The sequence below is a fragment of the Falsiroseomonas sp. genome (assembly GCF_051859025.1).
Taxonomy (GTDB): domain Bacteria; phylum Pseudomonadota; class Alphaproteobacteria; order Acetobacterales; family Acetobacteraceae; genus Falsiroseomonas.
Genome location: NZ_JBHYGL010000004.1, coordinates 1 through 57,671, shown reverse-complemented (window position 1 = coordinate 57,671; position 57,671 = coordinate 1). Strand labels below are relative to the sequence as shown.

Here is a 57,671-nt window from a genome sequence, read left to right as displayed (position 1 = left end):
GGCTCCACCTCATCGGCTTCCTCCGGCGGGACATCGACGATGATGAGGCCGTCGGCGCCGGCCTTGGCGGCGTCCTCGCAGAAGCGCTGCACGCCATAGGTGAGGATCGGGTTGTAGTAGCCCATCAGCACCACGGGGGTGGTGTCGTCCAGCGTGCGCAGGCTGCGCACCAGGTCGAGCACGCCGGCCACGGTGGCGCCGGCCTTCAGTGCGCGCTGCCCGGCCTTCTGGATCGACGGGCCATCCGCCATGGGATCCGTGAAGGGCACGCCCACCTCGATGACATCGGCGCCGGCCGCGGGCAGGCCGTGCAGGATGGCGCGATAGGTTTCCCGGTCCGGATCGAAGGCCTGGAGGTAGGTGACGAGTGCGCCGCGGCCTTCCTGGCGGAGGGCGGCGAACTTGGCGGCGATGCGGCTCATCTCAGATATTCTCCCCGAGGTGCTTGGCCACGGTGAAGATGTCCTTGTCGCCGCGCCCGCAGAGATTCATCAGCATGATGCTGTCGGCCGGCATGGTGGGCGCGGCCTTGATGACATGGGCCAGCGCGTGCGCGGGCTCCAGCGCCGGGATGATGCCTTCCTGGCGGGAGCAGAGCTGGAAGGCTTCCAGCGCCTCGTCATCCGTCGCGCCCACGTATTGCACGCGGCCGATCTCATGCAGCCAGGAGTGTTCGGGGCCGACGCCGGGATAGTCGAGGCCGGCGGAGATGCTGTGCGCTTCCGTGATCTGGCCGTCACCATCCTGCAGCAGGTAGGTGCGGTTGCCATGCAGCACGCCGGGCCGGCCGCGCGACAGGGCGGCGGCGTGCTCATGCGTGTCGAGGCCACGCCCGGCCGCTTCGACACCGACCATGGCGACATCCTTGTCGTCGAGGAACGGATAGAACAGGCCCATGGCGTTGGAGCCACCGCCGACGGCGGCGACGAGCACATCCGGCAGGCGGCCTTCCGCTTCCAGCATCTGCGCGCGGGCTTCGGTGCCGATCACGCTCTGGAAGTCGCGCACCATGGCGGGATAGGGGTGCGGGCCGGCGACGGTGCCGATGCAGTAGTAGGTGTCGTGCACATTCGCGACCCAGTCGCGAAGGCCTTCGTTCATCGCGTCCTTCAGCGTGGCGGCGCCGGAGGTGACGGGCACGATTTCCGCGCCCAGCAGCTTCATGCGGAAGACGTTGGGCTGCTGCCGCTCCACATCGGTGGCGCCCATGTAGACCACGCAGGGCAGGTCCATCAGCGCGCAGGCGGTGGCGGTGGCCACGCCATGCTGGCCGGCGCCGGTTTCCGCGATGATGCGCGTCTTGCCCATCTTCTTCGCCAGCAGGATCTGGCCGAGCACCGCGTTGATCTTGTGCGCGCCGGTATGGTTCAACTCATCACGCTTGAAATAGACCTTGGCGCCCTTGCCGGGTTCCGCGTTCTTGCGGAGGTGGGCGGTGAGGCGTTCCGCGAACCAGAGCGGGCTCGGCCGGCCGACATAATGCGTGAGCAGCCGGCGCCATTCCGCCTGGAAGGCCGCGTCCTTCTTGGAGGCCTCGTAGGCGGCCTCGACCTCGAGGATCAGGGGCATCAGGGTCTCGGCGACGAAACGGCCACCGAATTCACCGAAGCGGCCGCGGCCGTCAGGACCCTGGCGAAGGGAATTGGGAAGGGGCTTGTTCACGGGCATTATTCCTGGGCGTCGGGCCGTCTTTAGCGCAGGGCGGCGGAAGGGTCACGGGCAGGTGGGAGCGTTGCGAGATCGCGCCAGACATAGGCGGTCTCGGAAATGGCGTGGCCGCTGTGGAAGCCGGTGTCGCTGGCGCCGGGGATGGCGCCCGTGGCGACGTAGAAGGCGCGGGCCTGGTGGTTGGCGTCCAGCACCCAGGCGGCGGCATCCGTGATGCCCTCCGCCATCAGGCGGGAAGCGCCCGCCCGCAGCAGCGCCAAGCCGATACCCCGCCGCTGGGCCTGGCGCAGCAGGTAGAGGCCGGAGACCTCGCCCCTTGTCCCCAAGGCCGGCTCCCTCGCGGGGCAGACGCTGACGAAGCCGAGGATGGCGCCGGCTTCCTCCGCCAGCAGGGTGCCGCCTTCCAGCAGGGGCTCCGCCAGGTTGCGGGCCCAGGCGGCACGGCGGCGGGCGGGGTCCGCCATCTCCTCGAACAGGGCAGCGGGCACAAGGCCGGGGTAGGTCTCGGTCCAGGACCGGGCGTGCATCTCCCCGATCGCGGGGGCGTCGGCGCGCGTGGCTGGGCGGATCACGCCGCGCGGGCGGCCGCCACGAAGGCCGCGACCCGCGCCGGATCCTTCACGCCGCGAGAGGCCTCGACGCCGGAGGACACATCGACGCCAGGCGCGCCGGAGACGCGGATGGCCTGCGCCACGTTATCCGGCGTCAGGCCGCCGGCCAGCAGCCAGGGGCGCGGGATGGCGCGGCCGGCCGTCAGCGTCCAGTCGAAGGGCGCGGCATTGCCGCCGGGCAGCGGCGCGCCGGGGGGGGCCTTAGCGTCCAGCAGGAAGCGATCCACCACCGGGGCATAGGCCGCCAGGGCATCGAGATCGGCGGCGGCGGCGATGCCGAGGGCCTTCATCACGGGCAGGCCGAAGCGGGCGCGCACCGCGGCGCAGCGATCGGGCGTTTCCTCTCCGTGCAGTTGCAGGACATCGAGTTTCACGGCGGCCAGGGTTTCCGACAGTTGCTCGTCGGAGGGGTCAACGAACAGCCCCACCCGCAGCGGGCCGCCGGTGACGGTGACGGACAAAGCCGCCGCCTGGGCGGGCGTGACCGCGCGCGGCGAGGGCGGGAAGAACACAAACCCGAGGAAATCGGCACCCGCCGCCGCGCGCATCGCCGCTTCGTCGTTGATGCCGCAGATCTTGACCAGCATCGGCGCGCCTACCAGCCCAGCGCGGTCGCGATGCCCCGCGCGGCGGCGCCGGGGTCCGCCGCCTTGGTGATGGGGCGGCCGACCACGACCCAGGTCGCGCCCGCCGCCGCCATCGCCTCCGGCGTCGCGGTGCGGGCCTGGTCGTCGGCCGCGCTGCCGGCGGGGCGGATGCCGGGCACCACCAGGGCGGGGCCATCGCCCAGCGAGTCGCGGAGGGCCGAAACCTCCCGCGGCGAGCAGACCAGGCCGTCGGCGCCGGCGGCGACCGCCAGGCGGCCCAGGCGCAGAACCTGCTGCATGGTGCCGCCGGCGACGCCGATCTCGCTCAGCGCCGCGGCATCGATGCTGGTCAGGACCGTCACGGCCAGGATTTTCGGGCGGTTCGGGCCGCCGGCCTTTTCCGCCGCCTCCCGCGCCGCCGCCACCATGGCCGCGCCGCCGGCGGCATGGATGGTGATCCAGGCCGCGCCGAGCGGCGCCAGCGACCGGATGGCGCCGGCCACGGTGTTGGGGATGTCGTGCAGCTTGAGGTCGAGGAAGACCGGGCGATGCGCCGCGATCCGCCGCACCGCCGGCGCGCCTTCCGCCGAGAACAGCTCCAGCCCGACCTTCAGCAGCCCGGCGGAGGGCGCGACGGCCCGCGCCCATGCCTCCGCCGTCGCCAGGTCAGGCGCATCCAGCGCGACGCAGAGGCCACAGGGCGCGTTCCGGGTGGTGGTCATGGTCACGGTGTGGGGGCCGGCAGGCGGCCGAGATCGGCGTCACGCTTCGCCTGCTCCTCCCGCGCCTTGTAGCCGGCAAGCTCGGCTTCCATCAGGCGGGCGGCGTTCTGGAGTTCCCGCGCCCGGCGGCGGGCCGGCAGCGCCGCCGCCCAGGCGATGGAGGCCCCCAGCAGGAAGCCCACGCCCGACAGCAGCAGCACGGCGATGCCGAGCGGCGAGGCCCAGCCGAGGTCGAAGGGCCACAGGCGCATCTCGACCTCCTGCGTGTTCGACAGGGCGAAGAGCGCGATCAGGATCAGCAGCGGCAGGAACAGGACCCAGCGCATGGCTATTCATTCTCCAGGCACGGGCCGTTCCTACGCGTCCGGGCGGCGGACGGGAAGCGTCCCCCCGCCACGCCGGGGATCAAACCGCCAGCAGCATGTCCTCCACCCGGCCCGCATCGTCCCGCGGGACCTTGAGGCGGAGTTCCAGCCCCTCGATCTCCGTGCAGTTGCGGTCGAGCGGCACCGCGCGGACCAGGTTCTCCAGCGCGAGCTTGGCGGATTCGGCATCCGGGAAGTGGCGGGACAGGGTCACGGGGTGCGGGGTATGCGCGTGCGATCCGCCCATCATGTCCTGCGGCGGCACGGCGCGGGCGCCCTGCGTCGCGGTGCCGGCGGGCGCGTCACTGGCAGGGAAGCTGTCCATCACGCCCTTCTCGACATTGCTGTCAGACGTGTTCTCGGGCCGCTCCTTGGGGCTGGTCGGGTTCGGCATGGGGGTTCCTCCGGGCTGGGAGCCACCAGGACCGGTGGCGATGCCCGGGGAACGCGGCCCGGGTGCGCGGGGTTGCCGCGCACCGAAACGGCTACAGCCTGGCTTCGCGATAGAGGCCGAGCTTCTGCTGCGCGGCCGCATCCGAATAGCCGAACAGCACCAGGTCGGACGCCGCGGAGAGCACCAGGCTGGACCAGGAGGGCACGACCAGCAGGTCGCGCTCCGCCAGCGCGAAATCCTGGTCGCCGATACGGGCCGTGCCATGGCCCTCCACCACCACCAGCACCATGGCGTCGGTGGACCGGCGCGGGCGGGTGGCGAAGCCGGCGGGCAGCAGGCGGACATGGGCGGCAATCGTCGGCATCACCGGCCCGCCATCAGCCGGGTTCACGAATTCGAGGGCATGGCCCAGATGCGGATCGGGGTCGCCCGCCCGCGCCATGGCCGCCAGGCTGTCCCGCCATTCGGCATAGGGGTAGTGGAACATGGGCTGGTGCGCCGGGCGCCGGGCCGCGGCCGTGCCGGCGAAGGGGCGCAGGTTGCGGCCGTAGCGCGCCGCGGTGTCCCCCGCCGGCGCCGTTTCCGCATGCGCCATGGCGCCATCCGGCAGGCGTTCGGCGAAGCTGGCGGCGAAGTGGCGCACCGTCGGGATGTCCAGCCCATCCAGCCAGATCATCGGCGCCGCGCTGGTGTTGCCGTGGTCATGCCACTGCCAGTTCGGCGTCAGCACCAGGTCGAAGGGGCGCATCACCGCCTTTTCACCGTCGAGCGCCGTGAAGGCACCGTCGCCCTCCATCACGAAGCGCAGCGCGCATTGGGTGTGGCGGTGGCAGGGCGCGACCTCTCCCGGCAGGATCAGCTGCAGCCCCGCATAGAGGCTCGTGGTGACGGAGGAGGAGGCGGGCAGGCCCGGATTCTCCAGGATCAGCACCCGGCGCTCCGCCTGTTCGGCGGAAATCAGGTCACCGGCCCGCATCAGGTGGTCCCGCGCATCCCCGTAGTGCCAGAGATGGGGGCGGACGGGGGAGGAGGGCGTCGGCGTGACCAGGGCCGCCAGCACTTCCCACAAGGGAAACAGGTGCTTGGGCGCCATTTCGGCATAGAGCGCCTGGAGCAGCGCCTTCGGGTCATTCGTGCCGGTCGGCAGCGCGTCTGTCATGGGTCGGGACCCTCCCCTTCATTGCCGCGAAGGGTAGCCGAGGCGGGGCTTCTGGTGAAATGCCCGCGCATGGTGACGCCGGGGCTTCCTTCGGCCGCCGGCATTGGCTATGGAGGGGATGCGGGACCCGTAGCTCAGCTGGATAGAGCGTTGCCCTCCGAAGGCAAAGGTCGTACGTTCGAATCGTATCGGGTCCGCCATATTTTCACGCACTTACGGTCGATAACAGCTCAGATACGGAAGCTGTTTCCCGTGCAAAGCGCGATTTTCAAGTACTGAACAAGTCTAGGTAGAGAACGTCGAAGGAACGGGCCTAACAGGCCCATCCTTCGCAGTCTGAATTATGTCGCGGTAGCAGCTTCCGCCACGAATTGCGGGCACAGGTGCCCATAGACCCGACCAATTATCTCCTTAGAGGTATTGGTCTTCAGGCAACTCGCTCCAACGTCTTGCAGCATCCACGTGATGGATGAGTGCCTCAGAGTCCGTTTGAGAATGCCGGCGGCTGAGGGTTCGCGAGGGATTTTTTGTGCTGGGTAGGAGCCGGACGCAGCCGATGCTGGTTGCATCGGCCAGTCCGGAGACGCACCCAGCGCGGAAAAGCCCAGCGAAACCGACCCGCCGGTGTTCTCAAACGGTCTCTCAGGACGTGCGCGCTGATTTCTTCGATGCGAGCGCGCTTGCAAGCCGCCGCCATGGCCGTCTCAGAGCCCATCCGGGAAGTTCGGATACACGCTGAGGGCTTTGCGGCCAGCCGTCGCAGCATGATGCGGATCATGGCCATGCGGACGAAGGCGGCGGCGAGGCGGCGGTTGCGGTTGACCCATCCGATGGTTCACTCCGTGATCCAGCGCTTCGGCAGCACGACGAGTTTGTGTTTGTCGTAGTGGCGGACCATCTTGATCTTCCACCTGCCGGTGCGGGCGACAGCGGCAGCCATCTTCGGCCCCTGATAGCCCGCGTCGCCAATGATGCGCTTGACGAAGGGGAACAGCCTGCGCGCCTGACGCAGCAGCGGTTCGGCGCCGTCTCGGTCCTGCACGTTGGCGGGATGGACGATCACAGCGAGCAGCATGCCGATGGTGTCGGTCAGCAGGTGGCGCTTGCGGCCGACGACCTTCTTGCCCGCGTCGTAGCTGGACGGGTCGAGCGTAGAGCCCCTTTTTGCGCCGCCTTCGCCGTCTGGCTGTCGATGATTGCCGTCGTCGGGCTGGCCTCGAGCCCCGCCTGCTCGCGCACCGCGACGTAGAGCGCGTGGTGGAGGCGCTCGATGGTGCCTTCCCATTCCCAGCGCGAGAAGTAGTCCCACACCACGCTCTTCGGTGGCAGGTCCTTCGGCAGCGCCTGCCACTGACAGCCAGTCGAGAGCACGTAGAACACCGCGTTGAGCACCTCGCGCACATCCACCTTGCGCTGCCTGCCGCCGTGCTTCGCGGGCCGGATCACCGGTGCCACCAGTGCCCACTCCGCATCCGTGAGGTCAGACGTATGGCGCAGCCCGCGCCGGTCCGCCGCACGCCGATACTCTGCCGTCCACGCCATTGCCTGCCACCACGAATCATCCGCAGGAAGCCGCGAATCACATCCGATTCAGGCGATTCAATTCCGTTCCGGATGGGATCTTTTCCCATAGCGAATTCAGACAGTGCGACGATCCTCCGCGACCTGCGTCACCGGATTCAGCCGGCGGCGTTGTAGCGTGCGCCGGGTCCCGGTTCAGCCGCCTTCCGCGCGGTCGTGTCTCTGCGCCGCATCCAGCACCGCGCGCAACACCGGCTCGGGCTGCGCCTCGATCGCAGCGGTCAGCGCCCGAAGCGTCCGGCGCGCGTCATAGAGCTGGTCGAGCAGCGAGAGCACGAGCGGAACCGTCTCCGCGTCGATCTCCAGCGTGACATGCAGCTCGACCAGCAGCGTCAGGCGGGCGACATCGACCTCGGTCAGCAGCCATCCGCCGCCAGGCGCGGGTTCCGCGCGCAGCCATTGGCGCTCGATCCAGAGCGTAGCGTCCTGCGGGAGCAGGTCGGGAAAGCGGCCACACACCTCCTCAAGCGCAATCATGCGACCATCCCCGCCCGCGGGTCGCGGGCATCCTGCGGCGTCCAGTCCGTCAGGAACGCCTCCAGTGCCGGCTCCGGCCCTGCCGGCAGTTGCACCTTCAGCACCACCACCTGGTGGCCGCCCTTCACGCCGCGGCCACGAAGCCGCAGCCGCTGGCCGTCCACCGCATGGGCCGGGATGGCCAGCGCGACCGGGCCGGAAATTGTCGGTACCTCCACCCTGGCGCCCAGCACCGCCTCCTTCAGCGTGACCGGCAGGTCGAGCAGGATATCGTCGCCCTCCCGCCGGAAAAAGCGATGCGGCTCGATCTCCACCGTGGCGAGCAGGTCGCCGCCGAGCGCTCCCGCTTCGCCAGGCAGCCCCTGGCCGGCGAGGCGAAGCACTGTGCCATCCTCCGTCCCGGCGGGGATGGTCAGCTGGACGGCTCGGTCGTCGGGCAGGGTGATGGTGCGCACGGCGCCGCGCGCCGCATCCAGGAAGGAAAGGCGGAGCGTTGCCTGGACGTCAGCGCCACGCCTCGGCCCACGCGGCTGCCGCCCGCCGCCACGGAAGGCGCGGGCGAGGAAGTCCTCGATGTCGCTCTCCCCAAAGCCGTCCTGCGCTTCGAAGCCACCGGGGCGGGAACGGTAGCGAGCGCCGCCGGCGGTCTCGGCATAGTCGCGCCAACGCCCGGCCTGCGCATCTGGCGGTGCCTGCTCGGCTCCCGCGGCATCGATCTCTCCACGGTCGAAACGGGCGCGCTGCTCAGGGTCGGCAAGCAGCGCCTGGGCGGCGCTGATCTGCTTGAAGCGCGCCTCGGCCTCCGGCTTGTCCGGGTTGGCATCGGGATGCCACTGCTTGGCGAGACGCAGATACACCTTGCGGATCTCCGCGGCCTCGGCGTCGCGCGCGACGCCGAGGATCGTATAGGGATCATCCACGCGCGCTTACCCCCGGCCGCGGATTATCGGCGCCGCAGGGTAGCACCGGGCGGTGTCACTGGCCCAGCGGTCTGGCAGGACTTGGCCCGAACTCCCCAAGCGTTGATGAGCGTCCAGCCGCGCCCTCAGCTGGATTGTCCATCGTGCTTCCAGCGCTCAGTCAACACGATCGCTGCGCCGCGCGCATTCAGCCCGCCTGTCCTCGCGTGTTCCACTATGTTGCCGAGACGATTGACATGGCGCTGCTTGCGGAACCCTTCTGGACTGTTCCTCGGGACAGCCTGACCACGCGCCTCGGCAGCGACCTTCTCGGGCTCTCGGCGGCGGAGGCCGAACGACGATTGATCGAGGCCGGTCCCAACACCATCGCGGACCGGGCCAGGATGGAGATCGCAGCGAAGATCGGGCGGCGGCTGATCGAACCACTTGTGGCCATCCTGCTGGTGGCGGCACTCGTCTCCGGCCTGCCTGGGGACTGGCCTGGCTTCGCCTGCATCGTCGCCGTGTCGGTCGGGCTCGCCGTGGTCCAGGAAGACAGGGCCGAGCTCGCGGCGGATCGACTGCGCGACAGCGTCGCCGTCAGGGCGTCCGTGCAGCGCGATGGTCAGATCGTGATGCTGGCAGTCGAGCAGATCGTCCCCGGCGATGTCGTGGACCTCAGCGCCGGCGGCCTGGTCCCTGCTGACGGCATCCTGCTGGAGAGCCGCGGCACCCAGGCCAACGAGGCACTGCTGACCGGGGAGCCCTACCCGTGGGCAAGCGTGTCGGCACAAGCGACGCCAGCAGCCCCGCCGAGGCCTTCAACGCGGTCTTCCCAGGCACCGCCATCGTGGCCGGCAGCGCCACCATGCTTGTCGTCGCCACGGGCCGCGCGACACGGCTGGGTGCGGTGGCGGCCTCGCTGGCCCTGCGGCGCCCGCCGACGGCGTTCCAGAAGGGGCTGCACGGGCTCGGGGTGCTCATCCTGCGGCTGACGGCGTTCCTGGTGCTGTTCGTCCTGCTGGCGCATCTCGACTTCCATCGGCCGCCGCTGGAGAGCTTCCTGTTCGCCGTGGCGTTGGCCGTCGGCCTCACGCCCGAACTCCTGCCCATGGTGACCACGGTCACCCTCTCCCGCGGGGCCATGCGGATGGCGCGGCAGCAGGTCGTGGTGAAGCGCCTGGCGGCCATCCACGACCTCGGCGCGATGGATGTGCTGTGCACCGACAAGACCGGCACGTTGACGGAGGCGAAGATCATTCTGGCCGACGCGACCGGGCCGGACGGAGCGCCCTCATCCCGCGTCCTGGACCTCGCCGCGCTCAACGCCGGGCTAGCGACCGGGGTGCCGACGACGCTGGACGCCGCCATCCTGTCCGCCAACCCGCCGGCGCCAGGATGGCGCGTGCTGGCGGAGGCGCCCTTCGGCTTCGAACGGCGGCGTTCCTCCCTGCTGTGCGAACGGGGCGACGAACGCATCCTGGTGGTCAAGGGAGCACCCGAGGCTGTTCTCGCCGCCTGCACCAGCACCGAGGGCCCGGACGGCGCGCGGTTGCCGATGACGGAAGCCGTGCGTGCCGGTCTGCTCGCACGGGCCGTTGTCAGGGGTGGCGAAGGTTTCCGCCTGCTCGGCGTCGCCTGGCGCCCCATGCCGGAGGGCGACACCATCGAGGGGCCGGAATCGGAGGCCGACCTTGTCTTCTCGGGCTTCTGCGCCTTCCTCGACCCCGCCAAACCCTCCGCCGCTGCGGCGATCGCGCGGCTTGGCGCCCTGGGTGTGCGGGTCAAGATCGTCTCGGGCGACGCCGCGCCGGTGCTGCTGCATGTCGTGACGTTCCTCGGCCTCCCCTGCAAGGGGTTACTGACGGGGGAGGAGATCGAGGCGCTCGACCACCCCGGGCTGGTTGCGCGGGTGGAGGAGGTGGACCTCTACGCCCGCGTGTCGCCGGACCAGAAGCGGCGGGTGATCCTGGCCTTGAAGGCACGCGGCCATACCGTCGGCTTCATCGGGGATGGCATCAACGACGCGCCGGCGATCCACGCCGCCGATGCCGGCCTTTCCGTGGAAGGCGCGACCGAGGTCGCGCGCGCCGCTGCCGACCTGATCCTGCTGGCGCCTGACCTCGGCGTGCTGGCGGACGGTGTGGAGGAAGGGCGGCGGACCTACGCGAACATCATGAAGTATGTGCGGATGGGCACGTCGTCCAACTTCGGCAACACGTTCTCCATGGCCGCGGCCTCGCTGCTCATTCCCTTCCTGCCCTTGCTGCCGGCGCAAATCCTGCTGAACAACCTGCTCTACGATCTGTCGGAGATGGGCATTCCCTTCGATGCGGTGGAAGCGGAGGACGTGGCCAGGCCGCATGGCTGGGACATGGCCGCGGTACTGCGCTTCACGCTGGTCATGGGGCCGCTCTCCTCCGTCTTCGACTTCGTGACCTTCGGCATCCTGCTCTGGGGTTTCGGCGCTACGCCGGAGGAATTCCGCACGGCGTGGTTCATCGAGAGCATGGCGACGCAGGTCCTCGTCATCTTCCTGATCCGCACCCACGGGAGGGCCTGGAAGGCGACGGCACCCCACCCCACACTGATTGCAACCTCCCTTTCTGCTCTGGCGGTGGCCTTCGCATTAGCGCTCGGCCCGCTGGCGCCGATGCTGGGATTCGCGCCGCTCTCGGGCGTGCTGCTGGCGGTGATCGCGGCGCTGGTTTTGGGCTACCTCGTGGCGGCCGAGGCGCTGAAGCGCCTGTCCATCGGCGCCGATCCGGTCTGACGCCCTCAGGGTCCGCGGCCCCCTCTGCCCATCGCGCGGTCCCTCCGTAGTTTCCGAGGATGCCGCACGGCATGCCCGACGCGCTACCTAGGGGGCGAGTGGGCCACCTGCCGCGCGGGCTGGTCACCGCGCGATCCCGCGCCGCCTCATCATCGCCCATGATCGGACACCCCATGTTCAAGCACATCCTGCTCCCCGCCACTGGCGATGCGAGTGATGACATGGTCTTCACTACCGCACTGGCCGCCGGCCTCGGCGCGCCGACGCACCTGGCCTTCCTCCATGTGCGGCAGGACCCCATCGCCGCCGCCGTCGGGATGGCGGGGGGTGGCATGGATGGTGGCTATGGCGTCAGCATGCTGATCGAGACGATCGAGCGTGACGATGTGGTTGCCGAGGCCGCCGCCCGGGCCGCCTTCGGCGCCTTCTGCGCCAAGTCTGACCTCGTCGTGGGAGCCGGGTCGCAATCCGGGCACGGCACCGCAGCGCTGACGGTGGAGACCGGCGCGGAGAGCGCAAGCCTCATCGAGCATGGCCGCACAGCAGACCTTGTCGTGATCGGCCGCCTGCGGGGCATGGGCGAAGTGGAGCTTGGCCGCCTGCAGGACGTGCTCTGCGGCATCGGCCGTCCGCTGCTGATCGCGGCGGATTCGTGCCCGACTTCCCTGCTGGACACGGTCGTCATCGCCTGGAAGGACACGGCCGAGGCCGCACGCGCGGTTGCGGTCGCCATGCCATTCATCACCCGCGCGCTTCGCGTGCTGGTGATGACAGTGGGCGAGGAGGCATCGCCCGAGAGCGCGCCGAACGCACTGAGCGTCGCCTCTCGCGACCGGCTGGTGGCGACCCTGTCCCGGCATAACGCCAACGTTCAGGCCTGGCACGTGCCGCTAGACGACGGCGCCGCTGCCGACGCCCTGCTGGCTGCCGTCGCGGATGCCCGCGCCACGCTGCTTGTCATGGGCGGCTACGGGCATGGCCAGCTCCGCGAAATGGTCTTCGGCGGCTTCACGCGCAGCGTGCTGGGCGGGGCGGCCATACCCGTGCTGATGATGCATTGAGCACTGTGGCAGTTGCGGCAGAAAGCCAGCCCAAGCCGCAGCCAGCGGCAGGCAGCACTGGGTGGCAGCGCCGCACCGCCACCCATTGGCCATGGTTCCTGCTGGCGATGCCCCTTCTGATCCTGGGCGGCTTCCTGGCGCCGAGGTTGATCCTGGGGCCCGTCCTGGTGGCAGAACCCGTGACGCGCGGCACCCTGCTGCGCAGCGTGGTCGCCACAGGCCGCGTCACCACGCCCTATCGCGTGGCGATCGGCAGCCAGGTCACCGGCACCGTGGCGGATATCCCGGTGCTTGAAGGGCAGGACGTTGCGCTCGGCCAGGTCCTGATCCGGCTGGAGGCGGGGGAGTTGCAGGCGTTCCTGGCACAGGCCCAGAGTGCCGTCATCCAGGCGGAGACGCAGCTGCATCACCTCACCGATGTGACTCTCCCCGTGGCGGTGCGGACACTGGCCCAGGCGGAGGCCACCCTGCTCAACGCGCAACGCCAGTTCTCCCGCAGCGAGCAGTTGCAGGCGAGCGGCTTCGCGACGCGGGCGGCGCTCGACGAAGTACGGGTGGCACGCGATGTCGCCGCAGCGCAGATGGAGGCGGCGCGCATACAGCTCGCCGGCAATACGCCCGGCGGCACGGATGAGGTTCTGGCCCAGGCCGTCCTGACCCAGGCGAGGGCCAGCCTGCGAGCCGCGCAGTCGCGCCTCTCCTACGCCACCATCACCGCCCCGGTCGCCGGCACCCTGATCGCGCGCAGTGTCGAGCGCGGCGACGTGGTGCAGGCCAATACGCCGTTGATGACGTTGTCTCCCCGTGCGGCGCCGCAGCTTGTGGTGCAGATCGATGAGCGAAACCTCGGCCTGATCGCGATCGGCCAGAAGGCGCTCGCCTCGGCCGATGCCTATCCGCAGGAGAAGTTTGCCGCCTCGGTGGCCTACATCAACCCCTCGGTCGATCCGCAGCGCGCATCGGTCGAGGTCAAGCTCGACGTGCCCGAGCCGCCTGCGACGCTCCGCGAGGACATGACCGTCTCGGTCGACATTACGGTGGCCGAGCGCGCGGGCGTGCTGATCCTGCCCCTCTCCGCCATCCACGATCCCGCAGGCGCGGCCTGGGTGCTGCGGGTCGAGGGCGGACATGCACGACGCGTCCCAGTGCGCCTCGGCCTGCACGGCGCCCGGGCAGCGGAGATCATCGACGGGCTCCGCGAGGGAGACCTGATGCTCCCCATCAACGCACCCGTTGACGCCGGCGCCCGGGTGCGGACGCCGTGATCCGCTGGCTGCCTTTCACAGGGATTGCCGCGTTGCGCTTCATGCGTGAGGGCTGGGTCCAGACCCTCTTCATCCTGGTGGGTGTCTCGCTGGGCGTGGCGGTCACGGTCTTCGAGACCTCCGTGCTGAAGGGCGTGCAGGCGAATTTCCTGCGCCGCGTGCTGACCAGCCAGGCGCATATCGTGCTGTTGCCGCCCGATGAAGTCGCGCGCCCCCTGCGTGCCGAGGCCGGCGTTACCGAGGACGCCGCCCTGCAGCGGCCGAACCAGCGCCTGCGTTCCATCGACCAGTGGCAGACCATCCGTGGGACCGTTGCCGCTATGCCGGGCATCCGCGTCGTTGCCAGCGTCGCGGCCGGCGCCGCACTCGCAGTGCGCGGAGACGCCACGGCCGCGATCTCGATCATCGGTGCCGAACCGGAGGAGTATTTCGGCATCGTCCGCGTCCCTGAATACATCGTGGCTGGTAGGCTGCGGCTTGCCAGCGACGACATCCTGATCGGTACCGACCTGGCAACGCTCCTCGGCGTGACGGTGGGTGATCGCCTGCTCGTGACCGCGCGCACGGATACGCCGCGCTCCCTTACCATCACCGCCATCTTCGATCTCGGCAGCAAGGGCGCCAATCTGCGCACGACCTTCGTGGCCTTCCGCACCGGGCAGAGCCTTCTGGACCTGGCAGGCGGTGTGACCAGCCTGGAGATCGCGGTGAACGATGCGTTCGCCGCGGAGGCGATCGCACAGGACATCGCCGCCCGCACCGGCGTACGCGCCGATAGCTGGATCAGGACCAACGCGCAGTTCTTCACCGCCGTTCAGGCGCAGGACACCTCCAACATCGTCATCAGCGCCGCGGTCGCGCTCTCGGTCGCCTTTGGCGTGGCGAGCGTCCTGGTCGTCTCCGTCGTGCAACGGGGGCGGGAGATCGGCATCCTGCGGGCCATGGGGGCGCGGCGCGGGCAGGTGCTTCTGGTCTTCCTCATCCAGGGTGGCGTGCTTGGCATCGTGGGCGCCGCCTTGGGATCGCTGATGGGGGCCGGGCTGCTGCTGGTCTGGCACGACCGGGTGCGCCAGACCGACGGGACGGAGCTGTTCCCCTTCACGCTCGACCCGCTGCTGATCGGCGGCACCATGGTCTTCGCCGCCCTGGTCGGGGTGCTGGCCGGCATGGCGCCGGCGATGCAGGCGGCACGGCTCGACCCCGCGCTGGCGATCCGTGGCTGAGGACGCGCTCGTGCTGACCGACATCCGCAAATCCTTCAATGTCGGCAGCCCCGCCGAGGTCGAGATCCTCCACGGCATTGGCCTGACGCTGGAGCCTGGCGCCTTCTGCGCGCTGATCGGCCCCTCCGGCTCCGGCAAGTCGACGCTTCTCAACATCATCGGTCTGCTTGATCGGCCGAGCGCAGGCCGCCTCGCCATCGGCGGGCAGGCTACGCTGGGCCTGGATGATGCGGCACTGACACGGTTGCGCGGCCGCAGCATCGGCTTCGTCTTCCAGGCGCATCACCTGATCCCGGCCTTCACCGCGGTGGAGAATGTGATGATGCCGCTCCTCCTCAATCGTGGCTGGGCCGATGCCGGGATGCGCATCGCGGCGGAGGCGTTGCTCGATCGGGTCGGCATGGCTCGCTGGCGCGACGCACGGATCGCCAACCTCTCGGGCGGGCAGGCGCAGCGGGTCGCCATCGCGCGAGCCCTGATCATGGAGCCGGTGCTGGTGCTGGCTGATGAGCCGACAGGCAACCTCGACACGGCCGCCGCCGACGGGGTCTTCGACATGATGCAGGCGATGAATCGCGAACAGGGAATGACCTTCCTCATCGTCACGCATGACCCTCGGCTGGCGAAGCGGTGCGGACGGGTCATCGAGCTGGTGGACGGGCAGGTCATCGGGAGCGCCAGCTAGATGCGCCGCATGGCTCTGCTGGCCTGGGTGCTGCTCGGCCTCGCCGGTGGCGCGACCTTTCTTGCCATGGGCCGTGATGCCGCCAGCGTCTGGGTCTGGTCCATCACCGCGCTGCCGGTCGCAGCACACGTCGCGATCGGCGTCGTGCGCTCCCTTCTGGGCGGCAAGCTCGGCGTGGATCTCATCGCGCTGGCTGCCATCCTCGCCGCCGTCGGCATGGGAGAGCCGCTGACCGGCGCCGTCATCGCCCTGATGGTGGCGGGCGGCGAGGCGCTGGAAGGCTGGGCCGAAGGCCAGGCAACCCGCGCGTTGACCGCACTCATCGCGCGCGCGCCGCGACACGCCATGCGCGTGACGGCAAGCGGGGTGGAGGAGATCGCCGTCGACGCCATTGCCGTCGGCGATATCCTGCTGGTGCGGCAGGGCGAGACGGTGCCAGCCGATGGCGTGCTGCAGGACGCTGCCGCAACGCTCGACGACAGCGCCCTCACCGGCGAATCCGTCCCGATCAACCTGCTGATCGACGGCAAGCTGCGAAGCGGCGCCGTGAACGCGGGCAGCGCTTTCCGCTTCCGCGCGACCCATACGGCCGACGCCAGCAGCTATGCCGCCATCATCCGGTTAACGCGCAATGCCGCCGAAACCCGCCCGCCCCTGGCGCGGCTGGCGGACCAATGGGCGCTGGGCTTCGTAGCACTGACCGCGCTGGTGGCCGGCGGGGCCTGGGCCTGGACCGGTGATGCGGGACGCTCACTGGCGGTGCTGGTGGTCGCCACCCCCTGCCCGCTCATCCTCGCCGCCCCCATCGCCCTAGTGGCCGGCATCGGCCGCGCTGCGGCGCGTGGCATCGTCATCAAGGGCGGGGGCGCGCTGGAGCGGCTGGCACGCGTCCAGACCGTGCTGTTCGACAAGACCGGGACCCTCACCACCGGGCATCTGCGGCTCGCGGCGATGGATGTCGCGGGCGGGATGGACCGTGATGCGGCGCTGCGCCTGGCGGGCATCCTGGCGCAGGGCTCGACGCACCCTGTTTCGGAGGCGCTGGCAGAAGCGGCGCGCGGGCGCGGGCTCGATCTCCCGTTACTGGCAGCGCCGGAGGAAGCCGCCGGCGGCGGTGTCGCCGGCGAGATCGACGGCGGGCACCTGCTGCTGGGCAGCCAGGCCTTCCTGGCCAAGCGCGGCGTGGCCGACCTCGCGGGATTGGGTGCCTCGGCCGCCATGGTGGCCGTCACCGGCTCGGTCTCCTGGCTGGCGCGGGACGGTGAGGCCGTTGCCGTCTTCGTGCTGGCGGACAGTCTGCGGCCGGAAGCACCGAGGACACTGCGCGCCCTGCGCGCGCTCGGGGTCACGCGAATGGTAATGCTGACCGGGGATCGCGCCGCTGCCGCCGCACCCATCGCCGCATCCCTGCGGCTCGATGCGGTCCAGGCGGATTGCAGCCCAGCGCAGAAGATCGCCGCGGTGCAGTGGGAATCGGCCAAGGCCGCCACGGCCATGGTGGGCGACGGCATCAACGACGCGCCGGCCCTGGCCGCCGCCGGCGTAGGCATTGCCATGGGCGCACAGGGCACGGCGGCCGCCGCCGAAGCGGGCGATGTGGTGCTGCTGGTTGACCGGCTGGACCGCATCGCGGACGCGATCACCATCGCGCGGCGCAGCAGGCGCGTTGCCCTGCAGGCCATAGCCCTCGGCATGAGCCTTTCTGCACTCGCGATGGCCGCGGCAGCCGCGGGCTTCCTCACGCCGCTGGCCGGCGCGGTGCTCCAGGAGGGCATAGACGTCGCGGCGATACTGCTGGCCCTTACCGCGCTCCGTCCCGGCTGGGGCGGGTCGGCGCCCGCACCGCTGCCCGCTTCGGCAGGGCTCGCGGAGCGCCAGGCCGAACACGCAGCCCTGCGCGGCCTCGCCGAGGCGCTGCGGGACGCAGCCGACACCATAGGCACAGGACAGGAAGCGCTGCCCGCGATCCAGCTTCTGGAAGCACGCCTGAAGAATGAACTCCTGCCGCATCAGCGCGCGGAGGAAAGCACGCTTTATCCTCTGGCGGCGCAGCGCCTCGGTGGGGTGGATCCGATGGGCCCATTGATCCGCATGCACACTGCCATTGAAGTGCTGATCGCCCAGATCGGCAATCTTCTTGCCGTTGCGCAGGGCAGCGAAGGCTGGTCCATCGCCTCTGGCCCACTCCAGCGCAGTCTGTTCGAACTGGAAGCGATGCTCAGCCTGCACCTCAACATCGAAGAGGAGCAACTGGCGGAGTTAGGCGGCGCGTCTCCGTAGTTTCCGACTCTGCCTCGGCCAGGCGGAGGGCGCTTAAGGATCGGTGCCAGTGAGCGGATTCGCTCATTGCGTACAGCGATCCAGGAGCTTCCCATGACGAATGATAGCCAACTCAAGCAGGCAGTCCTCTCCGAACTGAGCTGGGAGCCGAGTGTCGACGCCGCCCATATCGGCGTCACCGCCAAGGCTGGCGTCGTGACCCTGATGGGTCATGTCGCGACCTACGGCCAGAAGCAGGCGGCCGAGACGGCAACGCGCCGCGTGAAGGGTGTGTCGGCTGTCGCGGAGGAGATCGAGGTGAAGCTGCCCTTCGACACGGAGCGCGGCGACGACGACATCGCCGCGGCCGTCGTCGACCGGCTGAGCTGGGACGCCTCCGTGCCGCGCGACCGGGTGAAGGTGAAGGTCGAGAAGGGCTGGGTGACGCTGACCGGCGAGGTCGACTGGTACTACCAGAAGAGTGCGGTGGAACAGGAAATCCGCTGGCTGATGGGCGTGGTCGGCGTTTCAAACCAGATCACCATCAAGGTGCGGCCGGACACCGGCAAGATCAGCGATGATATCCGCCACGCCCTGCACCGTTCCTGGCTGTTCGACAGCAAGACCATCAAGGTCAGCGCAACGGACGGCAACATCCGTCTGAGCGGTACCGTCCGGTCGCCCTATGAGCGCCAGGTTGCGTCGAACACCGCCTGGGCCGCGCCCGGCGCCACCGCCGTCGAGAACGACCTGCTCGTCGTCTGATGCTTGCCGCGCTGCGCTGTCCCGGGTGACCGGGACGGCGTGGCCGGTACGTCCCTCAATCCGCCAGGAGCCTTCCATGGACAAGACCGATACGGTCGTCGCCATCTTCAGTGAACATCCCGCTGCCGACGCGGCGGTCAAGCAGCTGGCTAGCGCTGGCTTCGCGCTGAACCGGCTCAGCGTGGTGGGCAAGGGATACCACACCGAAGAGACGGTCGTGGGCTTCTACAACACCGGTGACCGCGTCCGCTTCTGGGGGTCGCGCGGCGCGCTCTGGGGCGCGCTTTGGGGCCTGTTCGTCGGTGGGCTGTTCATCACCATCCCCGTCGTCGGCCCCTTGGTCCTGCTCGGGCATATCGCGGTGACCGCCATCATGGCGATCGAGAACGCGGTGCTGCTGGGCGGCCTCTCGGCGCTTGGGGCTGCGCTGTTCAGCGTCGGCATCCCGAAGAACAGCGTGCTGCAGTATGAAGCCGCGGTGAAGGCGGACAACTTCCTCGTCATGGCGCATGGCACCGCCGACGACGTCGCCCGCGCGAAGGCCGTCCTGGGCACCCTGAAGCCCGCCCGTCTCGACACGCATGCGGTCACGCCGTTGGCGACGCCTGAGGTGATCGCCCTCGGCGCGGCCTGATCGACCAGAACCTTGGGAGTGGATGTCATGCCGGATGATACAAGGCCAATCCGTGTGATCGTACCGCGCCAGGGTGTTTTCGCTCCAGGCGCGCAGACGACCACGGCGGCGGATCTCGACCGGATCTTGCACGCATGGCAGGGGCGCTTCACCGGCGGACATTCACCCAGCACGACCACCCTTGCCTTCCTGGACTGGGCGGCACACGCCCTTAACGCGCCGTTCCAGACAGCCGGCCTGGGACGTACCGCCGTTGAACACTGGCAGCGTCTGGCGCAGATCGCGCTGGGTACCGAGGCCATGCTGCCTCTGCCGGACGGCGATCATCGGTTCACCAACCCTGCCTGGTCGCAACCGCCTTACAATCTTGTTGTGCAGGCGGTACTGCTCGGCGAACAATGGTGTGACAGCGTCGTACAGACTCCCGGCGGCATGGACCCGGGCAACCGCCGCATTCTTGGCTTCAACACACGTCAGTTTCTCGATCTGATCTCACCCTCGAACTGGCCCTGGTTCAACCCCGAGGTAACGGCGGCGACGCGCAACACCGGCGGGCGGAACCTGTTGTCCGGTCTCGATAATCTTCTTCGGGACCAGGCCCGCGCTCGCGGCATTCCGCAGCAGGACGACCATTTCCGCCCCGGCGTCGACGTGGCCGCGACGCCCGGCAAGGTGGTGCTGCGCAATGAGCTGATCGAGCTGATCCAGTACACGCCTACCACGCCGCTGGTCGGTGCCGAGCCGGTACTGATCGTACCCGCCTGGATCATGAAGTACTACATACTGGACCTGTCGCCAGGCAATTCGATGATCCGCTGGCTGGTCGGCCAGGGCCGCACCGTCTTCGTCATCTCCTGGCGCAATCCCGATGCGTCGATGCGCGATACCGCGCTCGACGACTATCGCAGCAACGGTGTCATGGCAGCGATCGACGCCGTCCAGGCGATCTGCGGGCCTGCCAGGATCCACGCCACCGGCTACTGCCTGGGCGGTACGCTGCTGGCCATCGCGGCGGCCGCCATGGCCCGCGGTGGCGACGGGCGGCTAGCGAGCCTGACACTCCTCGCCGCGCAAACCGACTTCACCGAGGCCGGCGAACTGCAGCTGTTCATCACCGAGGACCAGCTCGACTTCCTCGGAGACATCATGTGCGCCCAGGGCACGCTCAGCCCCGAGCAGATGGGCAGCGCCTTCCAGATGCTGCGCTCCAACGACCTGGTCTGGTCGCAGGGTATCCGCGACTACCTGCTGGGTGAACGCGAGATGCCCAGTGACCTGATGGCCTGGAACAGCGATGGCACGCGGCTGCCGGCACGCATGCATATCGAATATCTGCGAGACCTGTTCCTGAACAACAACCTCGCCGAAGGGCGCCTGCTTGTAGGCGACCGGCCAGTCGCGCTCGGCGATGTGAAGCTCCCCATGTTCGTCGTCGGGACGGAACGCGACCACATCGCCCCCTGGCGTTCCGTCTTCAAGCTCCACCTGCTCAATGACGGCGCGCTGACCTTCGTGCTGACTTCGGGCGGCCACAACGCCGGCATCGTGAGCGAACCGGGGCATCCCCATCGCAGCTACCGCATCCGGCTGCGGGCGCACGATGCGCGGACGCTGGGGCCCGATGAATGGCGCGCCGCGACTTCCCCGCAGGACGGGTCCTGGTGGCTCGCCTGGGATAAGTGGCTGGAGGCGCAATCCAGCCTGCGGGTGGCTCCGCCGCCCATGGGCGCCGCGCTGTGCGACGCGCCGGGCGACTACATGCGGGAACACTAGGCGCATGCCCGATTCAATGCTCGATGGCTTCATCGAAAACCGCACCTTCGATGAGCTGTCGGTCGGCGATACCGCCAGCCTCTCCCATCGTGTGACGCAGAGGGACATCGACCTGTTCGCGACCGTGACGGGCGACGTGAATCCGGCGCATGTCGACCTGGTCTACGCAGCGGAGGACATGTTCCATCACGTCATCATTCACGGGATGTGGGGTGCGGGGCTGATCTCGGCCGTCCTCGGCACAAAGCTTCCCGGACCGGGCACAATCTATCTCGGCCAAGCGTTGCGCTTCCGCCACCCGGTCGCGATCGGTGACACCATCACAGCCACGCTCACGCTACGGGAGAAGCGGACGGAAAAGGGCGATGTGATGCTGGATTGCGTCTGCACCAATCAGGCCGGCCAGGTCGTGATCAGCGGCACGGCCGAGGCCCGTGCGCCGCGGGACAAGATTCGCCGTCCGCGCATCGCGTTGCCAGAAATCCGCGTGGGACGCCATGAGGGGATGCGGGCACTGCTGGATCGCGCGGGCGGCGGGAAGCCGGTCACGACCGGCATCGTGCATCCCGTGGATGCGGCCGCACTCTCGGCTGCGTTGGCCGCCACACAGGCTGGCCTGATCGTTCCGGTGCTGATCGGCCCGGCGGTAACACTCGCGGCCGTGGCGCGCGAGCTTTCCGCCGATATATCGTCCTTCCGGATGGTCGATACCGTCGACGCGGTCGCCTCCGCCGCCGCCGGCGTCTCGCTGGCCCGGGCCGCTGAGGTGGCCGTCCTGATGAAGGGCGACCTCCACACCGACGTCCTGATGCATGCTGTGGTCGCGACGAACGGCGGCCTGCGCACCACAAGGCAGATCAGTCATGCCTATCTGATTGACGTGCCCGACTTCCCACGCCCCCTGCTGCTGACCGATGCCGCCATCAACATCGCCCCAGGCCTGATCGAGAAGGCCGACATCGTCCAGAACGCGATTGACCTGGCGCATGTGCTGGGAATTGCGAAGCCCCGCGTTGCCATCCTGGCGGCCGTGGAAACGGTCAACCCCCGCATGCAGGCGACCCTCGACGCCGCCGCACTCTGCAAGATGGCGGAGCGCGGCCAGATTACCGGCGGGCTGCTGGATGGGCCACTGGCCTTCGACAACGCCATCAGCGCCGCAGCGGCACTGGAGAAGCACATTGCGTCCCCCGTGGCGGGCCAGGCCGATATCCTGGTGGTGCCAGACCTTGAAGCCGGCAATATGCTGGTCAAGCAGCTGACCTTCCTCTCGGGCGCGGTCGCCGCGGGAGTCGTGCTTGGCGCACGCGTACCCGTCGTGCTGACCAGCCGCGCCGATAGCCCGGCGACGCGCCTGGCCTCCTGCGCGCTTGCCGTCCTGATATCGCGCGCGACCCAGCCGGCATGACGGGTGCCGTCCTGACCCTGAATGCCAGGTCGTCGAGCCTAAAGTTCGGCGTGTTCGGCGATGCCACTAGCGAACCCGCGCTGCTACGCGGCGACCTTGAGGTTGGCGATGGGCCATCCGATTTCGCGCACGCACTCGCGGCTCTATTGCAGGATCTGAAAACGCGCCTCCCCGGCCTCGATATCGCCGCCGTCGGTCACCGCGTTGTGCATGGAGGTGCCGGCCACATCGCGCCCGAGGCCATCACGCCAAGCGTGCTGGCCGAGCTGCACGCCCTGACTCCGCTGGACCCGCTGCACATGCCGCGAAACCTGGCGCCGATCGACGAACTTGCCAAGTCGCGCCCACAACTGCTGCAGGTGGCCTGCTTCGACACAGCCTTCCACCACACCATGCCACCAGTGGCTCAGCGCTTCGGACTGCCCCGCGCGATGAGCGATTTGGGTCTACGCCGGTACGGCTTCCACGGGCTTTCCTACGAATACATCGCGGGTCGGCTAGCCCAACTGGCGCCAAGCCTCAGGCGCGTCGTCGTTGCGCACCTCGGCGCCGGCGCCAGCCTGTGCGCCCTGCTGGATGGGCGCAGCATTGCGACCACCACGGGGTTCAGCACGCTCGATGGCCTGCTGATGGCTACGCGCTGCGGCAGCCTGGACCCGGGCGTGATCCTTCACCTCGGACGACAGGGGCACGGCTTCGCGGAGATCGAAGATCTGCTCTACCGTCAGTCCGGTATGCTCGGCGTCTCCGGCATCAGCGGCGACACCCGCGTGCTGCTCGCCAGCGAGGCGGCCGGCGCGCACGACGCCATCGACCTCTTTACCTATCGGGTTGCGCTGGAGACCGGCGCCATGGCGGCGGCGCTGGGAGGCCTGGACGGCCTGGTGTTCAGCGCAGGAATCGGTGAACACGCCGCCTCGATCCGTGCCGCCATCTGTACGCGCCTCGCCTGGCTGGGCCTGGATCTGGATCCGGCGGCCAATGCTGCCGGCGCAGCCTGCATCAGCGGGGTGGGGAGCCCTGTTGGCATCCACGTCATCCCCACCGACGAGGAAGCGATGATTGCGCGCCACACCCGGGCGATCCTGACTGGAAGAATTGCCGCATGACACTCAGCACGAGCCTTCGGGGAAAGCGTGGCCTTGTCGTCGGGATCGCCAATGACGCGAGTATCGCCGCAGGCTGTGCAAACGCTTTCGCCGCAGCGGGCGCCGAACTCGCAGCCACCTATGTGAACAACAAGGCGCTCACCCATGTCCAGGCCGTGACAGAGAAGCTGGGGTGCAAGATCCTGATGCCTTGCGACGTGCGCGTGGCCGGGCAGCTGGAAGCCGTCTTCGCCAGGCTCGCCACGGAATGGGGCCGACTGGACTTCCTGCTCCATGCGATCGCCTTTGCGCCGCGCGACGACCTGCATGGCCGAGTGGTGGATTGCAGCCCTGCCGGCTTCGCGCTGGCGATGGACGTTTCGGTGCACTCCTTCCTCCGCATGGCGCATCTTGCGGAGCCGCTGATGCCCGGCGGCGGCTGCCTCCTCACCGTGACGTTCTATGGCTCCGAGCGTGTCGTCGAACATTACAACCTGATGGGGCCGGTCAAGGCCGCCCTGGAAAGCGCCGTCCGCTACACCTCGGCTGAGCTGGGCTCAAAGAGGGTCCGCGCCAATGCGATTTCACCAGGCCCGATCAGCACACGCGCCGCCAGCGGCATCGACCGCTTCGACGAACTCCTGGCGACCGCCGCGGCAGAGGCGCCTGAGCACCAGTTGGTGGATATCGACGATGTCGGCGCGCTGGCGGCCTTCCTGGTCAGTGACGCCGCGCGCCGCATCAGCGGCAACATCATCCCGGTGGATGCCGGTAGGCATGTGATGGCATGACGGCCGCGGCGGCGCAGCATCGGCCGTGTTGAGCCTCGACCGCACGCCGGCCGATGGTGGCTGCGCTAGGCCACCACGACGCTCTGCACCGGCCGGCGCATGGCGTAGGGCAGCGTCGGCCCATTGCCGAAGCGCATGACAATATCCGGCCGGCGTCCGCGAAGGCCGACAATCTCGGCCAGTGCCGGGCGCAGCGCCGCCACCTCCACGGGCTGGTTGATGTGGGCATGCTTCAGGCCGAGCGCCGTAGCCTGCAGGGCGAAGCGCTGGCAGGCGCGGCCCACGCGAACCCAGTGCTCATGGTCCTCTTGCTGGGCAAGGAACACAGCGATGCCGGCCGAGGACCGGATGTGGCGCGCATACGCGTCGTTCTCCGAGGTCGCGCTGGCGAAGCCGCGGAACAGCAACGGCCCGAGCCATGACGGCACCGGGGACCGGCCACTCGCGCCACTGAACAGGCCGTCCGCCTGCACCAACGCAGCACGCGGGTTGAAGCGGAGCCAGCTCGTCAACTCCCGCATGAAGGCTGGATCGGCCATCTGCGCGCTGTTGCCAGCGACGACCAAGTCGCGAACCCGATCGATCCGCGGCCGGTCGGTGAGCAGAACCAGCCGCACGCCTGGAACCGCGGCGGCGCTGGTCAAGGTCGCAAGCATCGCGACACTCACCGGCCTGCCATCGTACTCGGTCCGGGTCGACTGGCGCTGGGCGATGGCGGCGAATAGCGCTGGCGTGGCGGGCGGCGCATCGCCTGCGCGGAACGTCACAACGCCACCTGCCGCCGGATCGAAACCGATCCGGCCCGGCCGGCTCGTGGCGCCCGACGCCTGGGCGAAATTCTCCGCGGCACAGCCCAGGCTGATGAACAGGTGGTGGTCGTCCGGATCCACCACCGGCGTCCGGCGCGTGAGGTCGGGCAGGATGTCGACACCATCCTCGCGCGGGCGGAACTGCCAGGGCTGCGCATTGTGCCCGTTGGCGGCGAGCGTCGCGTGGCGGATGAGGTCGAGCATTGCGGGCGGCACCGGCACCGCTCGGCGCTGGGCCGCTGCTTCAGCCACGTATTCCGCCATGCCGCCAACCGCCCGTGCCGTGAGCATGGCCCCGGCCGCCAGGGCGGCGACACCAGCGGTGCCGGCCAGAATCAAGCGACGCTTCATCACAAGGCGACCGGCGCCCGTGCCGGCACGGACGGGGCATTGGCCTGGAAGCGGCTGCCATCGCGCGTCGCCAGTGTCTCGTATTGCGCGTATTTCTCCATCACCGCTGCGCTGGCCTGGGCGAGCAGCGCCGCCGCTTCCTCCGGCCGCGTGGTTGCCAGGCTGCGGTAGCGCAACTCGTTGTAGGCGTAATCCTTCAACGGGATGCTGGGGCGCGGACTGTCGAGCCGGAATGGGGCTTCACCGGCCTGGCGCATCGCCGGGTTGAAGCGGAACAGCGGCCAATAGCCCGAGGCCGTGGCCAGATCCTGCTGCTTCATGCCGTAGCGCAGGTCATAGCCATGCGCGATGCAGTGGCTGTAGGCCAGGATGAGCGAAGGCCCGGGCCATGCCTCCGCCTCGCGCATCGCCAGCAGAGTATGTTGCGGGTTCGTCCCCATCGCCACCTGCGCGACATAAACATTGCCATAGGCGATGGCCTGCAACGCAAGGTCCTTGCGCGCCGTGCGTTTTCCGGCGGCGGCGAATTTGGCGACGGCGCCGAGCGGCGTCGCCTTGGAGGCTTGGCCGCCGGTGTTGGAGTATACCTCCGTATCGAGTACGAGCACGTTCACGTCGCGCCCGCTGGCCAGCACGTGGTCCAACCCACCGAAGCCGATATCATAGGCCCAGCCATCGCCGCCGACGAGCCAGATGCTGCGCCGTACCATGTGGTCGAGCACCGAGAGCAGGTCGCGTGCGCCCGGCGCATCGCCCAGCGCCGTAACCCGCGCCCGAAGCGCGGCCACGCGCTGGCGCTGCGCGACGATCTCCGATTCACGTAGCTGGGGCGCGGCGATCGCGGCCTCGACCAGATCTCTCCCGATCGCGGGCGCCAAGTCGCGCAGCAGCCGCACCGCAAGCGCCAGATGCATGTCGGCGGCAAGCCGGAAGCCCAGGCCGAATTCGGCATTATCCTCGAACAGCGAATTGGACCAAGCGGGACCGCGCCCGGCCTTGTCGGTCGCCCACGGCGTCACCGGCAGGCTGCCGCCATAGATGGAGGAGCAGCCGGTGGCGTTGGCGATCTGCGCGCGATCGCCGAACAGCTGCGACAGCAGGCGCAGATAGGGCGTCTCGCCGCAGCCGCCGCAGGCGCCGGAGAATTCGAATAGAGGCTCGAGGAACTGCACGCCGCGCACATCGGCGAAGTCGACCAGTGCGCGGTCATTCACCGGCAGCGTTTCGAAGAAGGCGATGTTGGTCCGCTCGGAGACCAGCACCGGTGCTTTAGGTGCCATGTTGATGGCGCGATGTTTCGGATCATCCACCGAATGCGCCGGGCACACTTCGACGCAGAGCCCGCAGCCGGTGCAATCCTCGACGTAGAATTGAAGGGAGAAGCGCGTGTCAGGATAGCCTCGCGCATTCACCGACGCCGTCTTGAACGTTTCGGGAGCGCCCGTCAGCCGGGCCGCGTCGAGAAAGCGGGCGCGGATCACCGAATGCGGGCAGGCGATCGAGCATTGTCCGCACTGGATGCACAGATCGGTCTCCCAGATCGGCACATCCTCGGCGATGTTGCGCTTCTCCCAGGCGGCGGTGCCGAGCGGGAAGGTGCCGTCCACCGGCATGGCGCTTACCGGCAGCGCATCGCCATGCCCGGCCATGATCGCGGCGGTGACGCGCTTGACAAAGGCCGGCGCGGTGGCGGGCACGACAGGTGGGCGTTCCAGCGTGCTGGTAGCGAGGCTGGGTATGGTCACCTCATGCAGATTGATCAGCGCGTCATCCACGGCCGCGTTGTTCTGTGCCACCACGCTCGCACCCTTATCGGCGTAGCTGTGGGTGATCATGGCCTTGATGCGACGAATCGCCTCGTCGCGCGGCAGCACGCCGGAGAGTGCGAAGAAGCAGGTCTGCAGCACGGTGTTGATACGGCCGCCCAGGCCGGCATCGCGCGCCACCTTCGAGGCGTCGATGACGAAGAGCCGCAACTTCTTCTCAATGATCTCCTGCTGCACCGAGCGTTGCAGATGCCCCCAGGCGTCGCCTGCCGTATAGGGACAATTGAGCAGGAAGGTGGCTCCTGGCGCGGCCAGGCTCAAGACATCGACGCGTTCGAGGAACTCGAACTGATGGCAGGCGACGAAGCTCGCCTGCGCGACCAGGTAGGGGGCCTCGATTGGCCGAGGTCCGAAGCGCAGATGCGACACGGTCTGCGCGCCGGATTTATGCGAATCATAGACGAAGTAGCCTTGCGCATAGCGACCTGGATCCTCCGCAAGGATCTTAACGCTGCCCTTGTTCGCGCCCACCGTGCCGTCGGCGCCCAAGCCGTAGAACACCGCGCGCACCACCTCGGACGGCTCGATGCTAAAATGCGGGTCGAACGCCAGGCTCGTGTGCGACACGTCGTCATCAATGCCAATCGTGAAACCGTTGCGCGGCGCGGGCCTGGCCAGTTCATCGAACACCGCCTTCGCCATGCCCGGCGTGAAATCCTTCGACGACAGGCCATAGCGTCCGCCGACTACGCGCGGCATCACGGCCCGTTCGCCAGCGGCGACGGCTTGGACGAGCGTGGTGATCACGTCGAGGTAGAGCGGTTCGCCGGTGGCGCCTGGTTCCTTCACACGGTCAAGCACGGCGACCGCTCGTGCCGTCGCGGGAAGTGCGGCCAGGAAGTGCGCGGCCGAGAACGGGCGATAGAGCCGCACCTGCAACACGCCGAGCTTCGCGTCGGCCGCGAGTGCCGCAGCGGTGCCACGCGCGGTTTCCGCCGCAGAGCCGATCAGCACCACCACGCGCTCGGCATCGGGCGCGCCGGCGTATTCGAACAGCCGGTACTGACGGCCGGTGAGGGCTGCGAATCGCGCCATGGCGCGTTCCACGATGGCCGGCGTGGCAGCGTAGAACGGATTAGCCGCCTCGCGCGACTGGAAGAAGGTGTCGGGGTTCTGCGCCGTACCGCGCATCACCGGATGTTCCGGCGAGAGTGCGCGCGCGCGATGCGCCCAGACCAGCTCCTCGCGGATCATCGAGCTGATATCGGCATCGTCCAGCAGGATCAGCGTATTCAATTCATGCGAGGTGCGGAAGCCGTCGAAGAAGTGCATGAAGGGTACGCGGCTCTCGAGCGTCGCGGCCTGGGCGATCAGCGCCATGTCATGCGCCTCCTGCACAGAGCCGGAGGAAAGCAGCGCGAAGCCCGTCGAGCGGATCGCCGTCACATCGGAATGGTCGCCGAAGATCGACAGTGCCTGGGTCGCCACCGAGCGTGCGGCCACGTGGAATACCGTTGCCGTCAGTTCGCCCGCGATCTTGAACATGTTGGGCAGCATCAGAAGCAAGCCCTGGGAGGAGGTAAAGGTGGTTGTGAGGGCGCCGGATTGCAGCGCTCCATGCACGGCGCCGGCCGCACCGCCTTCACTTTGCATCTCCTGCACCACAGGGATGCCGCCCCAGATGTTGGTAAGCCCGTCGGCAGCCCATTCATCGGCCAGTTCGGCCATCGTCGAGGAGGGCGTGATCGGATAGATCGCGCAGACCTCGTTGACCCGATAGGCGACATGCGCGCAGGCGGTGTTGCCATCCATGGTCGCCCGGACATGGGCGGCGGCTTCGGGGTGGTCGATGGGGGTCAGGGCGTTCAAGCGGCAGCCTCCTGGACCATGTCGATGGCGTGGCAGGGACATTGTTCGAAGCAGATGCCGCAGCCGGTGCAGCGGTCGAGATCGACATCGTATCCGGCATCAAGCTTCAGGATCGCCTGTTCGGGGCAGGACGCGAAGCACTGGTCGCATTCGTAGCAATTGCCGCAGGAGAGGCAGCGCTTCGCCTCGTGGCGCGCCACTGGCTCGGTGATTCCCGCGGTGGTCTCCACGAAGCCCGCGCCCATCCGCTCGGCCACCGGCAGTTCGTGCTGCCGCGCCAGGGGTGCTTCGGCGTAGATCGGAAGGTGCAGCATGTCGAAGCTTACGCCCTGCCGAATTGGCGGAGCGGTCAGGGTCGTGCCGCACAACCAGGCGTCGATGTGACGTGCCGCCAGCTTTCCGCCACCCACGGCCGCGGTCACACTGCGGTCCCGCGACACCATGTCACCACCGGCAAAGATGCCCGCATGGCCGGTCATCATCCCACCATCCACCCGCACATTACCGTCGTCGCCGACGACCAGGCCGGGAATGCCGCTCAGGAAGCCACTATCCGCCTTCTGGCCGAGCGCCAGCACGACGCAGTCCGCGGCCAGCGTCTCGAACTCACCTGTCGGCTGCGCACGGCCCTCGGCATCGAGCGCCATACGCTCCACGGTGATCGCGCCCGCGTCGATGTCATGGATGCTGCTGAGCCACTGGATGCGGATGCCCTCATCCAGCGCTTCCTGCGCCTCGAAGGCATGCGCTTCCATATGCGCGCGGTCGCTGATGAAGACGACCATCGCGTCCTCTGCTCCCAGCCGCTTGGCGGTGCGTGCCGCATCCATCGCCGTATTGCCGGCGCCATAGACCACGACGCGTCGCCCCAGCTTCGGCGCGTTGCCGGAGGCGGCATCGTGCAGCAGGTTGATGGCCGTAAAGACCTTCGCGGCGTCGCGCGCGGGAATGTCGATGCGCTTGCCGATCTGCGTGCCGATGGCGATGAACACCGCGTCGAAGCGGCCCTCCGCCTGTTCGGCCAGCACGTCGGTCACCTTGTGGTTGAGCGTGAGGGTGACGCCCGTCGCCTCGATGCGGCGGACCTCCTTCATCAGCTCCTCGCGCGGCAGGCGATAGGCGGGGATGCCGAAATGCAGCATACCGCCCGGCAGCGGCCCGGCGTCGCGAATTTCCACCGCGTGCCCGGCGCGCGCGAGGTGATAGGCGGCCGCCATGCCGGAAGGCCCCGCGCCGATCACCAGCACGCGCTTGCCGCTCGGCGCCGTCGTCACGCGTGGTACCCAACCCTGCGCCGAGGCCATGTCACCGAGGAAGCGCTCGACCGCATGGATGCTCACTGCGCTGTCAAGCTGCGCACGGTTGCAGCCGGTTTCGCACGGGTGATAGCAGACCCGGCCATGCACCGCCGGGAAGGGGTTGTCCCGCAGGATCACCTCCCACGCCTTGCGGTAGCGGCCGGCCTGGGCCAAGTCGAGCCAGGCCTGGATGTCCTCGCCAGCCGGGCAGGCGACATTGCAGGGCGGCAGCAGCGCCACCCAATCGGGATGCATTGTCCGCGCCGGTCCCGTGCCCTTCTGGCGCAGAAGGTCGATAGCCTGGGTGAAGTCGGCCTGAAGGGCGGTCATGCCCGGCTCTCCTGCGCCTTGGCGCCCGTCTCACGCAGCATGATGGTAAGCACCAGCGCGAGCAGGATCGCGCCGAGCCAGACATAATTGGCGTGGGCGAAGGTGTCGGCGGATAGCGGCGCGCCGTTAGCGAGCCGCATCAGCACATAGCCGAAGACCGGGGCCAGCAGCGCGCTGCAGCTGAACACCAGGAAGTTCATCGCGCCCGTGGCGCTGCCCTTTACATTGTCCGGGTTCGCTTCCTTGATCATCGCGTAGGGGATCATCGCCGCACCGGAGCCGATGCCGAAGACGAGACCACCGAGATAGGTCGGGATGACGCTGCCGAACCAGGCGACGGCGACGCCCGAGAGCAGCATCAGCGCGATGCCGCCATAGAGCGCCGGCTTGCGCTGCCCCATGCGGTCCGCGACGTAACCCAGAAGCGGCGCGCCGATCACCCAGCCCAGCGGCACCATCGAGGCGCGGGTCACCGCCTCGGCCGTCGGAACGCCGCCGCCGAGATGCAGGAAGGGTACGCCCCAAATCATGTCGCCGATCGTCGTCGGCATGAATAGCAGCCCGCCGATGACGCCACAGAGCCGGGATTGCGGGTTGCTCAGCACCACCTTGTAGGGCGCGAACATCGTCCAGATGGAACCCTTCGCAGGCTCATGCTGGCTTGGTGTCGCGATCAGCATCAGCACCGCCACGACGGCGAGTGCCGCGCCCGCGTAGAACCAGAAGGAGGTCCAGGCCATCGGGCCATGCACGAGTGGACCGACCGCGAATTGCCCGGCGAAGCCGCCCAGCATGCCCGCCAGTTGCGTGAAGCCGACCGCCGTAGCCAGCCACTTCGCCGAGAAGCCATGCACCGCGAGATAGACCGCGCCGGTGAAGGCGAAGGCGGAGCCGGCGCCCTGCATCAATCGCCCGGCATCGGCGGAGAGGATGGTGCCCATTCCGAACAGGACGCTGCCGGCCGCAGTGGCCAGCAGACCAATGAAGATCGGCAGCTTGGCTCCGAAGCGATCGAGCGAAGCGCCCGAGATCAGGGCGAAGCCGGCATAGGTGTAATAGTACATCCCCAGCAGGGCGCTGACGCCCAGAGTCGTAAGGCCGAAAGCCGCGGTCAGTTCCGGGATCATCACGCCGGGGGCGGACCGGATGGCGTATTGCAGGAAGTAGAAACACAGGCAGAGCGCCCAGGCGACGATGTACTTCGTCCTGACCGATACCGCCTCGGCACGCAACGGCGGCGCCAGCAATGGTGTGGCGATCGCGATCGTCTCGGCCATGGCGGTCTGCTCCTGCGTGACGGTCCGACGCTAGGGGCTGGGGGGCGCTGCTGGGCAGGCTCGGAAACTACCGAGGTCGCGCAGCGCGCCGACCCCGACGTAGCCGATCTGCGTAGTTTCCGATGCTCTCGTAGGACAACGCAGCGCGCCTACACAGGTCGACGGGGCAGGCGCAGGAGGGGATCCAGATGGATATCGCGGTCTTCAGCACGAAAGCATTCGATCGTCAGTTCCTGACGGCGGCGGCCGCGGGTCAGCATGAGCTTCGCTTCTTGGAACCTCGCCTGACCAGGGACACCGCGGTCCTCGCGCGCGGGGCGGGCGCGGTATGCGCCTTCGTGAACGATCAGCTGGACGCGGATGTGCTGGCTGAATTCAAGTCACTCGGCATCCACCTCGTTGCGCTGCGGTCCGCCGGGTACAACAACGTGGATCTCGGCGCAGCGCGGTGCCACGGCATGACGATCGCCTATGTTCCTTCCTACTCCCCCGATGCAGTGGCCGAGCATGCGCTGGCCATGATGATGGCGCTCAACCGCAACACCCATCGCGCCTGGCTGCGCATACGGGAGGGCAATTTCGAGTTGGAGGGGCTGCTCGGCTTCAACATGCGCGGGCGCTGCGTGGGTGTCATCGGCACCGGCCGCATCGGTGCGGCGATGGCCAGGATCCTGCGTGGCATGGGATGCCTGGTCATCGCGCATGACCCAATCCCCGACCCGACGCTGGGCGTGCGCTATCTACCGCTGGAGGAGCTGCTGGCGGCCGCCGATATCCTCACGCTGCATTGCCCGCTGACACCGGAAACCCGGCATCTGATCAATCCCGCCGCCATCGCACGCATGAAGCCGGGCGTGATGCTGATCAACACCAGCCGTGGTGCGATCGTGGATACTCCGGCCGTCATCGCCGGATTGAAAAGCGGCGCCATCGGCCATCTCGGCCTTGATGTCTACGAGGAGGAGGCAGGCCTATTCTTCGAGGACATGTCCGACCGAATGATTACCGACGACGTGTTTGCCCGCCTGCTCACCTTCCCCAATGTGCTGGTCACCGGCCACCAGGGGTTCTTTACGAGAGAGGCATTGACCGCGATTGCCGAGACCACGATCGGCAATGTCGGAGCCTTCGCCACGACCGGGCGCGCATTGCACGAAGTCCCCGGTAGTGTGGGGAAGGCATAGGGGCTGCAACCCGCTCGCCTTCCGGGCAACGTATTGCGGGCTTGCACTGCGAAGAGGCCCAGCCCGCCAAAGGTGGTCATGGCTGCGGCATAGGTGCCGTCCACCGTCACCGCCCCTGGCTGTAGAGCGGGCTGTCGCGCAGCTTCTGCCGGGTGCAATCGACCTGGATCAGGTTGCTGCGCCAGGCGACCTTGCGGATCATTCCCGGCAGCCGCACCACCTATCCGCCCGGGATCCAGTTGTGAGTGCCCCCCGGCACGAAGCAGGTCCGCCAGACACTGTCGCCGGGAGGAACGGCTGCACGTCGCCGATATCGCCATCGGTCGCCGCGGCGTGGGCGACACGCTGGTCCGCTCTCACGCCGGCAAATCGTGCAGCGCCATGAGGGCGCGGTAGAGCACACGCGGATCGAACACGCCGCGGTAGACATCCGGCGGGGACCGCTTGAGCCCCAGCAGACCGTAGACCGCGATCTGCGCCGAGCGGATGGAGTATTCAACCGTGAAGACCACATCCTCCGGCAGCTCGCAGAACTGGCCGATGAGGGCGAGGTTCGCCCAACCTGCGGGCAGTACTGCCGGCCTGTCACCCGCGCCGCGGCAGAGGAACTGGCTTGTGATGAAGGGCATCATGCAGGGCACGCAGATGCTGCTCTTCAGGATGGTCTCCGCCTCGGTGGTGATGCCGAGCTGGCCGAGGACCTCTTTCAATATCTCCCGCCCTGTGCAGACGGACATCGGCTTGGTGACGAAGTCGCCCGGCGCGTCCACGCGCAGGCCATAACCCCACACCACGCCCACATCCTCCGGCTGCCCGATGAAATGCGGCTGGTGCGGAATGACGATGGAACAGAGCCAGCCCGATTTCGGAAAGGTCACCAGGCCGCCCTCACCGGGGATATTGCCCGTTGCCTCGCGCACCAGCCGCAGCAATGCGGGGTCGTGCAGGGTGATGGTGAACGAGACCCATTTCGACTGCTCGACATGGCTGTCGAAGACGGCGGGGTCGCCGAGTTCGGGGCGGCCCTCGGCAAGCCGTTCCCACAGCCGCCAAGCCTGACCCTGTGGCTTACCCAGCATCGCGGGCGCCGCGTCCATCGTGCCGAGGCTGGCCGCATCGGTCATCGAACCCAGGGTGACGATGGCACGGTCGGCCGCCGCAAGTGGGATCTGCTCGACCTTCCCCCCACTCTCAACTTCGATGCTGGTGACATGGTGCCGACTTGCGTGAAAGCCGCTGGCGAGGTCGGTCACGCGGGTGTTCAGGCGAAACTCGACACCCCTTTCCTCCAGCCACTTCTGCAAAGGCCGCACCAGCGAATCATACTGGTTGAGGCGGGTCCGCATGATCCCCTCCAGCCGGTTGAAACCGCCGACCATGTGGGAGAAGCGCACGAGGTATCGCTTGAACTCCACCGCGCTGTGCCAGGGTTGGAAGGCGAAGGTGGTGCACCACATCAGCCAGAAGTTAGTGCGGAAGAACGCGGCATCGAACTGATCCTCGATGCTGGTCCGACCCAGCATCGCTTCGGGCTCGATCGCCAGGCGCTCTATGGCCAGGATGTGCCGCTCGCTCAGCCCGAATTCGGGGGCCAGTTGGCGCTGACCATCGGCGAAGAGGCGTGACTTCGACGAGGTCTGCAGCGTCTCGTTCCATCCAAGAATCTCCTGCGTCACACTCTGGCCGCCATCCAGCGTCGGGATCGAGGCGAAGAGGCCGTAGGTGCAGAGATACTTGCTCTCCAGCATGCGCCCGCCACGCAGCACATAGCCGGCCTCGGGCGTGCCTGCGCCGTCCAGGCTGCCGCCGAGCATGTCGCCCGCTTCGATGATGGTGATATCCTGTCCGCGCACATCGCCGTCACGGATCAGGAAGGCGGCGGCTGCCAGCGAAGCGACACCGCCGCCAACGAGGTAGGAGCGTGAGGTCGCGGTCTGCGAGTCAGGCATGGCGATCGTCCTTGTTGCAGGGGGACCGCCGGCACGGTCAAGCTGCCGGCGGCGGCGCAGCTACGCGACGGTGATGAGGTTCTCGACCGTGGTCGTGCCTGGGGCGGCCCAGGCAGTGTTCGCGGCCACCTGGCGGTTGTGCCAGCTGTCCACATTGCCGGAGAGTTTCACCGCGCCGCCATTCGCTGCCACCGTGACGTGCGCGTCATCGTCCCAGAACCAGTTGCCGTGCAGCGCGGCCCTGATGTCGGCGCCCAGCGATACGACATTGACCTGAGGCTTGACCGTTATCTGGTTCGAAACCCCGACGACGCCCTGCATGTGCCGGACTTCGGCGACCGCAGCCTCCCGCTGATAGCGCCAGTCGACCTGTCCGCGGAGTGTGAGCCAGCCCTTCTCAACCGTGACCTTGACGGCGTCGCGCGGCACCATGCTGCTCCAGCCGAGGCGTTGCACCGCGGCTCGGGCCATGTCGTCGTCGCCGCGCGAGACGTTGAGGGGGAGCATGACCTCGATCTCTTCGGCGATACCTTTCACGCCCTTCACACGTCCCGCCGCCGTCTCGGCCGCGTGCTTCTCCGCATAGGTGGCGACATGTCCGGAAAGCGTCGCAACGCCATCCTTGGCGGTGACGCCGATATGAGCGGCAGTCACGCTCGGCTCCCAGCGAAGCTCGGCGAGAACGTCTTGCTTCAGCTGATTGTCGGTTTGCATGGGTCAGTCCCTTTCGATGGAGGCGAAGTTCCCGGTGTCGCGGTCGGGCAAGTCTGCTGGCGCGGTTGCGCTTTGCGTCGCTGACGCGACGTCACGCGTCCAACTGCGGGCCTCGGCAGGGTCGGGGAACACGCAGGTGGGACGAACGGTTCGCCCGTTTCGCTTTCCGCGCGGTCGTCGCTTTCCCCGCATCATCGGCTGGGCGGTTCTGCCATCGGATGTGCCCGCCAATATGCGTCAACGGCCTGGCTGGTCTGGGTGAACTGCCCCGGCGCCCCGAACTGGCTGCGGCCGACCTTGGGAGCGGCATCCATCGTGGCCTTGCTGGAATCCAGCACGAGCAAGCTCAAATCCTGTGTTACCCTAAAGCGCGCCCACGGGACCGGAACGAAACTCTCGCCGATGCCGAAGATGCCGCCGCGCGAGATGACGATGTAGGCAATCCGACCCGTGGCGGGATCTATGATGAGGTCATGGGCACTTCCCAATTCTCCGTTCGTCGCGTCACGCACGTCGGCGTCGAGCAGTTGGTCTGATCGATAGGACCTGGCAGTTGACGCAATCGGCATGGCGCTGGTGATCTGGCGCTGCTGCCAACCAGGGCTGTCTGCCCTGGCGAAACCCTCTTCATGCAGCCGCGTGGCATATTGCGCGTAAAGCCCGCGCGCCGAGGCCAACGTCGCCGCGCAGGGTTGCTGCTGGCCAAGCTGTCCCTGCACACTCGCCGCGGCTACGAGCAGCCGGATTTCATACGCAGCCCGTGCAGTCCCATAGGCGGAGGTTTCGGCTCCGCCTTCGCGAACGGGCCGAACGGGCATGACCTCCCCGGAGTAGCCAAGGCCCGAGAGCGGGTAGCCGTATCCAAGGCCGGGCCCGCCCACCCAGTAACCCTCGGTGCGAAGCTGCGTGCCGAAAGCTCGAAGATCGTTCAGGCAGGCCGTGGCCGGGGGCGCATCCGCGGGCACCGCCAGGATCGAGGCGGCCTGCTGGTCAGCCGCGAACGTCGGGGTGCCCAGGCCGAGGAATATGCCGGCCAGGCCGGCACCAAGGATGGTCGTCTGACGCATGGTCGTGTGCTCCTCATGATCATTGTGCCGCAGACAAACGTCGCCGAGGCCCGAGCACGTCGTTGAACCGCGGCGCGCTCTGCGGCAGGCTCGGCACCCCTGGTGTCGTTCGAGTGCAGGAGCGCGGCCCCACCACTCGTGCAGCAGACGCGCTACCCCTCCAGCGCGACAGGATCGGAAACTACCGACGCGGCGCTTCGCCCCGCCAAACGCTGGGGACACCGATCGCGACTTGGACGCGCGTAGATCCCGAGGCTCCCGACGGAGGGGAAGGCGCGGCAGCATTCGTTATGCAGCGTCGCATGAGGCCGCGTTGCGGGAGGACCGTCGCCATGCGCCAGGCTCGTCACGCGCTATATCGGCTGCGCTTCGTCCTTGAGCCGGCCGCTCCTTTGTTGCGGTTCCTCCCGCAAGTGACGACCGCCGATATCGCACAGATCTTGGGCGCGACTACGGATCAGCGCCTCGACCCGACTGGAGCGATCGAGGGCACCTCCGCGCCAAACTTGCAGCAGCATTCGTACAAGACGCCCGCTTCCATTGCTCGGCGTCCCCTCGGCATTGCCTCAGGCCGTGACCTCACGAGATAAAGCGACCAGCGGGCCTCAGACGCAGACCACAGGTGCTCCCGCGTCAGGCCCTGGCGTACTGCGCTGATGGATCGCGCCACCGCCACCATCATCGCGATTACACCCGCTGGCGCTACGCCGATGTCCACCTTCACACGCAGCAGGCAGTAATGCGGCCCGCGTGCGGCCCGTCGCTATCTGGGAAGATCGTACGCCGCAGCACCAGGCCGAGGAGCGTCTTGAGCAACCAGGCGCCCAGCACCCACCAAGCGATGCCGAACATCTCGCGCGGCAGGTTAAGTTTCCCGATAGCCTCGCCCAACAGATACTGGCCGATGGGGTTGCCATCGCGGGGAAACAGCGCGGTGAGCAGCAACAGTCCCCCGCCACCACCGAGGAGATGGCGATAGGGCTTCAACCGCGGTAACCGGCCAAGGAGCGGAAGAATGACCGCCGCGGCCAGGAGGCCGATCTCCACCGCCCCGAACATGTCGGTTCAGGCCAGGGCCGGCTGTTGCTCGAGCGCCCGAAATCCCTCGAGTGTCGGATAGTCCGTGTAGCCATGCGCATCCCCGCCATAGAGCGTCTCCGGAGGCATCAACGCACTCAGCGGCGCATCCGCCAGCAGGCGTGCGACGAGATCCGGATTGGCGATGAAGGGGCGTCCGAAGGAGACGAGGTCGGCATGGCCGCTGGCCACGGCCCGAATGGCCATCGTGCGATCATAGCCATTGTTCGCCATCCAGGCGCCATCGAAGCCTTCGCGCAGCGCGGCATAGTCGAAGGGCACGTTGTTGCGCGCCCCGCCCGTCTCTCCCTCCACCACATGCAGGTAGGCCAGACTCAGGCGATTGAGCTCCGCCACAACGTAGTGGAATAGCGCCTGCGGGTTGCTGTCATGCGAATCACCCGCGGTCGATACTGGCGACAGCCGCACGCCGACACGCCCAGCACCGATCGCCTCCGCACAGGCCCGGGTGACTTCCAGCAGCAGTCTCGCGCGGTTCTCGATGGCGCCACCATACGCATCGGTGCGGTGATTGGTGACGTCGCGCAAGAAGGCGTCGAGCAGGTAGCCGTGTGCGCCATGGACCTCCACACCGTCGAACCCGGCTTCCTTCGCGCAGCGCGTCGCATGGTGGAAATCCTCCACGATCCCTGGCATTTCCTCGAGGGTGAGGGCCCGTGGCGTCGAAACGGCCACAAAGCCTCTCTCCCCCAGAAAAGTCTTCGCCTTGGCGCGTATGGCTGAGGGCCCGACCGGCGCTGCGCCATCCGTCTGGAAGCTGGTGTGCGAGATGCGGCCGGTGTGCCAGAGCTGCAGCACGATGACGCCACCCTGCGCATGCACGGCGTCCGTCACGCGCCGCCAGCCTTGCACCTGGTCATCGGTGTAGCAGCCAGGTGTGTTGGCGTAGCCCTGTGCCTGGGCGCTGACTTGCGTGGCTTCGGCGATGATCAACCCTGCGGTGGCGCGCTGCGCGTAGTATTCACGCGCAAGGGGCCCGGGAACGAGGCCCTGACCCGCTCGGTTGCGCGTCAGCGGCGCCATCACGATACGATTAGCCAGACGCAGCGCGCCCACGCAAACCGGTTCGAACAAGGCGTGGTCGGAACGTGTTGAGTAGGCGTGCGTCATGGCGATGCTCCTCGGTGGTCGGGCGTTGAGCTGGCGGGATTCGGACGAAGCACCCGAACTCAACAGGAAGCTTTGCCAAGCTCACTGTCAGGGGTGATTCAGTGCTCTCGTGCCCAACGCACAGCGACGGACCCTGAACGGCACAAGCGGATCCACCTAGCCTCGGAAAATACGGAGACGGACTAGGGCGCCGCGCTGCTCGCCGCCAGAGCCAGCCGCGCGAGTGCTGGCAGTGATTTGACACCCGTACGGTGCATGATCTCTGCCCGGTGCGTCTCCACTGTACGCTGGCTGATGCCGAGATCGGCGGCGATGTTCTTGCTCGGGTCGCCCGCCAGGACGCGGGCCATCACCTCGCGCTGCCGGGCAGTCAGGCTTGCCAGGCTGTCGGCGGCCTTCTGGCGCCAGGCCGCCAGCTTGCCGAGATCGCGCGACTGGGCCAGCGCGCGGTCAAGTGCTGCGCGCAACGTCGCGGCACGCACGGGTTTCTCGATGAAGTCTGAGGCGCCGGACTGCATCGCCCTGACCGCCGCACCCACATCACTGAGGCCGGTCACCATGATGGCGGGCAAGGAATCGCCGCTCTGGCGGAGCCGAACCAGAAGGTCGAAGCCGCTCATGCCGGGCAGTTGCGCATCCACCAGCAGGCAGGCCTCGCCGCCGGCGTGATAGGCTTCCAGGAACGCCTCGGCACTGACATGGCCGATCACTTCCTGACCGTCGCGTTGCAGCACGCGTAGCAGGACGCTCCTCGCCTGCTCGTCATCCTCCACGACATGGATGGTGGTTGCGCTGCTGGAGGGAACCAGCACCGGCGCATCGCCCAGCAGGCGCTGCAACAGGGCGCACAAATCCACCGCGCGCACGGGCTTCTGCAGCCTCGGATAGTTCTGCGTGGCAATGTCCTGGAGGGCCTCGGTGGAGATGTCGGCGGTGAGGATGACCACGGGCACGGCGAAGCCTAGCCGCTCTCGCAGCAGCCCGCCCAGCTGCACCCCGTTCATGCCACCGGGAAGGTTGAAGTCGGCCAGGATGATGTCCGGGCGGATGGCGCCACGTGCGATCAACGTCAGCGCGGCTTCGCCATCTGCAGCGGCAATGACGACGTGCCGCTCTTCGGTCAGCACTCGTACAAGAAGATTCCGCACGTCCGGGTCGTCTTCGATCACCAGGATCGCGCCCGTGCGATGAAGGACTGGCAGCGGAACCTGCGGCGCGACCACGGCGTGGTCCGACGCACACAGTGGCACCGTGATTGCGAAGACCGAGCCATGCCCCGGTTTCGAGTGGACTTCAAGGCCGTGGCACATCAGTCCGGCAAGCCGCTGCACGATCGCAAGTCCCAGGCCAAGGCCGCGTTCCCGCTCGCGCGCAGCGTTATCAAGCTGGTGGTACTCGTCGAATATTGCCGCCCGGTCCTCGTCGGGGATACCGATGCCCGTGTCCCAGACCTCGATCCGCAGCCCGCCAGCGCTGCGTCGACAGCCCAGCAGGACCCGTCCGCGCTTGGTGTATTTCAGCGCGTTGGACAATAGGTTGCGCAGCATCTGCTCGAGCAGCCGCGGGTCGCTGCGGATGGTAGCCTCGGAAGCGACAAGTCGGAGATCGAGCCCGATTCCACGGGCAAGATGGCCAAACTCCTCCGCCAGGCGCTGCAGAAGGGCGCCGATCGAGAAGGCGACGGGTGTGGCCTTCAGGGCACCTGTCTCGATCTGATTGATATCCAGCAACGTGTCCAACATGTCGGACATGGCTGCAAGCGTGGGCTCCTGCATCGCCACAAGCTTGCGAGTCTCCTCGCCCTCGACACTCTTCGCCAGCAGGTCCCGCAGCAACGTCAGCGTCTGCAGGGGCTGGCGCAAGTCATGACTGGCCGCGGCCAGGAAGCGTGTCTTCGCGGCGTTGGCCTGCTCCGCGCGGCGCGTCGCCTGCTCGAGCAGCGCCGCAGCCTGCCTGCGCATCGTGATGTCCATGAAGGTAATCACCACGCCGGCTACGGACGCATCCTGAGCGCGATAGGGCAGTACCCGGCGCTTGAACCAGGTACCCTCGGCGGTAGCGATCTCGCGGATGCGCGGGTCGTCTCCGGCGAGCACGGCCGCCGCGTCTGCCGGCAGCGCCGGATCGATGGCCAGGGAGCGTAGATCGGCTAGGGGGCGGCCGACATCGCCAGGCAGCACGCTGAACACGGCACGAGTCGCAGGCGTGAAGAAGCGGATCCGCAGCTGCGGATCGAGGAAGATGGTCGCTTCCGGGGTACTGTAGAGCACATTCTGCAGATCGTTCGACGTGGTGCGGCTATGCTCCAGGGTCTCCTGCAACTGGCCGTTGAGGACGTTCAGCTCCTCATTGAGGGATTGCAGCTCCTCCTTCGACGTCAGCAATGCCTCGTTGGTGGATTGGTACTCCTCATTGACCGACAGTGCCTCCTGATTCACCGCGCGCTGCTCCTCCGCGGCGTGTTCCAGATCCTGGATGGCGGCATGCAACTCGGCGCGCGTCGTCTCGAGTTCACGCTCCAGTGCCGCGACGCGCGGCCGGTCATCGGACGCGCCCGCGGGCTGTGGAAGGACCGTGGCGGGCGCGGGCTCCAAGAAGCAGACCAGAAACAGCGCCTCGCCCTCGTCGTTTGCTGGCCGAACTTCCAGATGAGGCGCCTTGGTGTCGTCACGCATGCATGCCTGCCCGGCGGCCCTTGCCTTGACGAGCAGGGCGCGCAGCCGTCCGCGCAGCGCGGGCCGCACGACCGCCAGAAGGTCCTGCGTCGCGGCCCCTGGGGCGTGCAGCAGATAACGGTCGGTAGGGCCAAGTGAATGCAGGCAGTGGCTCTGAGCATCAATCAGGACGGCGGCAGGCGTGTGATGCTGCTGCACGAGGCGCCGACAGAGTTCCGCCAAGCGAAGCGGCCGTGGCAAGGTCGCCCCGCGTGGCGCGGTGACACCCAGCGCGGCGCCTGCAAGCGCAGCAGGCGGACCATCATTGGCGTGGCGACGCCAGATCCGCTCCGCCTTGGCGACCACATCGAAGCCCGCTTCACCGGCACCAAGATGCTCCGAGTTGCCGAGCAGTAGAAAGCCCCCCGCGCGAAGTGCGAAACGGAACTGCGCCACGACACGCGCCTGGGCTTGCGGCTTCAGGTAGATCAGCAGATTGCGGCAGGAGATGAGATCGAGCCGTGAGAAGGGAGGGTCGGCGAGGACATCCTGGACCGTGAAGACGACCAGTGCGCGCAGATCGGCATTGACCCGCCAGGCATCTTCGTCGCGTTTGAAGAAGCGCGCGAGGCGAGCGGTGGAGACGGCCCCTTCGATGCTCGCGGGGTAGCGACCCTCGCGCGCAGCCGCCACCGCGTCCGCATCCTTGTCGGAGGCAAAGATCTGCAGGCGGATATCAGAACCCGCGGCGCTGATCGCCTCACGAAACAGGATCGCGAGCGACCAAGTCTCCTCGCCGGTGCTGCAACCGGCGACCCAGATGCGCAGCGGCCGATCGCGGGGGTGGGCGGCGAGTAGCTTGGGAATGATGTGTTCGCCAAGCAGGTCGAACACCTCCGGATCACGGAAGAAGCCTGTCACATGGATCAGCAGGTCCTTCGCGAGCAGCGACGCCTCCTGCGGATCGCGTTGCATCAGCGCGAGGTACTTCTCCAGGTCAGAAGCGCCAGCCATGCCCATGCGGCGTTCGATCCGCCGTCGAAGTGTGCCGGGCTTGTACAGGTTGAAATCGGTCCCGGTACGCTGCCGCAGCAGCGCCACGATATCGGCTTGCCAATCGTCTGTAGCAGGAGCGGGTTGGCGGGAGTGACGGAGCAATGCTGCCGGCATGGCAGCGATCGACAGCACGAGATCGACGGCGCCGGCGGCGATCGCCGCGCTGGGCATACCGTTGAACGCAGCCTCCGCGGGGAGCTGCGCGATGACGAAGCCGCCGGCCGCTCGTAGCGCCAGACCGCCCTGGGTGCCGTCCTCGCCAGTGCCGGACAGCACGACGGCCACGGTTCGCGATGCAACGCCACCGCTGGCCAAGGAGCGCAGCAGAGTATCGAAGGGTAACCGCGCGCCGTGCGGCTCCGCTGGCGGTGAGACGACAAGCCGCCCCAACTGCACCGTCAAGGCGGTGCCTGGCGCGATGACATAGAGGTGCTCCGCCGTGACAACCGCACCGTCACTCGCCTGCGCCACGGTGAGTGCCGTATGGGGCGCGAGGAGTTCTACGAGGAGGCTGTCATGCGTGGGGTCCAGGTGCTGCACGAGGATGAAGGCAAAGCCTGTTGCTTTGGGAAGGGCGCTGAGGAAGTTGCGGCAGGCGTCTAGCCCACCAGCCGACGCGCCGACAGCGATGATGGACTGCAGTCCGTCAGCAAGCGGATGGGTTGCAGGCAAACCAGAATCCTCCTGCTTTTGCTGATCCGTTGCGCAGCGGCAGGACGTTTACCATGCCATCGGCAGGGCGCAGCGTTTTTGTTGGCATTCGGCCACCGCGCGGATCTCAGTATTTTCCGATACTCGCAAGCGACAGCGCCATCGATGTAGGGATCGTTCCACACGGATAGTTGTTTCGTCATTCCGTGATTCTGCAGGGAACTGACGAATGGATGCGAAGTGGCTTGCGTGCCGGGCGGCGTGGCTGCGGCGGCCGCGTGAGCAATTGGCATGAGGACGGGCGGGAGCACCGACACGATCGAGGTGGCGACCGAGCTGCGACGACAGGTCGAGGCCTGGGTAAATGAAGGCGGAAGCTGGGAGCGGGGGGAGCACATGCTGCAGGTTCTTGTCATTGAGGACGATGTGCTGATCGGCATGCTGCTCTCGCGGATACTGGCGGGCATGGGCCATGAGGTGATCGGCGTGGAGGGCACGGAAGAAGGCGCAGTAACCGCTGCAACGCGCCGCCGGCCTGGCCTGATTCTTGTGGATGGACGTCTGCGCGGTGGTAGTGGACAAGGTGCGCTTCGACGAATTCTGGATAGTGGCTTCATTCCGCATATCTGGATGAGCGGCGATCCGGCCGATCGCACACGCCAACGTCCCGGTGTGCTGGTGCTGCAGAAGCCTTTCACGGAGCAGGTTCTGGCGTTGGCAATTGCACAGGTCTGCGTGGACGCAGCGGTGATGTCCGATCGATCAGCGTAGACAAAGCGCCATGTGAATGCGCGCCCGTTTCCCGGGCCGAGGCAGCCTGACGCCCGGGTTCGGCCTGCCACGGAAGCCCTCGCCGAACAGGGTTTAGTGTCCGCCATCGCGTAGGTGTTGGATCACGGCACAACGGCTCCAGTGAGGGCCGGCTCCTCGCCAAAACTTGGAGATCAGGCAGCGGCACATCGCAGAATCCGTCGCGACAACTGCGAACCTGAACCCGACCTCCTCGGTAGCCCGACAGCACGAGACAGCGGGCACGATAGCTTCGCCGCGGTCGTTCTCGGGCCGGCTGGGCAAACGAGTTGGGGGCACCGATTACGCCTGGGGGAGCGCGGGGGACCGGCCCTTCCGAATAAGGTCATCGCCAGCCCCGCCCGCGATGCGACAACACGTACCCGGCGTGCCATCAAGCCGCTGCCGCGCGACGGCGTCCCGTGCAACCGATCGGTCAGCCGCCTTCGGATTGGCCCGAGGAACACTCGGGCGGGCTGGTGCGCGCCTCTGACGTCACCACCGTTGGCGCCAGACGGCTTGCCGTCGATGCACGCCTGTCAAAGCTGCGATTCGAGCGGCAACCATCGCAGCACGCACGCCAACGCGCGGCGCAGCAGCGAGGCGCCGGGCTCCGTTTCGCCAGGAGACGGCATGGACCCATCGTCCCAGACAAGCCGCCCGTTCTCCAGCCGCACCCGCCAGCAGCGCGCGCCCTGCGCCAACCAGCGATGCTGGTGGCGCATCAGTCGCGCCAATGGTGGGTGTCGCACAAGGACGCCCATCTCGGTGTTGAGGTTAGCCGAGCGCGGATCCAGGTTGAAGGATCCGACAAAGACCGGCCCATCATCCACCACGACCGCCTTGGTGTGCAGGCTTGCCGAACTCGAGCCGAAGATGCCAGCGCGTTTTTCGCCACTTTCCTTCACCTCGAACACGTCGATCCCCGCGGCGATCAACCGTTCCCGGTAGCGTGCATAGCCTGCATGCACGGCCACGACGTCGGTGGCGGCGAGTGAATTGGTGATGACCGAAACCCGCACCCCTGCCCGCGCGAGATCGATCAGCATCCTGGTCCCGGACTCGCCTGGCACGAAGTACGGTGAGACCAGCAGCACCTCTCGCCGCGCGCCGGCTAGCATGATGCCGATGGCCGGAGCGACCACGCTGCCGGACAGGCCGCGCGCCTTCTGCGGCAGATCGGACACGAGGCGGATCGCCTCGCCGGCTACCTGCATGACGCGAGTATGTCGCCGATCCGTTGTCGCTACGCGGTGCAGGTAAGGTTGCGCTGCGAGGGAGGCCGCAACGGCGTCCAGCTTTCGGCGCAGCCGCGCCAGCGACCGCGCCCCGGGCCGAATGCTGAGCCGCCGGACCGACCGGGCCAGTGGATTGGTCCAGAAGGCTTCGAAGACTGCGGAGGCCGATGCAGCCGGCGCGCCGCGCACCATCAGATCGAGATCGCGGAAGTTGTATTCGCCAGAGGCGTCGAAATAGCTGTCGCCGACATTGCGCCCGCCGCAGATCACCACGCTGCCATCGGCGATCCAGGCCTTATTGTGCATCCGGCGATTCAGGTGCCAATTGCCCACCAGCATCTCCAGCAGCAGTCCCAACTGGCCCCAGCGGCGCCAGCGGGTGCCGTTGAAGCGGCGGACCTGGATCAGGGGATGGGCAATCAGCGGTGCCAGGTTGAAGTCTTGCCGCAGGCCGTGCATGTCGTCCAACAGCATGCGCACTCGCACGCCGCGGTCAGCCGCGTGTAGCACCTCACGCGCCAGCAATTGGCCGGTCAGGTCCGCTTTCCAGATGTAGTACTGGAGGTCCAGGCTGTATCGGGCGGCCTGCGCCACAGCGGCGCGCGCGGAAAAGGCTGCCACGCCGTCCGAGATCAGCGTGAGGTGACTGTCCTCCCTGCTTTTGGGTGACACTCTTGCTGCGTCCGCCCGCTGCAGGCCACCCGCCAGGCTCATGCCGCCACCTGTGCATCAACAGTACCGAGGCCGACACTCATGTCGATCCGCGCCAGGAGAGGCAGGTGGTCGGAGGCGACGCGGGCGAGCGGGCTGTCATGCACCTGGGGCGGCAGGACGAGGCCACGCGGATGACCCAGGATCTGGTCAAGCGCCAGGAATGGCAGGCGGGCGGGAAAGCTGGGCTGGTGAGGATGAATGAACGGGCCGAATAGCGGCTCCAGTCGAGTGAGCGAAGAGTTCACGCCAGTGCGCCACTCGTTCATGTCGCCCAGCAGCACCGTGGGCATCGGCGCGGCGTCGTGCAGCGCTGCAAGTATGGCCGTCGCCTGCAAGGCCCGGTGGCGCCGCAGCAGTCCCAAATGGGCAGCAACCACCCGCAGACCGCCCGCTGGCATGGCCAGATCGACGATGAGCGCGCCGCGCGGCTCGGCGCCCGGCAACGCGAGCCGGCGGACACGCGTCACCTTGCCACCCCGCACTAACAAGGCGTTGCCGCGCCAGCCATGGCCGCCCGGTACCGGCGATACGGGTACCAGCGTCAGCCCCGTGCGACGTTCCACCTCGCCAAGGTCCAGCAGGCCGGCGCGATAGCCAAACCGTCGGTCTGCCTCCTGCAGAGCCACGATGTCGGCATCCAGTTCTTCGATAACGGCCGCGATCCGGCCAGGGTCGAAGCGCTTATCCGCCCCGATGCAGCGATGCACGTTGTAGGACGCCGCGACGAGGCTTCCGGGTGGCACGGACGCACGAGCCTTCGGCTGCGTTGCGGCAGGCGCAAAGCGTGCCGAGGACCTGTGAGTGACAGCGTGTTTCAGCAACCGCAGCGCGCCGCGGAACTCGTCATGGAAGCGCACATGACTGCGCGGTGATGGTCTGGCCGACTTCTCCGCCGAAACCGGACGCAGCGTGAGGCGGTCTCGATGCGGCATGAGCAGATCCAAAGGACAGTCCCGGTCGTGTCGGCACGGAGATGGGTCCCGCGTGACCGAGAACCAAGTGACGTGGATAATTGTGTCCTGAAGAACCTGACCAGGGCCAAGATTGAGGCCTGGAAGCGGGACTATGGTGCGTTTCAACCGCAAATTGCCCTGAGGTTTCGATAAGCGCCGAACCGGGACCCCCTCCACCGCCATTTTGAGGAAGGGCTCCCGTTCGGCGCTTATCAACAGTTCGTTGGGGTGCGCGCAGGTGCTTGCCGAAAGCTAGTCTCCGCCACCGACATACGGAGGAACTGCCTCACGCACATGACCGCCACGGCCGGCGCTCACACCAACGCGCATCCTCACCAGCCCGTGCTGCCCGGTGCACCTTTGAACGGGCCCTTCAGGCCGCGCGTGATCCAGCCGCCATAGAAGCCGCCGGGTTGCGGCGTGACCAGTTCATCGCCAACGAAGCACCGCTCCATGGCGCCGGCGTAGACCGCGAGGTAATCGCGGACAGCCGTGAATGCAGGTGTCGGATCCGGGTAGCTCCAGGCTGCGCGCTCTGCCACCCGATCCTGGACTCGGATGGTCCAGTAGTTCGCCTCACCTTTCTACTCGCATATGCTGCGCCCTGACGCAGGCTTCAGCGTGCAGCATGTGAAGGAGTCCCGCGGCAGGTTATGGACGGGTGGGTGCGAGGTCTCCGGCACGCGGAAGACCGCCATCGTCGCCGCAATCGTACGGCCGGCAAACTCGATGCGGATCGGTTCGGCGACAGGCTCGAGCGCAGGTGGCCGCGGATAATCCCAGACATTCTCCATTGCTTCTCGCTCTTCGACAGGGTCGCTCACAGCCGCGACCATGATCAGGCCCGGAGATGGCGCGGCTCCGCATGACCGTAATGGACCCCTTGCAAGACCGGCTGCGGCAACTCCGTCCCTGCATGGGTGCGCAACAAACGCCGGCAGCGTGATCGATGAGCGCATATGGCTCGACAGGTTCGGCACCGACCAGATTCGCCCGGTATGTGCAGCACGTGCAGCGCGTTCCTGCCGCAAAAGCTATTCCGTAGGCGCCGTTCGCGTCCTCCGGATTCCCAGGAGGGTCTGGGCTCCAGCGACAATGATGGGTCCCAGGACGATCCCCGACGTACCGAATAGAACCAGGCCACCAACCACCGCGATGAACGACGGTACTGTGTGGAGCATCAGGCGCCTGCCGACGAGTATGGGATACAACACGTTGTCCACCAGCCCGATGACCAGGGTCCCCCAGAGGGCGAGCAGGATGGCCGCCTGCACGTCACCATTGAGGCCCAGGAAGAGCGCCGCTGGAGCCCAGATCACGAAAGCGCCGAGGAATGGCACGATGCCGAGCAGGCCCATCAACACGCCCCAGAACAGCGGCGCGGGCAGATCGAGCCACCAGAACATGGCGCCGCCCAGCCCACCCTGCAGCACGGCAACGGCGGCCGTGCCATATACCGAGGCAAATATGGTGTTGGTGATGCGATCGGTCAGCCGCGTGTATTCCGATGCGGTCAGCGGCAGCACGCGACCAATCGCGGCGATCGCCAGGTCACGATCGCGCAGCGAATAGAACAGAAAATAGAACGTCAGAAGCAGGGCGATGAGGCCAGAGACAGATCCCTGGATGAAGGAGCCACTCCAACCGGCAAGCCAGGCGCTGGCCGTCTGTAGGAGTTCGGGGATGTTGAGCCGCTCGACGATGGAATGGATGGCGGGAGCCAGGCGTGGGTAATTGTCGATCGCGCGGGTCCAGTGTTCTGCCTCGAGCAGGGGTCTGAGCCGTGGCGCGCTGCCGGCTGCTTCGTTGAGCAGGATGCCGAGGACGGCGATCGTTGGCACGACAACGATGCCGGCAACGATCGCGACGGTGGCCGCAGCGGCCAGTCCCGGCGCAGGTAGCAGCCTGCGCATCCAGGTGTCGAGCGGCGTGAACAGGATCGCCAGGGCGAACGACCAGACGATCGCAGAAAGAAACGGAAAGACCATGACAGCGCAGAGGATGGCTGCTGCACCGACCATAACGCTAAGCATTCGCGTCGAGGACTGACGGCGGTGCGAGGGATCGTCATGGCACATCTCAGGGCAACCTGGCGGGCGAAGCGGCTTTCCGACCAGACCCGAACCGCATGACGGGGCTGGGATTGGCGCGGGATCGCCATCCCGTCACCAGTTTCACCAATTCCACCACCATGACCGGCGTCAGCGCCCCCGCCGCCACCACGCCCCAATCGGCCCATGACAGCGCAACAGTCCGCAGCACCTCGCGCAGCAACGGAACCTCGACAGCGGCGATCTGCAAAGCCAGGCAGACGCCGGTGGCGCCCCACAGCCAGCCATTGGTGAAAAGCCGCGAGCTCAGCGCCGAGCGGCTGCGGGAGCGTGCGCTGAAGGCGTGGAACATCTGCGCCATCGCGAGCGTCATGAAGGCGATGGTAACGGCGTGGCGCAGCCCTTCGCCCTCCACGCCATACCAGCGCATCCCAATTGCGAAGGCCGCAAGCGTGCAGCCGGCGAGCAAGCATCCCTGCCAGACGATGAGCCAACCGAAGGCCCGGGTCATCAGCGGCTCGGCCGGATCGCGTGGTGGGCGGCGCATCACATCCGGCGCCGAGGGCTCCAGCGCTAGCGCCATTGCCGGGAAGATGTCGGTGACGAGATTGAGCCACAGGATCTGCATGACGCCAAGCGGCAGCGGCCAACCGATCATGATGGCGGCGCCGACCGTGATGATCTCGGCGAAGTTGCAGGAAAACAGGTAGTGGATGAAGCGCAGGATGTTGTGGACGATGACGCGGCCCTGCTCAACCGCCGAGACGATGGTTGCGAAATTGTCGTCGGTGATGACCATGGCCGAGGCTTCCTTGGCGACCTCGGTACCGCGGATGCCCATGGCGATGCCGATATCGGCCTGGCGCAGCGCCGGAGCGTCGTTCACCCCATCTCCTGTCATCGCCACGACCTGGCCGCTGTGCTGCAACGCCTCGACGATCTTCAGCTTGTGCTCGGGTGAGACCCGAGCAAAGACCGAGGTTCCGCCGGCAATCTTCCTCCAGCCGGCATCGTCCAGATCGGCTAGCGCGCTGCCGTGCACGGCCAGCAGCGGCCTGCCCTGCCGGTCGGTGTCAAGGCCGAGCTGGCGCCCGATCTCGGCGGCGGTGGCCTGCTGGTCGCCTGTGATCATGACCACGCGGATGCCAGCCTCGATGCAGCGGGCGATGGTGGCGCCCACTTCGTCCCGCAGAGGGTCGATCATGCCGACCAAGCCCACGAAGGTGAGGCCGCGGGTCAGATCAGCATCCTCGAAGCCATCGGGCAGGGCACGATGGGCAAGGGCCAGCACACGCAAGGCGCCGGCGGCGAGCGACTCATTCGCAGCGCGCGCCTGCTGCAGCGCCTCGTCGGTCATCGGTATCTCACCACCGTCGCCCATCACGGTGGCGCTGGCCGCCAGAACCATGCCGGGCGCGCCTTTCACATAGGCCACCGTGCCACCGTTGGGCGCGGTGTGCACCGTGACCATCAACCTGCTCTCGCTGTTGAAGGGCATCTCCCGGATGCGCGGATAGTCGGTGTGAAGCGTGTCGCGATCCAGGCCGGCCTTCCCGGCGGCGATGATCAGCGCTGCTTCGGTGGGATCGCCCAGAATACTGACGGCATCGCCACTCCGATCGACCGTCGCGTCGTTGCACAGGGCGCCGATTCGCAGGGCCAGGCCTAGCCGCGCCGGATCAATGTCGCGTCCATCGATCTGAAACGAGCCTTTCGCCGTATAGCCTGTTCCGGTGACATCCACGCGCAGCGCGCCCAATGCATAGGCGCGCACGGTCATCTCGTTGCGGGTGAGTGTCCCGGTCTTGTCGGTGCAGATCACGGTGGTCGAGCCCAGCGCCTCAACCGCCGGCAGGCTCCGCACCAGGGCGCCCATCCGGGCCATGCGCTGCATGCCCACCGCCAGCGTCATGGTGGTGACCGCGAGCAGCCCCTCGGGCACCGCCGCGATGGCCAGCGAAATTCCGACCTCCACCATGAAAAGCAGTTCGTTGCCCCGCAGCCAGCCCAACAGGGTGATCACCGCGCACAGCGCGAGCACGATGACGAGCAACGCGCGGCTCAATTCGGCGAGCTTGGCTTCCAGCGGGGTGCCATGTGCCGCCACCCCGTCGATCAGCGCGCCGATGCGCCCCATCTCGGTTTCGGCACCCGTACCGGTGATGATGCAGCGGCCACGGCCATCGGTCACGGCGGTGCCCATATGCACCATGTTGGTCCTGTCACCGGGCAGCGCCTGCGCATCGACCAGGACGGCCGCCGATTTTGTGACGGGCAGGGATTCGCCGGTCAGCGCTGACTCATCCAGTTGCAGCTGCACGTCCCGGATCAGCCGGCCATCGGCAGGCACCCGGTCGCCGGCGGCGAGCACCACCACATCACCCGGCACCAGGTCCTGGGTGGCGATCTCATGCGCCGCGCCATCGCGAAGAACCTGGGCGGTGGTGACGGCCTGCCCGCGCAGGGCTGCCAGGGCGCTCGCCGCCTTCCATTCGGTCGCGAAGCCGATCACGGCGTTCAGCAGGATCACCACCAGGATGGCCACCGCTTCGACCCAGTCGCCGAGCGCCAGCGCAACACCAGCGGCAGCCACCAGCAGGCCGACCATGAGGCTGGCGAACTGCCGCGCAATCAGGGCGATAACGGAACCTGGCTTGGCTTGTGGCAGCGCGTTGGGGCCATGCCGCGCGATCCGCTCGGCGGCCTCTGCGGTGCTCAGCCCTTGCAGGATATCAGTCTGCAACACGGCCGCCGCATCCTCCGCTGAAAGCGTGTGCCAGATGGGCATGGTCATGGCGCGTGTCCCTTTCGAGAGACCGTCAAAAAGCCGGCCAGAACCTCCTCCTCGGCCACCAGATGCACCCGCAGCAGCGTCTCGAGCGCGAACGGCGCCTCCATTGCGGCATGCATGCGGATCGGCGGCGCCACCGCGCCCGGTTCACTCATCCGCTGCGCCGCGGCCGCGCGGAGCGCGCGTTCCTCCTCCCACTGATGCGGCAGGAGTTCGTGTTGGAGCGGTCCTTCCAACAAGACAGTAACCGGCAGCGACTCCACCTGCCGCCCAGGCCGCAGCGTCGTCAGCGCAAACAGGGTGGCCAGCGCTCGGCGTGCAGCCGGCCTGCAAAGGTTTGCCCATCAAGCTGAGGACACCGCCGCCAGGAGCAGCACGATCACTCGACCCTGTGGCGCGTGGCGCATCATCTGCGTTCTCGTTCGGTTGTTTGGATGGCTGGGCAGCCGGCGCCCGGACTTTCGGAATCGCAAAGCCGCGCTTGGCGAAACGCCAAGGGCACCGCTCCTCGCGCCTACCGCGCCGCCGAGCAGGTGTTCACGCCCAGCAGGCTGTAGGCGGGGCAGCTGCTCATCAGCCCGGTCGCCAATGGCACAAGGCCGACCAGCCCCCACCAGCCGAGCGGACCGAAGGCGCCAAGGCCGAGCAAGGCCAATCCCGCCGCGATCCGTAGCCCTCTGTCGATCGAACCAACATTGCGCGTCATGAAGCTCTCCTATTTCACCAGGCCCGAAGGCGGTTGCCGAAAGACATGCGCCCCGCGCGGCGCTGACGCTTTGATCCGCGTTAGGCAAGCACCGTCGATTTCGCCCATGCGACGATGCGGCTGGCCGGCAAGGCACCGGCCTGGCGCGCAACCTCCCGCCCGCCGGCAAACAGGGCGAGCGTCGGGATGCTGTTGATCGCGAGCTCGGTGGCGAGGGCTGGCGCTTCTTCCGTCGAGACCTTGATCAGTCGCATATGAGGTTCGAGCGCCTGTGCCGCCGCCTCAAAGGCGGGCGCCATGGCGCGGCAGGGGCCACACCAGGAGGCCCAGAAATCCACCAGCAACGGCACGCCGCTCAATCGCAGATGGCGGCGGAAGCGCTCCTCGGACAGCGCCAGAGCCTTGCCCTCGAACAGCGCCGCACGGCATTCGCCGCAGCGCGGCGCATCGCCGAGACGCGCTTCGAGCACGCGGTTGATGGCATCGCATTGCGGACAGACGACCTGGAGGTTTGTGTTCATGACGGCGTCCCCGCGCTATGGAATGGCACTGGCAGCGGCGGCATTGGCGCGCAGCCAATCCTGGATCGGCTGCCAGGGTCCGAAGCGGTGCTGATCCGGTGTGAAAGGCCCAACGAAGGGCGGATAGGCCGCATCGACGGGCTTGTTGGAGCGGTCGGGGTAATCGCCCTCCAGCCCCGCCCTATGCGGCCGCGGCTGCGTATTGATGAATGCCATCACGTCGAATGAGTCGAGCGCAGGGATCACCGGTGCCTCGAAGGTGGTACCGAGCGGCATGTTGCCGTGCACGAAGCGCGCCGCGGTGATGATCCGCGCCATGCCTGCGCCGTCATTGTAGCTGTCCGGCCCCCAGAGCGGGGGGAAGCGGTAGCGACGGCCCGTCTCGGCGGCCTCTGTCGCTTCCAGCCGCTGACCAAGGCCATCTGCCCCATGGCAAGCGACACAGTTCTCGGCATAGATCTGCTCGCCGCGCACCGGGTCGGCAGCACGATCGGGGAGCGGCAAGGCAGGCGTGCCGCGGCCTACCAGCGACTGGCCGACGCGTTCCGGCGCGCTGATATGGCGAACATAGGTCAGGATCGCCTTCATCTCGTCGCCGTCCACTGGCAACGGGCGGCCGTTCATGCTGCGCTCCATGCAGCCATTCACGCGCTCCTCCAGGGTGCGGACCTCGTTCTCTCGGCCGATATACTGCGGGAACACGCCCCAGACGCCGGCCAGCGGAATGCCGAATTGCTGTGTCCCGGCTTGGATGTGGCAGGACTGGCAATCGAGCCCGTTGCCGGCGTGGCGCATCGCGGGATCGGCCGCATCCGGGCCTATCAATGAGGAGGTGCGCGCAATCAGGTCCCGGCCACGGCGGACGGTGCGGCCATAGATGTCGTCGGGGAGCGTATCAGGGTCCGGTATATCCCACGCGGCGGGTACGACGGTTGGCAGGGACGCAGCAGGCGCGGCGCCGGCCGGAGGGGGCGACCTGGCGGAGGGCCGCGCCGCAACGCTGACCGGCTCTGCCGCAGGCGCTTGTGCAACGGCGGGGGCGACCTGCGTCTGTGGCGCCGCGATGCCGGTAGCCGTCCGGGGAGGACGTTTCACAAAGAGCGTGACGACGCCGATCAGCACCAGCCCTGCTATGACGACGGTCGAGGATGGTGTGCGCATCGGCGGTCACTCCCTGGATGTGGCTTTACCGGTCACTCGGCTGGGATCGTCACGGCGCCGCCTGCTGCCTTCGTCTGCACGGGAATCTTCAGGTAGCGGACGCCATTCGCCTCCGCCTCCGGGAAGCGGCCGGCCCGAATGTTCACCTGGATCGACGGCAGCAGCAGCGTCGGCGCGGCCAACGTGCTGTCGCGTGCCTGACGGAAGGCGACGAATTCGGCCTCCGTCTTTCCGTCCTTCACATGCGGATTGTTCGCACGCTGCTCGGCCACGGTGCTTTGCCAGGCGAAGCTGTCGCGGCCCGGTGCCTTGTAGTCATGGCAGATCCAGATTCGCGTCTCGGGCGGCAGCGCCAGGAGCCGTTGGATGGAATGCCAGAGCTGGTGTGCATCACCACCCGGGAAGTCGGCCCGCGCGGTGCCGTAATCATGCATGAACAGCGTATCTCCGACGAAGACATCGCCGCCGATGCGATAGGCAACATCGGCTGGCGTGTGGCCGGGGACGTGCAGCACCTCCACGGTCAAGGAACCGATCGCGAAGCTCTCGCCGTCCTTGAACAACCGATCGAAGTCACCGCCCTCCGGCTTCAGGTCCTGCATGTCGAAGACAGGACGGAAGATCTTCTGCACGTCCCGGATATGCTCGCCGATGCCGATCGGCGCACCCGTCCGTGCCTTGATGTAGGGCGCGGCGGTCAGGTGATCGGCGTGGGCATGCGTCTCCAGCACCCAGCGGATGGTGACGCCGGCTTCCGCCGCGGCGGTGATCAGCGCATCGGCAGAGGTCGTGTCGGCCTCGCCCGAGCGATTGTCCCAATCCAGTACCGGGTCGATGACCGCGCCGTCCCTCGTCGCGGGATCCCAGACCAGATAGCTGACGGTGTTGGTCGGCTCGTCGAAGAAGGCGCGAATGAGGGGCTGTTCCCCAATCTTGCTCATGGGATGTCCTTCTTTGCCCCGGGATGGGGCTTGAACATCATATAAGCATCCCCTTATTAAGCACAAGATTATGAATGGGACGGTTGGATGATGGTAGCGAGGCCAGCGGCAGACACGGCGGCGCTACAGGATAACGCCGCAGAAGCTGCAAGGTTGCTGCGCCTGCTCGCGAACGAGCGAAGGTTGCTGCTGCTCTGCCATCTCGTCGGCGCTGGCGAGATGACGGTCAGTGCCCTGGCCTCTGCCGTCGGCCTCTCCCAACCGGCCCTCTCTCAGCACCTGGCCATGCTGCGCGAGGACGGGTTGGTTGCCACGCGCAAGGCGTCGCAGGCCGTCTTTTACCGCCTGGACGACCCGAAGGCGGCGCGGCTGCTTGAAGTGCTCCGCGACCTCTACTGCCCGCCCCAACCCTCCCCTGCTGAACAACACGATCAAGGACCAAAACCATGAAGACCATCACCCCACAGGAAGCCGCCGCGCTGCTGCGCGATGGCGCCACCCTGGTCGACGTGCGCGAGCCCGACGAACATGCCCGCGAGCACATCACCGGCGCGCGGAGCCTTCCGCTGTCGCGGTTGGAGGAGGCGGAACTGGCCGTGCACGACGGCAAGCCCGTGGTGTTTCACTGCCGCAGTGGCGCCCGCACCGCGGGCAATGCCGATCGGCTCAGCGCCAAGGTCGGTGTCTGCGAGGCCTATATCGTCGAGGGCGGACTGGATGCCTGGAAGCAGGCTGGGCTTCCAGTCGCGACCGACCGCCGCCAGCCACTGGAGTTGATGCGCCAGGTGCAGATCGCGGCGGGCAGCCTGGTGGTACTTGGCGTGCTCCTGGGCGCGCTGGTCTCCCCCTGGCTCTACGCGCTGCCTGGGTTCGTCGGCGCCGGTCTGGTTTTCGCGGGCGTGACCGGTACCTGCGGCCTGGCAAATCTGCTGCGGATGATGCCCTGGAACCGCACGCCGGCACCCACGGCTGTAGCAGCGGCAGCGTAAGCCACCGGACGCAGCATCATGTTCGATCTCTCCCTGTTGCAAGCCCTGCTCGGCGGTGCCTCCGGCTCGCTGGTCGGCTTCACGCTAGGCCTGGTGGGCGGTGGAGGGTCGATCCTGGCGGTGCCGCTGCTGGTCTATCTGGTGGGTGTGCAGAGCGCGCATATGGCGATCGGGACCAGCGCGGTCGCGGTTGCGATCAATGCCGCGACGAGCGTGATCGGGCACGCCCGTGCGGGCAACGTGCGCTGGCCCTGCGCATCGATCTTCGCCACCGCCGGCGTGGCGGGTGCCTTCGCTGGATCGGCGCTGGGTCGGCGGGTGGATGGGCAGGCGCTGCTGGCCGCCTTCGCAATTCTGATGGTGGTCGTGGCGGTGCTGATGCTGCTGCGGCGCGATGACGGCGTGGATCGCATCGTCCGCCTGAACCGAGGTAACGCTCCGGCGCTGGTCGGCACGGGGCTCGGCGTCGGCGCGCTGTCCGGGTTCTTCGGGATCGGCGGCGGCTTTCTGATCGTGCCCGGGCTGGTGTTCGCCACTGGCATGCCGATGCTCCAGGCGATCGGGACGTCGCTCGTCGCCGTCACCGCTTTCGGTGTAACGACGGCCGGCACCTATGCGGTGGCTGGTTTGGTGAATTGGCCGCTTGCGGCAGTGTTCGTCGCCGGCGGGGTCCTGGGCGGCCTGGTCGGTACGCGCGCCGGTCGGGTCCTGTCGCAGCGTCGCGGTGCACTGACCCGGGTGTTCGCCGGTCTGATCTTCGTGGTTGCTGGGTACATGCTCGTCCGTAGTCTCGGCATCCTCGGATGAGCCGACGCCGGCGGGCTCCAAGGCTCTCGCCCTGAGCCCACATATACGGAGGCGCACCGCCCCGCCAGCGTTGGTCGATGCACTCACGCGTTATCCACGTGCCAGGAGGGCTTTAGTAAAGGTGCTGGCCTCGCGCCATGGCAAGGTGATGCGGCTGGTGGTGGGCGCCGCTGACCAGGAGCCCGATGAAGCCAAGGCCACGGATGCGGATGACCTCCCTCGGCTCGACAGACGTCACCGTGAGCTTAATGCCTTCCTGCAGCACCTCTGTGCGGGCGCGCCAGGAAGGCAGCTGGTCAAGCTCACGGGCGTGCGCCAGGATCATGCGCCGGCTGGCGTCGAGCGTCCGGCCGGTACCGGTCACCGCGATCTCGATCCCATCATCGACGGGGCGTTCCGTGGCAAACGCCCTCAGCGTGACCTCATTCATGTCGATGAGGTGCTCGCGCAATCCAGCGAGGGTCACCTTCGCCCAATCGGTTGCGGGGTCGGCCTCCAGAATACGGACGATCTCCTGGATCTTGCCGAAGGCGTCCCGGCCCGGAAGGGGGGGCACAACAGTCGGCACCGGAGCCTCGTGATGCGTAACCGTCGTCTGGGCCCCACGGCGATCGCGGCTTGACGGTACGTCGAAGGCGG

Annotated in this window: 47 protein-coding genes, 1 tRNA gene and 3 pseudogenes (1 of these 51 running past the window's edge); 19 read left to right on the top strand and 32 right to left on the bottom strand. The window is 67.6% G+C overall.

From position 1 onward, the window contains the following. From trpA to gtdA, 8 genes are all read right to left on the bottom strand, one after another. A protein-coding gene (gene trpA, locus ACTIE5_RS07165) for a tryptophan synthase subunit alpha (RefSeq protein ID WP_439549008.1) crosses the window boundary here: on the bottom strand, nt 1-422 show its 5' portion. Its footprint begins 412 nt before the window's first position; 422 of the gene's 834 nt are visible here — the first part of the coding sequence; it begins with the start codon at nt 420-422; its stop codon lies beyond the left edge, outside the window. Nucleotide 423: 1 nt separating this feature from the next. Beyond that, complete coding sequence (gene trpB / locus ACTIE5_RS07160; RefSeq protein ID WP_439549007.1) at nt 424-1,662, bottom strand: tryptophan synthase subunit beta; 1,239 nt, start codon at nt 1,660-1,662, stop codon at nt 424-426. Nucleotides 1,663-1,691: 29 nt separating this feature from the next. Beyond that, entirely contained in the window at nt 1,692-2,240 is a 549-nt protein-coding gene (locus ACTIE5_RS07155) for a GNAT family N-acetyltransferase (RefSeq protein WP_439549006.1), read from the bottom strand. After that, entirely contained in the window at nt 2,237-2,866 is a 630-nt protein-coding gene (locus tag ACTIE5_RS07150; RefSeq protein ID WP_439549005.1) for a phosphoribosylanthranilate isomerase, read from the bottom strand. Before ACTIE5_RS07150 ends, ACTIE5_RS07155 begins: the two co-directional genes overlap by 4 nt. Nucleotides 2,867-2,874: 8 nt before the next feature. Then, nucleotides 2,875-3,588: an orotidine-5'-phosphate decarboxylase gene (pyrF, locus tag ACTIE5_RS07145; RefSeq protein ID WP_439549004.1), complete on the bottom strand. Its 714-nt coding sequence runs from the start codon at nt 3,586-3,588 to the stop codon at nt 2,875-2,877. Between the two features lie 2 nt (nt 3,589-3,590). After that, nucleotides 3,591-3,914 carry a lipopolysaccharide assembly protein LapA domain-containing protein gene (locus ACTIE5_RS07140; protein ID WP_439549003.1) on the bottom strand — a complete coding sequence of 108 codons (324 nt, stop codon included), beginning with the start codon at nt 3,912-3,914 and terminating at the stop codon, nt 3,591-3,593. A gap of 79 nt (nt 3,915-3,993) precedes the next feature. Next, nucleotides 3,994-4,347, bottom strand: a complete 354-nt coding sequence (locus tag ACTIE5_RS07135; RefSeq protein WP_439549002.1) for a hypothetical protein — start codon at nt 4,345-4,347, stop codon at nt 3,994-3,996. 91 nt (nt 4,348-4,438) lie between these two features. After that, entirely contained in the window at nt 4,439-5,506 is a 1,068-nt protein-coding gene (gtdA, locus tag ACTIE5_RS07130) for a gentisate 1,2-dioxygenase (RefSeq protein ID WP_439549001.1), read from the bottom strand. A 123-nt stretch (nt 5,507-5,629) separates the two neighbouring features. Between gtdA and ACTIE5_RS07125 the strand changes: the two genes are divergently transcribed. Further along, nucleotides 5,630-5,706 (top strand) — tRNA-Arg (locus ACTIE5_RS07125). A gap of 548 nt (nt 5,707-6,254) precedes the next feature. Here the strand turns inward: ACTIE5_RS07125 and ACTIE5_RS07120 are convergent. The 3 genes and pseudogenes from ACTIE5_RS07120 to ACTIE5_RS07110 all read right to left on the bottom strand — a co-directional run. Further along, nucleotides 6,255-7,048: pseudogene (locus tag ACTIE5_RS07120) on the bottom strand (IS5 family transposase); the annotation flags it as partial. A 174-nt stretch (nt 7,049-7,222) separates the two neighbouring features. Then, nucleotides 7,223-7,564: a chaperone modulator CbpM gene (locus ACTIE5_RS07115; protein WP_439549000.1), complete on the bottom strand. Its 342-nt coding sequence runs from the start codon at nt 7,562-7,564 to the stop codon at nt 7,223-7,225. Then, the gene (locus tag ACTIE5_RS07110; RefSeq protein WP_439548999.1) at nt 7,561-8,484 is read right to left on the bottom strand and encodes a DnaJ C-terminal domain-containing protein; all 924 of its coding nucleotides are present in this window, start codon (nt 8,482-8,484) and stop codon (nt 7,561-7,563) included. Before ACTIE5_RS07110 ends, ACTIE5_RS07115 begins: the two co-directional genes overlap by 4 nt. A 236-nt stretch (nt 8,485-8,720) precedes the next feature. Here ACTIE5_RS07110 and ACTIE5_RS07105 point away from each other — a divergent pair. The 13 genes and pseudogenes from ACTIE5_RS07105 to fabI all read left to right on the top strand — a co-directional run. Continuing rightward, nucleotides 8,721-9,176, top strand: a pseudogene (locus ACTIE5_RS07105) (cation-transporting P-type ATPase); the annotation flags it as partial. A gap of 59 nt (nt 9,177-9,235) precedes the next feature. Beyond that, nucleotides 9,236-11,236 carry an HAD-IC family P-type ATPase gene (locus ACTIE5_RS07100; RefSeq protein WP_439548998.1) on the top strand — a complete coding sequence of 667 codons (2,001 nt, stop codon included), beginning with the start codon at nt 9,236-9,238 and terminating at the stop codon, nt 11,234-11,236. A 173-nt stretch (nt 11,237-11,409) separates the two neighbouring features. Beyond that, on the top strand, nt 11,410-12,297 hold the full coding sequence (locus tag ACTIE5_RS07095; protein ID WP_439548997.1) for a universal stress protein: 888 nt from the start codon (nt 11,410-11,412) through the stop codon (nt 12,295-12,297). A gap of 107 nt (nt 12,298-12,404) precedes the next feature. Beyond that, on the top strand, nt 12,405-13,562 hold the full coding sequence (locus tag ACTIE5_RS07090; protein ID WP_439548996.1) for an efflux RND transporter periplasmic adaptor subunit: 1,158 nt from the start codon (nt 12,405-12,407) through the stop codon (nt 13,560-13,562). Nucleotides 13,563-13,603: 41 nt separating this feature from the next. Beyond that, nucleotides 13,604-14,785 (top strand): ABC transporter permease, encoded by a 1,182-nt coding sequence (locus ACTIE5_RS07085; RefSeq protein ID WP_439549095.1) that lies wholly within the window; start codon nt 13,604-13,606, stop codon nt 14,783-14,785. Next, nucleotides 14,778-15,470, top strand: a complete 693-nt coding sequence (locus ACTIE5_RS07080) for an ABC transporter ATP-binding protein (RefSeq protein ID WP_439548995.1) — start codon at nt 14,778-14,780, stop codon at nt 15,468-15,470. The genes ACTIE5_RS07085 and ACTIE5_RS07080 overlap by 8 nt, the downstream gene beginning before the upstream one ends. Before the next feature lie 9 nt (nt 15,471-15,479). Then, entirely contained in the window at nt 15,480-17,750 is a 2,271-nt protein-coding gene (locus tag ACTIE5_RS07075; protein WP_439548994.1) for a heavy metal translocating P-type ATPase, read from the top strand. A 93-nt stretch (nt 17,751-17,843) separates the two neighbouring features. Continuing rightward, nucleotides 17,844-18,494, top strand: a complete 651-nt coding sequence (locus ACTIE5_RS07070; protein ID WP_439548993.1) for a BON domain-containing protein — start codon at nt 17,844-17,846, stop codon at nt 18,492-18,494. Nucleotides 18,495-18,570: 76 nt separating this feature from the next. Beyond that, the gene (locus ACTIE5_RS07065) at nt 18,571-19,128 is read left to right on the top strand and encodes a hypothetical protein (RefSeq protein WP_439548992.1); all 558 of its coding nucleotides are present in this window, start codon (nt 18,571-18,573) and stop codon (nt 19,126-19,128) included. Nucleotides 19,129-19,155: 27 nt separating this feature from the next. Continuing rightward, nucleotides 19,156-20,901, top strand: a complete 1,746-nt coding sequence (locus tag ACTIE5_RS07060; RefSeq protein ID WP_439548991.1) for a PHA/PHB synthase family protein — start codon at nt 19,156-19,158, stop codon at nt 20,899-20,901. A 4-nt stretch (nt 20,902-20,905) separates the two neighbouring features. Next, nucleotides 20,906-22,309: a bifunctional enoyl-CoA hydratase/phosphate acetyltransferase gene (locus ACTIE5_RS07055; RefSeq protein ID WP_439548990.1), complete on the top strand. Its 1,404-nt coding sequence runs from the start codon at nt 20,906-20,908 to the stop codon at nt 22,307-22,309. Then, nucleotides 22,306-23,418 carry an acetate/propionate family kinase gene (locus tag ACTIE5_RS07050; RefSeq protein ID WP_439548989.1) on the top strand — a complete coding sequence of 371 codons (1,113 nt, stop codon included), beginning with the start codon at nt 22,306-22,308 and terminating at the stop codon, nt 23,416-23,418. Before ACTIE5_RS07055 ends, ACTIE5_RS07050 begins: the two co-directional genes overlap by 4 nt. Continuing rightward, entirely contained in the window at nt 23,415-24,188 is a 774-nt protein-coding gene (fabI, locus tag ACTIE5_RS07045; protein ID WP_439548988.1) for an enoyl-ACP reductase FabI, read from the top strand. Before ACTIE5_RS07050 ends, fabI begins: the two co-directional genes overlap by 4 nt. A 65-nt stretch (nt 24,189-24,253) precedes the next feature. On the opposite strand, the gene ACTIE5_RS07040 is transcribed toward fabI, so the two are convergent. From ACTIE5_RS07040 to ACTIE5_RS07025, 4 genes are read right to left on the bottom strand one after another with little or no spacing between them, the layout of a single operon-like run. Next, nucleotides 24,254-25,348: an Acg family FMN-binding oxidoreductase gene (locus ACTIE5_RS07040; RefSeq protein WP_439548987.1), complete on the bottom strand. Its 1,095-nt coding sequence runs from the start codon at nt 25,346-25,348 to the stop codon at nt 24,254-24,256. After that, nucleotides 25,348-28,926 (bottom strand): pyruvate:ferredoxin (flavodoxin) oxidoreductase, encoded by a 3,579-nt coding sequence (gene nifJ / locus ACTIE5_RS07035; RefSeq protein ID WP_439549094.1) that lies wholly within the window; start codon nt 28,924-28,926, stop codon nt 25,348-25,350. Before nifJ ends, ACTIE5_RS07040 begins: the two co-directional genes overlap by 1 nt. Nucleotides 28,927-28,979: 53 nt before the next feature. Next, nucleotides 28,980-30,611, bottom strand: a complete 1,632-nt coding sequence (locus ACTIE5_RS07030; RefSeq protein ID WP_439548986.1) for an NAD(P)-binding protein — start codon at nt 30,609-30,611, stop codon at nt 28,980-28,982. Beyond that, nucleotides 30,608-31,888 (bottom strand): MFS transporter, encoded by a 1,281-nt coding sequence (locus ACTIE5_RS07025; RefSeq protein WP_439548985.1) that lies wholly within the window; start codon nt 31,886-31,888, stop codon nt 30,608-30,610. Before ACTIE5_RS07025 ends, ACTIE5_RS07030 begins: the two co-directional genes overlap by 4 nt. Before the next feature lie 188 nt (nt 31,889-32,076). Between ACTIE5_RS07025 and ACTIE5_RS07020 the strand changes: the two genes are divergently transcribed. Continuing rightward, a complete protein-coding gene (locus ACTIE5_RS07020) occupies nt 32,077-33,072 on the top strand; it encodes a 2-hydroxyacid dehydrogenase (protein ID WP_439548984.1) in 996 nt (331 codons plus the stop codon). 356 nt (nt 33,073-33,428) lie between these two features. On the opposite strand, the gene ACTIE5_RS07015 is transcribed toward ACTIE5_RS07020, so the two are convergent. The 6 genes from ACTIE5_RS07015 to ACTIE5_RS06990 all read right to left on the bottom strand — a co-directional run bounded on the left by ACTIE5_RS07015 (nt 33,429) and on the right by ACTIE5_RS06990 (nt 43,392). Beyond that, nucleotides 33,429-35,021 (bottom strand): oleate hydratase, encoded by a 1,593-nt coding sequence (locus ACTIE5_RS07015; protein WP_439548983.1) that lies wholly within the window; start codon nt 35,019-35,021, stop codon nt 33,429-33,431. A 60-nt stretch (nt 35,022-35,081) separates the two neighbouring features. Continuing rightward, nucleotides 35,082-35,735 carry a BON domain-containing protein gene (locus tag ACTIE5_RS07010; RefSeq protein WP_439548982.1) on the bottom strand — a complete coding sequence of 218 codons (654 nt, stop codon included), beginning with the start codon at nt 35,733-35,735 and terminating at the stop codon, nt 35,082-35,084. A 191-nt stretch (nt 35,736-35,926) separates the two neighbouring features. Further along, entirely contained in the window at nt 35,927-36,802 is an 876-nt protein-coding gene (locus ACTIE5_RS07005) for a PRC-barrel domain-containing protein (RefSeq protein ID WP_439548981.1), read from the bottom strand. A 720-nt stretch (nt 36,803-37,522) separates the two neighbouring features. Then, nucleotides 37,523-37,861, bottom strand: coding sequence for a hypothetical protein (locus ACTIE5_RS07000; protein ID WP_439548980.1), 339 nt, complete (start codon nt 37,859-37,861; stop codon nt 37,523-37,525). A gap of 6 nt (nt 37,862-37,867) precedes the next feature. After that, the gene (locus ACTIE5_RS06995; RefSeq protein ID WP_439548979.1) at nt 37,868-39,010 is read right to left on the bottom strand and encodes an alkene reductase; all 1,143 of its coding nucleotides are present in this window, start codon (nt 39,008-39,010) and stop codon (nt 37,868-37,870) included. 182 nt (nt 39,011-39,192) lie between these two features. Beyond that, entirely contained in the window at nt 39,193-43,392 is a 4,200-nt protein-coding gene (locus tag ACTIE5_RS06990; protein WP_439548978.1) for a chemotaxis protein CheB, read from the bottom strand. Between the two features lie 375 nt (nt 43,393-43,767). Here ACTIE5_RS06990 and ACTIE5_RS06985 point away from each other — a divergent pair, with 375 nt between their 5' ends. After that, nucleotides 43,768-44,142, top strand: coding sequence for a response regulator (locus ACTIE5_RS06985; RefSeq protein WP_439548977.1), 375 nt, complete (start codon nt 43,768-43,770; stop codon nt 44,140-44,142). Between the two features lie 557 nt (nt 44,143-44,699). On the opposite strand, the gene ACTIE5_RS06980 is transcribed toward ACTIE5_RS06985, so the two are convergent. The 10 genes and pseudogenes from ACTIE5_RS06980 to ACTIE5_RS06935 form a co-directional block, all read right to left on the bottom strand. Beyond that, nucleotides 44,700-46,112 (bottom strand): phospholipase D family protein, encoded by a 1,413-nt coding sequence (locus ACTIE5_RS06980; protein WP_439548976.1) that lies wholly within the window; start codon nt 46,110-46,112, stop codon nt 44,700-44,702. Next, the gene (locus ACTIE5_RS06975; protein ID WP_439548975.1) at nt 46,109-47,056 is read right to left on the bottom strand and encodes an endonuclease/exonuclease/phosphatase family protein; all 948 of its coding nucleotides are present in this window, start codon (nt 47,054-47,056) and stop codon (nt 46,109-46,111) included. The genes ACTIE5_RS06980 and ACTIE5_RS06975 overlap by 4 nt, the downstream gene beginning before the upstream one ends. Nucleotides 47,057-47,397: 341 nt before the next feature. Further along, nucleotides 47,398-47,859, bottom strand: a pseudogene (locus tag ACTIE5_RS06970) (DUF427 domain-containing protein). Nucleotides 47,860-48,099: 240 nt separating this feature from the next. Next, nucleotides 48,100-49,143, bottom strand: a complete 1,044-nt coding sequence (locus ACTIE5_RS06965; protein WP_439548974.1) for an AI-2E family transporter — start codon at nt 49,141-49,143, stop codon at nt 48,100-48,102. 1 nt (nt 49,144) lies between these two features. Continuing rightward, a complete protein-coding gene (locus ACTIE5_RS06960) occupies nt 49,145-51,910 on the bottom strand; it encodes a cation-translocating P-type ATPase (protein ID WP_439548973.1) in 2,766 nt (921 codons plus the stop codon). Beyond that, nucleotides 51,907-52,143 (bottom strand): hypothetical protein, encoded by a 237-nt coding sequence (locus ACTIE5_RS06955; RefSeq protein WP_439548972.1) that lies wholly within the window; start codon nt 52,141-52,143, stop codon nt 51,907-51,909. The genes ACTIE5_RS06960 and ACTIE5_RS06955 overlap by 4 nt, the downstream gene beginning before the upstream one ends. 278 nt (nt 52,144-52,421) lie before the next feature. After that, a complete protein-coding gene (locus ACTIE5_RS06950; RefSeq protein WP_439548971.1) occupies nt 52,422-52,613 on the bottom strand; it encodes a YgaP family membrane protein in 192 nt (63 codons plus the stop codon). Nucleotides 52,614-52,693: 80 nt separating this feature from the next. After that, nucleotides 52,694-53,134, bottom strand: coding sequence for a thioredoxin TrxC (gene trxC, locus ACTIE5_RS06945; protein WP_439548970.1), 441 nt, complete (start codon nt 53,132-53,134; stop codon nt 52,694-52,696). Between the two features lie 15 nt (nt 53,135-53,149). Continuing rightward, nucleotides 53,150-54,295: a c-type cytochrome gene (locus ACTIE5_RS06940; protein WP_439548969.1), complete on the bottom strand. Its 1,146-nt coding sequence runs from the start codon at nt 54,293-54,295 to the stop codon at nt 53,150-53,152. A 32-nt stretch (nt 54,296-54,327) separates the two neighbouring features. Further along, nucleotides 54,328-55,236 carry an MBL fold metallo-hydrolase gene (locus tag ACTIE5_RS06935; protein WP_439548968.1) on the bottom strand — a complete coding sequence of 303 codons (909 nt, stop codon included), beginning with the start codon at nt 55,234-55,236 and terminating at the stop codon, nt 54,328-54,330. Between the two features lie 153 nt (nt 55,237-55,389). Between ACTIE5_RS06935 and ACTIE5_RS06930 the strand changes: the two genes are divergently transcribed. Genes ACTIE5_RS06930 through ACTIE5_RS06920 form a run of 3 tightly spaced genes read left to right on the top strand, consistent with a single transcriptional unit; the run spans nt 55,390 to nt 57,032 of the window. Beyond that, nucleotides 55,390-55,686, top strand: a complete 297-nt coding sequence (locus ACTIE5_RS06930; RefSeq protein WP_439548967.1) for an ArsR/SmtB family transcription factor — start codon at nt 55,390-55,392, stop codon at nt 55,684-55,686. Continuing rightward, the gene (locus ACTIE5_RS06925; protein WP_439548966.1) at nt 55,683-56,225 is read left to right on the top strand and encodes a rhodanese family protein; all 543 of its coding nucleotides are present in this window, start codon (nt 55,683-55,685) and stop codon (nt 56,223-56,225) included. Before ACTIE5_RS06930 ends, ACTIE5_RS06925 begins: the two co-directional genes overlap by 4 nt. An 18-nt stretch (nt 56,226-56,243) precedes the next feature. After that, on the top strand, nt 56,244-57,032 hold the full coding sequence (locus ACTIE5_RS06920) for a sulfite exporter TauE/SafE family protein (protein ID WP_439548965.1): 789 nt from the start codon (nt 56,244-56,246) through the stop codon (nt 57,030-57,032). Nucleotides 57,033-57,144: 112 nt separating this feature from the next. On the opposite strand, the gene ACTIE5_RS06915 is transcribed toward ACTIE5_RS06920, so the two are convergent. Continuing rightward, on the bottom strand, nt 57,145-57,671 hold a 527-nt coding region (locus ACTIE5_RS06915; RefSeq protein ID WP_439548964.1), incomplete at its 5' end, for a hypothetical protein.

Coding starts and splice junctions, on each gene's coding strand:
- ACTIE5_RS07030 (WP_439548986.1), bottom strand. CDS start 30,611: ATGACCGCCCTTCAGGCCGACTTCACCCAGGCTATCGACCTTCTGCGC.
- ACTIE5_RS06950 (WP_439548971.1), bottom strand. CDS start 52,613: ATGACGCGCAATGTTGGTTCGATCGACAGAGGGCTACGGATCGCGGCG.
- ACTIE5_RS06965 (WP_439548974.1), bottom strand. CDS start 49,143: ATGTGCCATGACGATCCCTCGCACCGCCGTCAGTCCTCGACGCGAATG.
- ACTIE5_RS07115 (WP_439549000.1), bottom strand. CDS start 7,564: ATGATTGCGCTTGAGGAGGTGTGTGGCCGCTTTCCCGACCTGCTCCCG.
- ACTIE5_RS07140 (WP_439549003.1), bottom strand. CDS start 3,914: ATGCGCTGGGTCCTGTTCCTGCCGCTGCTGATCCTGATCGCGCTCTTC.
- gtdA (WP_439549001.1), bottom strand. CDS start 5,506: ATGACAGACGCGCTGCCGACCGGCACGAATGACCCGAAGGCGCTGCTC.
- ACTIE5_RS06995 (WP_439548979.1), bottom strand. CDS start 39,010: ATGACGCACGCCTACTCAACACGTTCCGACCACGCCTTGTTCGAACCG.
- ACTIE5_RS07150 (WP_439549005.1), bottom strand. CDS start 2,866: ATGCTGGTCAAGATCTGCGGCATCAACGACGAAGCGGCGATGCGCGCG.
- ACTIE5_RS07055 (WP_439548990.1), top strand. CDS start 20,906: ATGCCCGATTCAATGCTCGATGGCTTCATCGAAAACCGCACCTTCGAT.
- ACTIE5_RS07070 (WP_439548993.1), top strand. CDS start 17,844: ATGACGAATGATAGCCAACTCAAGCAGGCAGTCCTCTCCGAACTGAGC.
- ACTIE5_RS06920 (WP_439548965.1), top strand. CDS start 56,244: ATGTTCGATCTCTCCCTGTTGCAAGCCCTGCTCGGCGGTGCCTCCGGC.
- ACTIE5_RS07005 (WP_439548981.1), bottom strand. CDS start 36,802: ATGCGTCAGACGACCATCCTTGGTGCCGGCCTGGCCGGCATATTCCTC.
- ACTIE5_RS06985 (WP_439548977.1), top strand. CDS start 43,768: ATGCTGCAGGTTCTTGTCATTGAGGACGATGTGCTGATCGGCATGCTG.
- ACTIE5_RS07095 (WP_439548997.1), top strand. CDS start 11,410: ATGTTCAAGCACATCCTGCTCCCCGCCACTGGCGATGCGAGTGATGAC.
- nifJ (WP_439549094.1), bottom strand. CDS start 28,926: ATGGATGGCAACACCGCCTGCGCGCATGTCGCCTATCGGGTCAACGAG.
- ACTIE5_RS07015 (WP_439548983.1), bottom strand. CDS start 35,021: ATGCCTGACTCGCAGACCGCGACCTCACGCTCCTACCTCGTTGGCGGC.
- ACTIE5_RS06940 (WP_439548969.1), bottom strand. CDS start 54,295: ATGCGCACACCATCCTCGACCGTCGTCATAGCAGGGCTGGTGCTGATC.
- ACTIE5_RS07050 (WP_439548989.1), top strand. CDS start 22,306: ATGACGGGTGCCGTCCTGACCCTGAATGCCAGGTCGTCGAGCCTAAAG.
- ACTIE5_RS07090 (WP_439548996.1), top strand. CDS start 12,405: ATGCCCCTTCTGATCCTGGGCGGCTTCCTGGCGCCGAGGTTGATCCTG.
- ACTIE5_RS07000 (WP_439548980.1), bottom strand. CDS start 37,861: ATGTTCGGGGCGGTGGAGATCGGCCTCCTGGCCGCGGCGGTCATTCTT.
- ACTIE5_RS06980 (WP_439548976.1), bottom strand. CDS start 46,112: ATGAGCCTGGCGGGTGGCCTGCAGCGGGCGGACGCAGCAAGAGTGTCA.
- ACTIE5_RS07135 (WP_439549002.1), bottom strand. CDS start 4,347: ATGCCGAACCCGACCAGCCCCAAGGAGCGGCCCGAGAACACGTCTGAC.
- fabI (WP_439548988.1), top strand. CDS start 23,415: ATGACACTCAGCACGAGCCTTCGGGGAAAGCGTGGCCTTGTCGTCGGG.
- ACTIE5_RS07065 (WP_439548992.1), top strand. CDS start 18,571: ATGGACAAGACCGATACGGTCGTCGCCATCTTCAGTGAACATCCCGCT.
- ACTIE5_RS07040 (WP_439548987.1), bottom strand. CDS start 25,348: ATGAAGCGTCGCTTGATTCTGGCCGGCACCGCTGGTGTCGCCGCCCTG.
- ACTIE5_RS07060 (WP_439548991.1), top strand. CDS start 19,156: ATGCCGGATGATACAAGGCCAATCCGTGTGATCGTACCGCGCCAGGGT.
- trxC (WP_439548970.1), bottom strand. CDS start 53,134: ATGAACACAAACCTCCAGGTCGTCTGTCCGCAATGCGATGCCATCAAC.
- ACTIE5_RS07010 (WP_439548982.1), bottom strand. CDS start 35,735: ATGCAAACCGACAATCAGCTGAAGCAAGACGTTCTCGCCGAGCTTCGC.
- ACTIE5_RS07085 (WP_439549095.1), top strand. CDS start 13,604: ATGCGTGAGGGCTGGGTCCAGACCCTCTTCATCCTGGTGGGTGTCTCG.
- ACTIE5_RS07075 (WP_439548994.1), top strand. CDS start 15,480: ATGGCTCTGCTGGCCTGGGTGCTGCTCGGCCTCGCCGGTGGCGCGACC.
- ACTIE5_RS06925 (WP_439548966.1), top strand. CDS start 55,683: ATGAAGACCATCACCCCACAGGAAGCCGCCGCGCTGCTGCGCGATGGC.
- ACTIE5_RS06935 (WP_439548968.1), bottom strand. CDS start 55,236: ATGAGCAAGATTGGGGAACAGCCCCTCATTCGCGCCTTCTTCGACGAG.
- ACTIE5_RS07020 (WP_439548984.1), top strand. CDS start 32,077: ATGGATATCGCGGTCTTCAGCACGAAAGCATTCGATCGTCAGTTCCTG.
- ACTIE5_RS07025 (WP_439548985.1), bottom strand. CDS start 31,888: ATGGCCGAGACGATCGCGATCGCCACACCATTGCTGGCGCCGCCGTTG.
- pyrF (WP_439549004.1), bottom strand. CDS start 3,588: ATGACCACCACCCGGAACGCGCCCTGTGGCCTCTGCGTCGCGCTGGAT.
- ACTIE5_RS06960 (WP_439548973.1), bottom strand. CDS start 51,910: ATGACCATGCCCATCTGGCACACGCTTTCAGCGGAGGATGCGGCGGCC.